This window comes from Streptomyces sp. NPDC054796, from assembly GCF_053611545.1.
Genome location: NZ_JBSHAO010000052.1, coordinates 1 through 55,641, shown reverse-complemented (window position 1 = coordinate 55,641; position 55,641 = coordinate 1). Strand labels below are relative to the sequence as shown.

Genomic DNA, 55,641 nt, shown 5'->3' with positions numbered 1-55,641 from the left:
CGCGGTGGCGGCGCCGATGCCGCTGCTGGCACCCGTGATCAGTACGGTCTTGGGGGAGGTGGGGCGGGTGGATGTGGGCTCGGTGGACATGTGCGGGTGGCCTTCCTCGGGGCGGGGGCCGGAGTCCGTCGGGGGGCTCCGGCGGGGTGTGCGCTGCGCCGCTTCGGCGCTGTGCACAGCCTCGTCCGCGCGCGCCGGGGGCGGCAGGCACCCTCGTGGCCGGGGGCGGCGAGCCGGGGTGCCGTGCACCCGGGTGCGGTGAGCCCGGGTGCGGCGAGGCTGGGTGTGCCGCACCCGGGCAGGCCCGTGCGGGCCGCCTGAGCGGTGGCTCTCAGGCGGCCCGCGCCCCCTCCTCGACGCGGATGGCCACCAGGTGCGGGCCTGGATTCTCCAGGGCCCAGGCCAGCGCCGAGGCCAGCTCCTCCGCCGTGTCCGCGCCGCGCGCGGGGACCCCGTAGCCGCGGGCGAGCGCGCAGACGTCGATGCTGGGGATGTCCATCCCGGGCGTGCGCGCCGTGCCGTCGGCGGAGAGCTGGTCCTTGAGCACCCCGTACTCGCCGTTGTCCAGCACGGCGAAGGCGACCGGCAGCCGGTGCTGCGCAGCGGTCCACAGCGCCTGCACCGTGTACTGGAGCGCGCCGTCCCCGACGAGCGCGACCACGGGCCGCTCGGTGGCCAGTTGGATGCCGACGGCGCCCGCCGTGGCGAAGCCCAGCCCGTAGCCGCCGGGGAAGTAGTAGCTGCCGGGCAGCCGGTGCGGCAGATGCGACCACAGCAGCGGGAACTCGCGCGCCGCCTCGTGCACCAGCACCGTCTCGTCCGGCAGCAGTCCGGCCAGCGTCCCGATGACTTCCGGCTGGCCCGTGAACCGCGCGCCGGGCGCGGGCGTGGGCAGCGGGGTCCGTACGGGCGACTCCAGCGCGCGTACGGGTCCGGGGACGCGACGGCACAGTTCGCGCAGCGTGAGTCCGACGTCCCCGCAGTAGGCGTCCCCGGCGACGGCCCGCGCCGCCTCGGCGGGATCGCTGGTCAGCGCGAGGACGCGCGGCATCTCCGGGAGCGCCGACGCCGCGTCCTCCGGGCCCTCGGAGAGGTAGCGGAAGACCGGGGCACCCGCGCACAGCACGAGGTCGTGCCCGGACAGGGTCTTGGCCACGCCCTGCGGCGACATGGGCAGCACGCCACGGAAGGCGGGGTGGCCCGTGGGGAAGCCGCAGCGCGCTCCCCACCCGTCGATCCACACCGGGGTGCCCAGCAGATGCGCGAGCCGCCCCGCCGCCTCGAAGCCCTCGTCGGTGGCCGCGTCGGGACCCACCACCATCGCCGGAGCGCGCGCCCCGGTGAGCGCCCTGGCCAGCGCGTCGAGGGCCGCGGGTTCCGGCACGGTACGGCTGTGCACGGTGCGGCCGGCGCTGACGCGTGCCGCCTCCTCGTCGGCGGGCCTGGACCAGTCGTCCATGGGGACCGACAGCACGACGGGCCCGGCGGGCGGCTGGGCAGCGATGTGCAGGGCGCGGGCGAGCGCTGCCGGGACCTCGTCCGCCCTGGCCGGTTCCTCGGAGTGCTTCACCGCGCCGAGCGGCAGCGTGACCGGCTCGGTGTTGGCCAGCGCGCCGGCCGAGCCGATGAGACCGCGGGACTGCTGACCCACCAGCGCCACCAGGGGGCTGCGTGCGCCGCGCGCGTTGACGAGGGCGCCTATGGCGTTGCCGAGTCCCGCTGCGGTGTGCAGGTTGACGACGGCGGGGCGGCCCGTGGCCTGCGCGTACCCGTCGGCGATGCCCGTCACCGACGCCTCGTTGAGCCCGAGGACGTAGCGGAAGTCCTCGGGGAGGCCCGTCAGGAAGGGGAGTTCGGTCGTGCCGGGGTTCCCGAAGAGGAGCGTGGCGTCGTGGGCGCGGAGGAGGTCGAAGGCGGCTTGCCGCACGGTCTGCGCGGGCTGCACGGTCTGCGCAGGCTTCGTGGTCTTCACGGTCGTCCTTTCCTGACGGCCCGGGGAACGGTGGACGGGGGTGTGCGCGGAGCCAGCCGTTCCGGGCCGCCCGGATAGGCGATGCCCGGAACACCGGAGCCGGTGAGCGCGGGGCCGAGCCCGCCGCACGACCCGCCGATGCGCCGCTCCGCCAGCAGCCCGGCGGCGGCAAGGGTCGTGATGCCCCGCGCCGTGGAGAGGGCGAGGACCTGGCGCACGGTCTGGAAGATGCGGGACGCCCTGCGCTTGGCGCGCGTCATGTCGAAGCCCCGCAGCTCGTCGGCGGCCTGTATGACCCCGCCGGAGTTGACGAGGTAGTCCGGCACGTAGCGCACCCCGCGCTCGCGCAGGATGTCCGCGATCCCCGGGTGCGGCAACTGGCAGTTGGCCGCGCCGCACACCACGGAGGCGGTCAGGGACTCCGCGACCGTCTCGTCGATGGCGCCGCTGAGGGCGCACGGCGCGTAGATGTCCAGGTCGGCGTGTACGGGCCGGGTGCTGCCTTTCGGCACGATCTCGACGCGGTCCCCGTAGGGGCGGGTGCGTGACAGCGTGCCGAGGGCGCGGGCGGGGGCGCGGGCGTCGGCGTCCCAGCACACCACGTGCGCGCCCGCCTCCAGGAGCAGCCCCACCAGCCGGGAGCCCACCTTGCCGACGCCCTCGACGCCGACCCTGCGGCCCTGGAGCCGGGCCGAGCCCCACACCTGTTCCGCCGCGGCGCGCATGCCTTGCAGCACCCCGTACGCGGTGAGGACCGAGGTGTCGCCGCAGCCGCCCTTACCGGCGGAGCGGCCCACGACATGGCGGGTCTCCCGCGCGACCAGGTCCATGTCGCCGCTGTCCGTGCCGACGTCGGCGGCGGTGATGTAGGCGCCGTTGAGCGAGTCGACGAACCTGCCGTACGCGCGCATCAGCGCGTCCGTGCGGTCGGCCGCCGGGTCGCCGATGATGACGGCCTTGCCGCCGCCGAGGCCGAGCCCGGCGAGCGCGTTCTTGTAGGTCATGCCCCGGGAGAGCGCGAGCACGTCGTGGAGCGCGTCGGACTCGCGCGCGTAGGGGAAGAAGCGGGTGCCGCCCAGCGCTGGGCCGAGCACGGTGGAGTGGATGGCCACGATCGCGCGCAGGCCGGTCTCCGGGTCGTTGTGGAAGACGACGTTCTCGTGCCTGCCGGTGCCGGTACCGGTGCCGGTGCTGGAACCGGTGGCGGCGGCCTGAAGGACGCTCATGAGCGCGATACCTCGTACGTCGGCGGCCAGTGGCCGGTTGGACGGGGCGTGGGAGCCGAGGTCAGCCCCTGATCCAGTGCAGCAAGCGGCGGGGGAGGGGAGGAAGGAGAAACCGCGGCGGACAGCGAGAACGAGGTGAACGCTCGTGTGGCGGATGGCCGCCCGCGCGTCCCTGACGAAAGTCAGGGGTGGCCGCGTACGAAAGGGCGGGGACACGGGAGGGGCGCCCGCAGCAGGCTCGGGGCATGCGAACTGTGAAACGTAGCGTGACCCGACGGGCCCTGCTGGGCGGCCTCGGCGGGCTGGCGGGGCTCGCCGCCATGGGCGCCTCGGGAGCCGTGGGCACCGCGAGCGCCGGAGCCGCCACCCGGACCGCCCCGACCGCCTCCGGAACCGCCGGGGGAATCCGCCTCGGCCTGCCGCGCCCCACGGGACCGCACCCTGTCGGCACCGTCGAGTGGTGGCTGACCGACCACGGACGCGCCGATCCCTGGGGCGAGGACGCGAAGCGCCCGCGGGAGCTGATGGTCAGCGTGTGGTACCCGGCGCGCCCCGGCGACGGCGACGGCGCAGCGCGGGCGCCCTACATGCGCCCCCGGGCCGCGGCCGTGTTCGACGCGGGCGCGGCGAAGATCCTCAAGACGGAGCCCGGCGCCGTCGACTGGGCCGGAATCGGCACCCACGCCAGGACCGGCCCACCACCGGCCACCACCGTGGGACGCATGCCCGTGGTGCTGTACTCGCCGGGCATGTACAACGAGCGGGTCCTGGACACCGTCGCCGTGACGGAACTGGCCAGCCGGGGATACGCGGTGGTCACCGTCGACCACACCTATGAGGCGCACGCGGTCGAGTTCCCCGACGGCCGTGTCGCCGAGCCCTCGCCCGCGCTCACCGGCATCACCTCACCCGTCGAGCGGAGCAGGGCGGCACTCGACGTCAGGCTGGCCGACATCCGGTTCGTTCTCGACCGGCTCCACGCGCTCGCCGGGGGCGCAGCGCCGGACGTGGCCGACAAGGCGCTGCCCGGAGGGCTCGCGCGCTCCCTGGACCTGTCCCGTACCGGCATGTTCGGGCACTCGCTCGGCGGCATGACCACGGCCGAGGTGATGCGGCTCGACGGCCGCGTACACGCCGGGGCCAATCTGGACGGGCCGCTCGGCTACGACTGGAGCGACCCCGGACAGCTGCTGCCCGTAGCCAGGACCGGCCTGGACCGGCCGTTCCTCCAGATGGGCGCGTGGCTGCGCACGGAGACCACGGAGCATCCGCACACCCACGAGCACTCGCCCTCCTGGAAGGCGATGTGGGAGCACTCCCGCGGGTGGCGGCGCGACCTGTGGACCGAGCGCTCCGAGCACAACTCGTTCACCGACTACCAGATCCTCCTCCCCGCCCTGGACGACCGCATCGGCCTGCCCTCCGGGCTGCGCGACGGGATGATCGGCACGGTCGATGCGGAACGGTTCACCAGAAGCCGCCGTGCCTATCTCCTCGCCTTCTTCGAGCAGCATCTGAGAGGGCGCCACCAGCCCGTGCTCGACGGCCCGTCGCCCCGTCATCCCGACGTCCGCTTCATCGGCTGAGCCCGCACCCCACCGCCCCGCCGTTCGGGGCGGCGGAGAGCCGGGGCGCCCCACGCGCCCCGGCTCTCACCGTTCGTTCACCGATGGCCGCTCAGCGGCTCTCCAGCCGCAGCCACCGCTGCTGCTCCTGGTCCCCGGCCGCCGAGTTCTCCTCGTGCACGGTGAAGGCGTCGGCCAGCGCCCGTTCCAGCAGGCCGACCGCCTGGGGCGCGCCTTGCAGCTCGGCCGCCACCGTGCCCTTCAGCGCGGGGCGGTCGGGGCGGCCCCCGCCGCCCGCCACGTCGAAGTCCGACAGCCATACGTCGGGCCGGGCGCCGCCCTCGGCCCGGTGCGGTCCCTCGGACTCCCGCTCGGAGGGGAACAGCGAGTGCAGCACGGTGAAGACGGCCTGCGCGTCCTGCGTGTCGCAGCCGCTGAGCTGCACCGAGACCTGTGTGGCGGAAGCGTGCGATTCGGTGACCATGTGCCTGTGTTTCTCCTTCTGGCTCGCTGGCTCGCTGGGCCTCGTCGGCATTCCTCAGCCGCGGCCGGGGGTCGCCTTGAGCGCCGCGCCGACCTCGCGGAGGTAGTCGTCGAGGTCGTGCGGGTTGCGGGAGGTGATGAGCGTCCACCCTCCGGCGTCGTCGCTGACGACCGGCTCGTCCACCCACTCACCGCCCGCGTTGCGGATGTCCGTCGCCACCGACGGGTACGAGGTGAGCCGCTTGCCCTCGACGACGGCGGCCTCGACGAGCAGCCACGGGCCGTGGCAGATGGATGCCACGGGCCGCCCGGAGGAGGTGAACGCGTGGACCATCTCGACGGCCGTGTCGTTCAGCCGCAGCGCGTCGGCGTTCAGGGTGCCGCCGGGGATGTGGAGCAGGTCGTAGCCGGACGGGTCGGCCTTGGTCAGTTCGACCGTGGGCCGGAGCGTCTCGCCCGGGTCCTTGTCGCCGACGAGGGTACGGACCGGTTCGTCGGAGACGGCCGCCACGTCGACCTCGGCGCCGCTCTCGCGCAGCCGCCGCAGCGGGACGGTCAGCTCGTCCTGCTCGACGCCGTAGTTGGCGGTGATCGCCAGGACACGGCGTCCGCTCAGCTCGTTGTGCGCCACTTCTCTTCCTCTCCTCGCCGCGTCGTGTGCCGCGTCGCGTGCACCGGGTCAGTGCCCGAGGGCCTTCTCCAGTTGCTTCTTGTTCATCTGCGAGCGGCCCTTGACACCACGCTGCTTCGCCTCGTTGTAGAGCTGGTCGCGGGTGGGGCTCGTGGGGCCCTTGTGGGAGCGCTCGCCACCGCGCTTGGGCGCCGGCTTGTCCTGGACCGAGGTCCGGCTCGCGCGCCTGGCCTCACCGGTCTGGGCCCGCTCCTTGTTCACCGTGCGGGAGGCGATCTCCTTCGCCCTGCCGGTGGAGGCGCCGCGCTTCTTGGCGCCCTCCTTGATGTGCTCGTACTGCCGCTCGCGCTTGGCGTTGGAACCCGCAGGCATCGTTCCTCCTCGTTCCTCGTTCCTCGTCCCCGGTCCTTCGTCTCTCGTTCCCCGTTCTACGGTTCTCCGCCTCCCCCGTTCATGATCTGCGCGGTGAACCGGATCGGCGACTTCAGCGGTGCGGACGGTGACGCTGTCCGTGGTGGCCCGCCACGGCACGGGTGACACGCTCGCGGCCCGTTACACATGGCGCCCGCTCCCCGCGTGGCGGCCCTCTTCGTATGCCGGTCGCCGGGGCCCTCGGCCGGGCGGCTCGCGCGACGGGAGACGCTCCAGAGGGTCCAGGGCCTCCAGGGCCTCCATGCCGAGCAGGAAGTCGCCGAAGCCCCCGGGCGCGCGGGGCACTCTGCGCGCGGAGGTCAGCACCGGGTGGGCCTCGGTGCGCCGGACGCGCCATCCCGCCGCGTCCAGGGCAGCGACCAGGGCGCGGTCCTCGCCCGTGGGCACCCGGGGGAACCCGCCGACGGCGGTGTACGCGTCGGCGCGTACCGCCAGATTCGCCCCGTGCACATGCGGGTGCACGGCTCCGGGTACGGCGGCGGCGGCGCGGTGTGCGGTGTAGTGCGCGCGGAAGCGGGCCGCCGTGGCGGGCGTGTGCGGAGACCAGTCCCCGACGGTGACGGTGCCGACCACGGCGTGGCAGCCCTCGGCCGCGCGGGCGAGCTGCGCCGCGAGTCACCGCCGGGGCACCCGGCTGTCGGCGTCGGTGTGCGCCAGCCACACCTCGTCGGCCGACAGACCCGACAGACCCGACAGACCCGTCGGATCCGACAGCGCGGACTGATCCTTTCCCGCCCCCGCCGCCGTGAGGCGGCGCAGTGCGTGCGCCGTGCCCAGCGCCCTGGCGGCCCCCGCGCTGCGCACGTCCGCCTCGACCACGTGCGTGCCGCCCGCGCGTCCCGCCCCGGCCGTGGCGTCCCGGCAGGAGTCGGCGACCACGACCGCCTCGACCCGCAGCCCTCGCAGCGCGGGGTGCAGCGCGGCACGGCGCACAGACTCCAGACAGGCGCTGAGCAGTTCCTCCTCGTCGTGGGCCGGTACGACGACGGCGACCGCGCGGATCACGTCAGCCCCTCATCAGCGGCCACCGAGAGGGCAGCGGCGTCCTGCCCGTGCGAGGCGCGGACGAACGCCTCCAGCACGAAGTCCGGCTCCTCGTGGCGGGCGATGCCGACCAGCCCCGGCGCGGCGCGCAGCACCTCGTGCGCGGCGTCGCCCGAGAGCGCGTGTTCCGGCACGGGGTGGCGCCAGTGCACCGCGAGGAGGGTGCCGCCCGCGTCCAGGGAGTCCACGGCGCGGTCCGCCAGGCGGGCGGCGTCGGCGGGCCCGAAGTAGTAGAGCATCTCGGAGAGGACCACCAGGTCGAAGCGCTCCCGTGGCCACTCCTCGGGCAGCTCGCGCCGCTCCACGCGCACGTGCGGGTGGAACGGCGCGAGCCTGCGCCTCGCGGCGGCGACGGCGCGCTCGGAGCGGTCGCAGCACAGCAGCCATGCGCAGCGCTCCGCGAGGAGCGTGCTCAGCACCCCGACGGAGCAGCCGGGCTCGAAGGCGCTGCGGTAGGCGCGGCGGGGCAGTGCGGCGACGGTGAGCGCGTACTTGCGCCGCTCGTACCAGCGCTCTGCCAGCTCCCATGGGTCGTCGGCGCGCTCGTACATGTCGGCGAAGTAGGCGGCGGGGGTGTTCACCGCAGCACCACCTCGAAGTCGCGCAGGAAGTGGGCCAGTTCCCCTGGCGGCAGGACGGGTGCGTCGGCGTGCGCGTCGCCCAGCGGCTGGAGCTGGCTGACGAAGCAGTCCAGCGCAGCGCGCTTACGGGCCCTCGCGCGGGCGTCCAGGGAGACGCGCGCCGCGCGGTCCCAGGGCACGCGGGAGTCGCCGGGGTGCGACCAGTGCCAGGTCCACACCGGGTAGTGCAGTACGGGTACGCCGTTGGCCGTGCCCGCCGCGCTCGCGGCCCGGCCCGCCGCCTCGTGGTCGGCGTGCGCGTCGCCGCTCCAGGGCGCCGCGCACACGTCGAAGCCCTCCGTCAGCTCGGCCAGCCGCGCGGTGAGCCGGGACTCGCCCTCGGCGACCCCGGTGTCGGGGAGGCCGAGGCTGATCACCTCGGTGTCGCCCGCGCCCAGTTCGGCGAGGGCGCTCAGCGTCTCGGCCCTGCGGACGCGGGCGAGTTCCCTGGCGATCGGCGCCGTACTGTCCGGGTGGGACGCCTCGCCGTCGGTGACCGCCACCAGCCGCAACCGCACGTTCGCCTCGGCGAGGCGCGCGAGGGTGCCGCCGAGCCCGAGCACCTCGTCGTCGGGATGCGCGGCGACGACCACGACGCGGCGCAGGCTGCTGAGGTCCCACTCGGGGAACCGCGCGGGACCCGGCCAGGCGGCCCACTGCTCCTCGGGCGTGCCGGGGGCCTGGATCGGATCGGCGGGCGTCGGACCGGCGGGCGTCGGGTCGGAGGGCACCGGGTCGGCGGGTATCGGGTCGGCGGAGGTCTCGGGCTGCCCGCTCCGGCCCGTGGTGCTCCGCGGCCTCACCGGGCCTCCTCGTGGGCACCGCGCGAATGGCCCGCGGCCGCGCCGGAGCCGCCCTCCGCCAGTGCGGCGCCGAGCCGGGCGAGGTCGCGCTCCGCGTGGTGCTGGCGGAGGTAGACGGTCAGGTCGGCGACGTCGCGCGCGTGCGCGGCGTCGTGGCCCAGCGGCCCGGCGCCCAGGGCGCGCCCGACGTGGCGCAGCACATCGGATGCGGTGGCCTCGACGAAGGCACGCACCCGCAGCGCTCGTCGCGCGGCGGTGTGCGCGCGGTCCTCGGGGTCCGCGTCGGTCTCGGCGGCGGCCCGCTCCAGCAGCGCGTCGGCCGCCTCCAGACCGGAGTCGACGGCGCCGAGGTGTGCCAGCGCGTGCGGCTCGGGGCCGCGCTCCCGGGCCGCGTCGAGCAGGGTGGCGGCCACCGCGCGGGCGCCGCCGTACCAGCAGGCCGCGACGCCGATGCCACCGTGGTGGAAGCCGGGGCGCTCCACGTAGGCGCCCGGCGGGCCGACGGGCACGGCGGGCGCGGACTCGAAGCGCATGTCGAGGGTGTCGCTGGCCGCCATGCCGGGCGCGGGCCAGCTGTCGGGAACGGGCGCGCTGCACGTGCCGTCCACTCTGAGCGCGAACAGCCTGCTCTCCTCCCCGTCCCTGGCCGTGACCAGCGCGTGGGTGCACACCCTGGCCCCCGAGCAGTACGGCTTGAGACCGCTCAGCAGCCAGGTCCCGCCGGGGGAGCGCTCGGCGTGCAGGCCGGGCCCCGGGGGCTCAGCGGCCCACACCGCCCAGCGCTCTCCCGGCTGCGGCTCGGGCAGCCCGGTGCGGCCCAGATGCCGCAGCTCGGCGAGGATCGCCAGCGCGTCGGTGTGGCCCTCGGCGAGCCGGGCCAGGGCGAGGTCGCGCTCGGCGAGGTCCGCGAGCGCGGCCCAGCGCCGCCGCGTGCCCCCGTCGCCGCTGCCGGGGAGGGGGAGATCGAGCGCGCCCTCGTCCACCAGGTGCGTGAAGTGCGCCGCGACGGCCTTGCGGTGCCCGTGGGGCGAAGGGCCTCGCTCGCCCGGCTCCGGCTCTGCTTCCGACCCCGGCACGGTTCCGTCGGCCGTCCGTGGTCCGGGCTTCGCCGGAAGGGTGTGCTGCTCCGTCGTCATCCTCTGCGACCTCCTGGGCTCCGCGTCCGAGCACCTCGGAGTGCCCGGGCGGGACGTGTGCAAACGGCGGTGGCCCCCTTGCCGCGTGTGCCGTCCGGCACGGCCGGTACGCGCCACGGGGCCGTGCGGTGCGTACGGCCGTGCCGGAGCGGTCATGGACAGGATGCGGCGCGCACGGCACTGCCGCAGCCTGGGGAGACGGCCCACAGCGCGGCGCGTCCCGCGTCGCGGTGCCGCAGGCCACAGGCCAGGAGCGCGAGGGAGTGCTGCGCCATGCAGGAGAACGACAAGAACGGCCCTCTTCAGGACGACGAGGCCAAGAAGCGGCTCCAAGGCGAGCTGCGCTCCAACCGGGTGGAGGAGCGGGAGCTGGAACCGTCGGGTGAGGACCAGCCCGACGTCGATCTCGACCCGCACACCGAGCACGTCGGCGGCACCCCGCCCGGCATGACACCCCGGGACGTGGCGCTGCGCGCCGAACTGGCCCGCTATCTGGGGCGGCACGTCTACCCGGCCGACCGCGCCACCGTCCTGGAAGCGCTGCGCTCCGAGCACGCCCCCGACCAGCTCGTCGGCCTGGCGTCGCGACTGCCCGAGGACGGGCGGTTCGCGAACGCGCAGGAGCTGGCCCAGGCGCTCGGCCTGGGCACCGAGACGCGCCGCACCTGACGGCCTGACGACCTGACGACGGGCCACACGCCCGCCGCCCCGTCGTCCCGTCGTCACACCTCCGGCGCACCGCTCACAGACAGTCCCGTGGCACCGTCTCGTTCCACGTGCGCGAGAAGACCCGTCGCTCGCCTTCGTAGCCGTCCAGCGTGGCGTGCACGAAGAAGTCCGTCTCGTCGGAGGAGAGCACCGTACGGGTCACCACCCGCGCCTCCCACGCCTCCCGCCGGAAGGTCATCGTCCAGGTGGACTCGCCGCTGACCGAGGTGAAGTCGTCCGCGACGGCCGCGTAGCGCTCGTAGGCCCTGCGGCCCACATCAAGAGCGATGTCCTCGAAGCGCTCCATGCCCCGGTCCTTCACGATCTCCAGCTCGGACGTGTAGCCGATCAGGTCACGCTTGACGTCCCACCGTTCCTCGGGCGGAGTCAGCGACGTGGTGGCCAGCGGGGGTGTGCCCTCGGCCTCGCCGAACGGTTCGCGGGGCAGCCCGTCGGGCGCGTCGGCCGGGCGGAAGGGCAGGGTCAGGGTGCTGGAGCGCTCGTACACGCTCAGCAGCACCGGCTTGGGCGGCGGCCACGCCAGCGGCCAGTACGAGGTGGAGAGCGACAGCCGGATGCGGTGCCCCGGCGGGAACGCCTGGGCCACGCCGTTGAGCTGGAAGCGCGCGCGGTAGCGGCGTCCGGGCTCCAGCGGTTCGGGTGCGTCGGTGCCGTTGCGGTGTGCCAGGTTCAGCACGCCGTAGGTGACACGGGTGGCGCTGCCGTCGGGCGCCACGTCCGACAGGCGCGCCGCCACCTGCGCCACGGGTTCGCTCACCGACAGGTCCAGCTCGACGCTCGGCGAGCCCAGGATCTCCACCCGCTCGTCCAGTGGCTCGGTGTCGAAGACGAGGGAGCCGCCGTCCTCCTCGCGCTGGTCGTAGGGGAGGTCGGGCGGCGCGTTGTAGGAGGCCCACTTGCCCGCGAACTGGCCGACGGAGAGCGGCGACTGCACCGTCAGTGCCTCGCCCGGGGTGTGCGCCGACGCGCAGTCGTCCCCGTCCATGTCCCCGTCCTTGTCTCCGTCCATGTCCCCGTCCACGTGTGTCCCGTCGGTGTGCGACGTGTCCACATGTGCCGGGTCCGCGATGCGGTGCCGCAGCAGGGGGTGTGCCACCTGCTCGATGCCGGGGGAGGGCCACTCCCGCTCGCCGACCCAGCGGCCTGGCCGCTCCTCGTAGGAGGTGGAGGGCGGCACACTGTCCTGCATCCAGGCGCTCAGCACCGGGCCCTCCATGACGCCGTTGTCGACGCCCTTCAGCCAGTGGTCCCACCAGCGGACGACCTCCTGGAGGTAGCCGATCGCGGGACCCGGCTCGCCCAGGTGCGGGAACTTGTGGGACCACGGCCCTATCAGGCCCTTGCGCGGCACGTTCAGATGGGCCAGGAGCCGGGTCACGGCGTTGGAGTAGCCGTCGGCCCAGCCGCTGGAGGCGAGGACGGGGCAGCGCACCGCGCTGTAGTCCTCGCAGACGGAGGCGTGCCGCCAGTAGTCGTCGCGACGCTGGTGGCGCAGCCACTCCAGGACCCACGGCTCGGTGTTCTCCAGCCGCTCCCGCCACATCTCCCGCCACCGCTCACCGGCCACGGCCGGGTCGGGCGGGCAGGTGGCGTAGGCGAACATGGTGCCCGCCTCGGCCAGGTTGTCGGACAGCAGCGCACCGCCCATGTAGTGCATGTCGTCGGCGTAGCGGTCGTCGGTGAAGGAGGCGATGACCACCGCGCGCAGGCTCTCCGGCTGCCGTGCCGCTACCTGGAGCGCGGCGAAGGCACCCCAGGAGATGCCCATCATGCCGGTGTTGCCGTCGCACCAGGGCTGGTCGGCCAGCCAGGCGAGGATGTCCTCGGCGTCGCGCTGCTCCTGTTCCAGGTACTCGTCCTCCAGCACACCCTCGGAGTCACCCGTGCCGCGCAGGTCCACGCGCACGCACGCGTAGCCGTGTCCGGCGATGTAGGGGTGGTGGATCGAGTCGCGCACGGAGGTGAGGTCGCGCTGGCGGTACGGGACGTACTCCAGCACCGCGGGCACGGGTTCCTGGTCGGAGGAGGTGGGGCGCCAGACGCGGGCCGACAGCAGGGTGCCGTCGGACATGGGCACGCTGACGTGCGGGTCTTCCTTCGTGGCGTAGGGCAGATTGTTCACCACACGCATACGGAGGCATCGCTCCTTTCCTCAGGACGCACCACGCCGGGGCGGGGTGCGGTCAGCCGGACGGGCTCACTCCTGCCCCTGCTTCTCGGGCTGCCGTCCGGTGGTCTCTCCTCGCGGGCCGGGTACGGTGCTGGTGCCGGGTTCGGACCCGGACCCGGACTCGGGCGCGGACCCGGGCTCGTCGCCGAACCCGAGACGCAGCGCCGCGATGGCACGGTCGTACTTCTCCCGCATGTCGTCGTCGTCCTCGCCCCCGGTGAAGACGTGGGCGATCTCGTAGCTGTAACTGTCCTGCTGGCCGAGGTCCGCCAGCCGCTGGCCCTTATCAGGAACCACCTCGACCACCACACCGGGTATGTCCCGCTCCACCCGTGCGATCTCCTCGGCGGTCGGCACCTCGCGGGCCACACCGTCGGTGAACCAGCGGTGGTACCACTTGGCGGCCGTGCGGTAGGGGCCCTGGCGGTAGGGGAGGGCGGGGTCCTCGCCGAGGGCGAGGCTCAGCATGCAGTGGTGGTTGGGCACACCGTCGACGTACTCGAACAGCTCGGCGTGCGACTGCGAGTGCCGGGGGTTGATCTCCAGCAGGTTGATCTCGTCGGTGCCCGGATCGTAGAAGAACTCGATGCTGAAGGTGGCCGAGTCCATCCCGATCTGCTCGATCACCCGCGTCGAGACGTCGCTCAGCCTGTGCTGCACCGGCTCGGGCAGGGAGCTGGGGTACTGGTGGCGCAGGAACGAGGAGGAGTCGGGATAGTTGATGGAATCCAGCACGCCGTACACCGTCACCTCGCCCTGGTGCACATATCCCTCGACGGCCACCTGAATACCCGTCAGAGACTCCTCGGCGAGGCACACCACGCCGCCGACACCGGCCATCTCCGGCGGCAGCTCCAGTTGGCCGAGGATGTACTCGAAGGGCCTGCCGACCCGCGTGATCCCCTGCCGGATCTCCGCGACGGCCTCCCGGAACTCGGCCATGTCCTTGACGCCGAAGGCGAGTTCGGAGGAGTAGGACAACGCGGGCTTGAGCCACATCGGGAAGCGCACACCCTCGGGCGGCCGCGGGTCCTCCGCGTCCAGGTCGACGCGGCCGAAGCGCGGATGCTCGTCGACGACCTTGCGCTGCTCCAGCCTGCTCCAGTACTTGTGCTCGCACTTGACCACGGAGTCGAGGCTGGTGCTACGGGTTCCGTAGCGCTCGGCGAGCATCGGCACCATCGTGCTCACGGGGAAGTCCCAGTAGCCGACGATCGCGTCGACGCTGCCGTCGAAGGAGTCCAGGACTCCGCGGGCGTGTTCCAGCAGCTCGGGGACGGACACCTCCGAGCCCTGGAGCTCCTCCGGGGTCAGCAGACCGTGGAAACGGTAGGCGTCGGCGTTCGGTACGTTTTGCAGCGTGGCGAGGTTGGCCTCGTCCAGGCCGAGCACGAAGATGTTCTTCTTGGTCACGGAGCCTCTTCCGGTCGGTCGATCGGACCGGCTGAGTACCCTCCGCACCCCCACCCATGCCTCGGCCACGTGCCCGTGCGACCGCCCACCCCCGGCCCGCCCCTCGCCCGCGCTGCGCCCGTGCCCCGCCGCTACCCGGCGAAGTCGTAGGCGTCCACCTCGGCCAGGTAACGGCTGCGCCGCTCCTCGTCGTGCTCCAGGAAGGACGCCAGGAACGAGTTGCGCGCCAGCAGCCGCAACTGCTCGTCCTCCAGGCCCAGGGCCTCGCGCACCGCGAGGAAGTTGTCGTCCGCGTAGCCGCCGAAGTAGGCGGGGTCGTCCGAGTTCACCGTCGCCATCAGCCCGGCCTCCAGCATGCGCGGGAGCGGGTGGTTCTTGAGGACGTCGATGGTGCGCAGCCGTACGTTCGACAGCGGGCACAGCGTGAGCGGCATCCGCTCCCGCACCAGGCGGGCCACCAGCGAGGGATCCTCCATGGCGCGGAGACCGTGGTCGATCCGCTCCACGCCCAGCACGTCCAGGGCCGAGCGGATGTACTCCGGCGGCCCCTCCTCGCCCGCGTGCGCCACCTTGCGCAGACCGAGCCTGCCCGCCGCCTCGTAGACCTCGCGGAACTTCTCCGGCGGGTGCCCCACCTCGGCGGAGTCCAGGCCGACGCCCGCGATGTGGGCCAGGTGCGGCTTCGCGGCCTCCAGGGTGGCCATGGCCGACTCGGCCGACTCGTCCCGCAGGAAGCACATGATGAGCTGGGTGGACACCCCGTGCCGCTCCTCGGAGTGCTCCAGCGCCCGGACCAGCCCCGCGACGACCGTGTCCAGCTCCACCCCGCGCGAGGTGTGCGCCTGCGGGTCGAAGAAGATCTCCGCGTGCCGCACGCCCTGCGCCGCGGCGCGCGCGAGATAGGCGTCGGTCAGCTCGGCGAAGTCGTCCTCGGTACGCAGGACGGTCATGAGCGCGTAGTAGAGGTCGAGGAACGACTGGAGGTCGCTGAAGCGGTAGGCGGCGCGCAGCTCCTCGGTGTCCGCGTACGGCAGCTCGACGCCGTTACGGGTCGCCAGTTCGAAGGCCAGCTCGGGCTCCAGGGTGCCTTCGATGTGGAGGTGCAGTTCGGCCTTGGGCAGCGGCATGGGGGGTTTTCCTCGCAGATGACAGAAGTGATGCGAGGTACCAGGGTATATTTGCCCGTTTTCGTTGTGCGCCGTGGGCCCCGCGGGTCCCGTTGACGGCGGAGTGCGGAGCCGTTACATCGTTGTAAGACCGTTTCGCCGCCGTCCGCCCTGATCTTCCCGCTCGCCCCGCCCGTCCCGCTCGTACTGATCTTCCCGCTCGTCCCATCCGCCCCGCCCGCCGGGGCGCACCGCCGAAGGGAACGACGTCGTGCTCCGAAGACCCCTCCGTACCGTGCTCGCCACCGTGGCGGCCCTGCTCGCGCTGTTCGCCGCGCCCCTCCCCGCGTCCTCGGCGGCCTCGGCCCCCTCCGCGCCCTCCGCGTCTTCGGGCGCCCCGTCCGCCTCGGCCGCCGCCACCGGCACCTTCCGCAACCCCCTCAACACAGGCCCCGACCCCTTCGTCACCCACTGGCAGGGCGCCTACTACCTGACCAGCACCCAGGGCGACAGCATCAGAATGTGGCGCTCCACCTCGCTGGGCACCCTGCTCACCGCCGACCCGGTCACCGTCTGGACCGACACCGACCCCTCGCGGAACCAGCACATCTGGGCCCCGGAGTTCTACCGCTTCGGCGACCGCTGGTACCTCTACTACACCGCCGACGACGGCACCGACGAGCACCACCGCCTCTACGTGCTGGAGTCGGAGCGCGACGACCCGAGGGGTCCGTACCACTTCAAGGCGAAGCTCGCCCCGCCCAACCACGCGAACGACTTCGCCATCGACGCGGGCGTGCTCCAGCACAACGGCAAGCTCTACCTCGCCTACAGCGGCATCAACCAGTACCAGCACAACGGCCTCAACATCGCGCCCATGTCCAACCCGTACACCGTCTCCGGCAACGCCGTGGCGATCAACGCGGCCGGGGGCTGCCCCGAGGTGCGGGAGGGCCCCGAGTTCCTCTACCGCAACGGGCGCACATGGATGACGTACTCGGCCTGCGACACCGGAAAGCCCGACTACCAGGTCTGGATGATGTCGCTGCCGCAGACCGCCGACCCGCTGGTCACGGGGAACTGGACCCAGCACCCGGGGCCCGTCTTCTCGCGCGCCGACGAACGCGGCGTCTTCGGGCCCGGACACCACGCCTTCTTCCGGTCGCCCGACGGCACCGAGGACTGGATCGTCTACCACGCGAAGACCACGTCGGCCAACACCTACAGCGACCGCACCACCCGGGCCCAGAAGTTCACGTGGAAGAGCGACGGCAGCCCCGACTTCGGCCGTCCCCAGGCGATCGGGGCCACCCAGAACCTGCCCTCGGGCGACCCCGGCACCGGCAACTACTGGATCAACGACGACGGCCGCTCCAGCGGCCCGGGAACGGTGACCTACGGCGGCACCTGGAACTCCGGCACCGGCTGCGCGGCCCAGTGCTTCTGGGGCGACGACCACTGGAGCGACCGTGCGGGCGCCACGGCCACCTTTACCTTCACCGGCAGCCGCATCGCCCTGCTGTCCGTCCGCGACACCGGCAACGGCTACGCGGCGCTCAGCATCGACGGCGGCCCCGAGACGCGGCTCGACTTCTACGGCGACCCGCGCAGGGGCGAGGCGCTCCAGTACCTGAGCCCCAAGCTCCCGCCGGGGAACCACACGCTCCGGGTGCGGGTGACCGGGGAGCGCTCGCCGCAGTCCGGGGCCGCCTTCGTCAGCGTCGACCGCGCGGAGGTGTATCCGTAGGGGTGTTGTTCGGGGAGGTTGGTGACGCCTACGCGCCGCCCTCGTCCGCCGCCGCTTCCTCGTCGCCGCTCGCGTCCGGGCCCGGGTCCAGGCTCGCTTTCGCGGCGTCCTTCAGCGACTGCACCGGCGTGTAGTTCCCGTGCTCCTTTGTGAGGCCCGAGTCGCGCAGCGCCGCGTCCTTGGCCTCGACGGCCTGCCGCACGGCCTCGCGCAGGGCCTGGATGTGGGCGCGCTGCTCGTCGGTGAGATCGATGCCGGACACGTCGGCCGCGTACGAGTCCAGCTCGGCGAATCGTTCGTGCACGGTCCGCTGTAGAGCGATGAGGTCTGCGTGAGTGGTGGGATCGATGATGTCGGCCATGCGGTGAGTTTACTGCCGTGTCCGACGTTTCCCCTGCGCACAGCGTTACGGCGCGGCTACGGGAGCGATTGCCGGAGCGATTACGGGAGTGGTGGACGCCCCTCCTTCGCGAGGACGGCCAGCGCCGCGGCCTCCGGGGTGCCGGGGGCCGCGGTGTAGACGAGCAGCGCCAGCTCGGGATCCTGGGGGAAGTGGGTCAGCTCGTAGAAGAGGGTGAGCGGACCGAGCGACGGGTGCTCGATCCGCTTGGTGCCGTGCGACTTCGTGCGGACGGTGTGCCGGGCCCAGTGATGGCGGAACTCGGCGCAGTGCGCGTTCAGTTCGTCCACCAGGCGCCACAGCTCGCGGTCGTCGGGATGGCTCCCCGTGGCGACGCGGAGGTGGCCCACCACCTCTTGCGCGATGACGTCACGGTCGGGGTAGCGGGCGCCGATCCCGGGGTCGAGGAGATGGAGACGGCACATGTTGCGGGCGCGTGGCGGCAGCCGCCCGAAGTCCGTGATCAGGCCGCACACCGGCCCGTTCCACGCCAGCACGTCCAGGCGGTGCCCCACGACGAGCGCCGGCGCGCTGATCCAGTCCAGCAACTGCCACATCCCGGCCCGCGCCGTGGCGCCGTGTGCGGGGCGCGCCTTGTGCGGGCGGGCGAGCCGGTAGAGGTGCGCGTGCTCGTCGTCGTCCAGCCGCAGTGCCGCGGCGACGGCGTCGAGCACGGCGTCCGAGACGCTGTGACTGCGGCCCTGCTCCAGCCGTACGTAGTAGTCGACGCTCACACCCGCCAGGTGCGCCAGCTCCTCGCGCCGCAGCCCTGGCACGCGCCGCCGCCCGGAGCCGGAGGCGTACCCCGCCTCCTCCGGTCTGACGCGGGCCCGTCGCGCCCGCAGGAACGCGCCCAACTCCCCTTTTCCGCCCATGCGTTGAAGTTTTGCGCAAGGGGCGGGGGTGCGCCGAGGGGTAGGTACGGCAGACCCACGGTACGGCAGGGCCGACGGTCCCGGGACGCCTGGCGGCGAGCATGAGAGCCGGGTCGTGCGAGGACGCGGAGAAGGGACGGGGCCATGGCAGGCAAGGTGCGGGGTGCGCGGGGGCGGCGCATACGGGGATGGGCGGGAGTGCTGGCCGCCGTGGCGCTGGCCACTGCGGTGGTACCGGGCGCGGTGGCGGCGACGGGCGGCGGTCCGCCCGACCCGGCGCCGGGCGGACCGCAGCGCCCGTACGAGCCGGACGTGCCGGGACCGCGCAACGTCGACGGACTGGCGGTGGAGGTGACCCCGGACGGCGGCACCCCGAAGGGCGTACGGGCGGCCTTCGACCGCACCAGCCGCGCCGAGCCCGCCGGACCGCCGGCGGCGGCGCGCCGGTTCGTCTTCCTCTTCGACGCGTCGCTGGACGTCCACCCCGAGGACTTCCCCGTCTGCGGGCGCGCGGTCGTCGAGCGCGAGGGGACCGGGGGCTGCCCCGAAGGCTCCGTGGTGGGGCGCGGGGCCTCGCACCTCTACCCCGAGGGGACGGCGGAGGTGGTCGCCGTGAACACCCGGTACGCGGACGGGACACGCGGCGCGCTCGTCGTCATCCCGGCCTCCGGCGCCATCCTGGAGCTGACCTGGGAGCGCGTCACCCGCCCGTACCGCGAGCGGGGCTACCACTGGGCGCTGGACGAGATCGTCCCGCCGGACGGCAGGCCGCCGCAGGAGCGGGTGGGGACGCGCCGCTTCCAGCTGGAGTGGGGCGCGAGCCGGGTCGCGGACGGCGACGGGGACGGGAACGGAGGCGGGGACGGGGGCGAGCGGGCCAGCTTCCTCACGCGCCGGGGCCCAGAGGGCGAGCGGCTGCGGTTCGGGCTGTGGAGCCTCTTCGTGACCGGGCAGATCGCGCTGCCGGAGGCCAGGGCGACGTGGACGGAGCCGGAGAACGGGGCGATGTCAGTGGGCGGTGCGACGATGTGGTCCAGGTCACCGTCGGAGGCCGGACGGGTGCGATGAATCGGCTGCGGCACGCCGGTCTCCACCGCCGTACCGCAAACGGAGCAGAGAGCAGGACACATGCGCATCGTGATCACCGAGTTCATGAGCCTGGACGGCGTCGTGCAGGCGCCGGGCGGCCCCGAGGAGGACACGGACGGCGGGTTCGCGCACGGTGGCTGGTCGCACCCCTTCTTCGACCCGGAGGTGATGGGCGGCGCCTTCGACGACGCGCTGAGCGGAGCGGAGGCGCTGCTGTTCGGGCGCCGCACGTGGACGTCGATGGCCGCGGCGTGGCCGGAGAGGGCCGGTGACCCGTTCGCGGACAGGATGAACGCCATCCCGAAGTACGTCGTGTCGCGGACTTTGGGTGACGACGAGCTGACGTGGCACAACACCACCCGCATACCGGGCGAGGAGGCCGTCGCCCGCGTGCGGGAGCTGCGCGCGGCCGAGGGCGGCGATCTGCTCGTCATGGGAAGCCCCACGCTCGCGCGCACGCTCCTGAGCGAGGATCTGGCCGACGAGCTGCGGCTCATGATCGAGCCGGTCCTCCTCGGCGGCGGCAAGAGGCTCTTCCCTGACGACGGCGGGCTGCGCACGCTCACGCTCGTCTCGACGGCCGTCAGCGCCACGGGCGTGCACGTGTGCACGTACCGCCCGGTGGCCGGGAGCCGGTAGCGCCGCGTCCGGTGTGCGGCCGGCGAGGGCGGTGTGTGGCCCTGGTGCTGTGACGGGGTTGTCTGTGACGGCCTTCGGAACCGGGTGCGGCGCGCTCGTGGGGCGGCGTTGGCGGCGAGCCCCGGCGGGTGACGGGCCGTCACGCGCGTCCGAAGGTCACCCCTGACCGGCGGGGCCGGGGGAGACCGGGAGGTGGTAGAGGCCGAGCGGGGCCGGGGGCGGGAGAGGGGGCGCGGCAGTGGCGGCGTCGGCCCGGAAGGACTGGAGCAGCAGGGCGGCGAGCCGACGGGAGGCCGCCAGCGCGGCTTCGTTCGACGTGGCGTGGATGCCGCTGTTCGCCATGAGGACGAGCGTGAGATCCGTCCGGTCGAAGTCCTTCCGCAACTGACCGGCGTCCTTGGCGCGTTGGGCCAGCGCGGCGAACCCCCGCTCGGCGCGGACGCGTTCCCTCTCGAAGTCCACCGCGCCGGGGAAGCCCGTCAGAAAGGCGGTGGCGAATCCGCGGTCGACGACGTTCGTCGCGCACAGCCTCTCGATGACCGCGCAGAAGCTCTGCCACGGGTCGGGCGCGGCCTGCGCCTCGTCGATGGTCGCCACGCACGTCGCGAGCTGGTCGGCGAACACCGTGGTCATGAGCGCGTCCCGGGTGGGGAAGCGGCGGTAGAGCGTGGCCACGCCGACGCCCGCGTGGCGGGCGACGGTGGCCATGGGCACGTCGAGACCGCGGGCGGCGAACAGGGCGCGGGCCGCTTCGAGGATGCGCTCGCGGTTGTGGAGCGCGTCCGCGCGCAGCTCCGCCGAAGCGGACGTCATCCGAGCGGGATCGGCAGCCATGCCTCTCACATTAAGCCATGTGGACTGCCCCCTCCGTTTATCCGGCCCACGCCGCATCCCGTTTACGCCCAGTAGGGGATCCCTTAACCACTAATGGCGCTTGCCTAAATCGATTAGGTAAGCGCATAATCGGCTCTGCCGAAGGAGAGAGCGAAGAAGGAGACGTCATGGTGCGTGCGGGGCTGACCGCGGAACGCCTGGCCAGGGCGGGCGCCGAGCTGGCCGACGAGGTCGGCTTCGAGCAGGTGACCGTCACGGCGCTCGCCCGCCGCTTCGACGTCAAGGTCGCGAGCCTGTACTCGCATCTGAAGAGTTCCCAGGACCTCAAGACCAGGATCGCCCTGCTGGCCCTGGAGGAACTGGCCGACCGGGCCGCCGTCGCCCTGGCCGGGCGTGCGGGCAAGGACGCGCTGGTCGCCTTCGCGGGCGCCTACCGCGACTACGCCAGGGAGCACCCCGGCCGCTGGGCGGCGGCCCAACTGCGGCTCGACCCCGAGACGGCGGCGGCCAGCGCCGGTGGCAGGCACGCGCAGATGACGCGGGCGATCCTGCGCGGCTACGACCTGACGGAGCCGGACCAGACGCACGCGGTCCGGCTGCTGGGCAGCGTCTTCCACGGCTACGTCAGCCTGGAGATGGCGGGAGGCTTCAGCCACAGCGCGCCCGACTCGCAGGAGTCCTGGTCGCGGGCGCTCGACGCGCTCGACGCCCTGCTCAGGAACTGGCCCGCGCCATGACGGCGGCCTCCTGACCCGGTGACCCCGTGGCCCGGTGGCCCGGTGGCCGTGCTCCCGACACAGCACCCACCGGCACCGGCACCTGCGGACGCCTCCACGTCCGCATCCCCCCACGCACCCCGTACCGACCCACCCATCCGACTGGCGGAGACCATGCACAGCGAGCACGACTGGATCACCACCCCCATCACCGCGGACCTCCTCCGCGGCGCCATCGAACTGGAGCGCACCGAGCGCGGTGTGCAGCCGCACCGGCTGCCCGCGTGGGCCCGTGCGCAGTGCGCCGACGGGCAGCTGGCCATGGTGGAGACCCAACCCTCCGGCGTACGGCTGGTGCTCCGCACCCGGGCCACCGCCGTCGAACTGGAGACGATCCCCACCAAGCGGTCCTACGTGGGCGCGCCGCCCCGCCCCGACGGGGTGTACGACCTGCTCGTCGACGGCCGCCTTTCCGGTCAGGGCAGTGTCTCCGGCGGCAACACGCTCACCATCGACATGACCAAGGGCTCCGCCGAGGTCCGCCCGGGCCCGTCGGGCACGGTCCGGTTCGCGGATCTGCCCGAGCGCGAGAAGGACGTCGAGATCTGGCTGCCGCACAACGAGGCCACCGAGCTGGTCGCGCTGCGCACCGACGCGCCCGTGGGGCCTGTGCCCGACTCCGGCCGCAAGGTGTGGCTGCACCACGGCAGTTCGATCAGCCACGGCTCCGACGCGGCCAGCCCCACCACCACGTGGCCCGCGCTCGCCGCCTCGCTCGGCGGCGTGGAGCTGATCAACCTGGGCCTGGGCGGGAGCGCCCTGCTCGACCCGTTCACGGCCCGTACGCTGCGGGACACCCCCGCTGATCTGATCAGCGTCAAGATCGGCATCAATGTGGTGAACGCCGACCTGATGCGGCTGCGCGCGTTCGGCCCCGCGGTGCACGGCTTCCTCGACACCATCCGCGAGGGGCACCCCACCACCCCGCTGCTGGTCGTCTCGGCCATCCTCTGCCCGATACACGAGGACACCCCCGGCCCCGCCGCTCCGGACTTCAGCGGTCTCAGCGAGGGACGGTTGGGCTTCCGGGCCACGGGCGACCCCGCGGAGCGGGCGGCGGGGAAGCTGACGCTCAACGTCATCCGCGAGGAGCTGGCCCGTATCACCGCGGAGCGGTCGGCCGACGACCCCCATCTGCACTACCTCGACGGCCGCGAACTCTACGGTGAGGCGGACGCCGCCGAGCTGCCGCTGCCCGACCAGCTCCACCCGGACGCCGCGACGCACCGTCGCATGGGCGAGCGCTTCGCCAAGCTGGCCTTCGCCGCCAACGGCGTCTTCGCGGACGCGGGCGCCGACGCCGACGCCTGAAACCGGTCCCGTTGCCCGGCCCGGTCCCCTTGCCGGGCAACGGGACGGGACCGTCGGCCCCGCCTTCCTGGAGCCCTCAGCCCAGGTCCGGGGTCACAGGCCCAGGCTCTCGGTGGCGTGGAGCAGCGCACGCCGGAACGCCTCGGCACCGGCCTCCCCGCCCGCACCCGCCCCCGCCCCCGCGTCAGGCCCGCTCGTCCCGCCTGCCTTACCCGTCCCGTCCGCCTCGGCCGACCGCTGGGCCCACTCCTCGGCGGCCACGCGCAGAGCGCCGTTGAGCATCACCGCCTTGACCCTTGGCAGCAGGTCGGCCGGATCGGCTCCGGTGCGGGCGGCGATGATGTCCGTGAAGACGGGCTCGGCGTCGTGGTGTACCCGTAGCCAGACGGCGCGCAGCCCCGGCTCCCCGGGCAGCAGGCGGATCAGCCGCAGCAGCGCGGCGGCGTTCTCCTGCCCGCCCGGCGCCGAGGCGGCGTCGGTCTGGATCGCCTCGCTCAGCGGGCGGTCGGCGGGCCAGTCGCGCAGGCGCTGCGCCGTGGCCTCCAGCCCCGCGGACAGCAGCGGGCGCACACACTCCTCCTTGGACGGGAAGTAGCGCCACAGGGTGCGGGGCGAGATGCCCGCCGCGCGGGCGATCTCCTCACCCGGCGTCGCCGCCACACCGCGCTCGCCGAACAGCCGTACCGCCTCATGGGCGATCTCCAGCCGGGTGGCCCTCTTGCGGCGCTCCGTCAGGGGAGGCCGCCCGGCCTTCCGGGGCCGGCCGGTCCGCGCGGCCTCACGTTCTCCCGCCTGCTCCACGGTGGTCCCCGTTCCGCTGCCCAAGGGTCGTTCCCGGTCGGCCCCACCCTAATTCGGTCCCTGGTGAGGGGGCTCTCTGCCTGGGGGAGGGCGTCCGCCCGGCGAGTCATGTCATCATGGCAGTGAGTGCCAAAAACTTATGGGTGAGGCAGCGGCATACGGAGGAAGGGAGTACCGCGTGAGCAGCACCGGCCTTGAGGGGCGCAGTGTCGTCGTCACCGGAGCGGGATCGGGGATCGGCCGGGCCGCCGCACTGGGGTTCGCCCGCGAGGGCGCGAAGGTGGTGGTCGCCGATCTGCGCCGGGACGGCGCAGAAGAGACCGTCAAGGCCATCGAGGCCGACGGGGGCGCAGCGCGCGCGGTCGTCGGCGATCTGAGCGACCAGGGAGTGGTGGACGAGGTCGTCGGCACCGCCCTGGAGACCTTCGGCGGCCTGGACGTCCTGGTCAACAACGCCGGGATAATGGATCGCCTCTCGGCCGTCGGGGACACCGACGACGCCGAGTGGGAGCGGGTCGTACGTGTCAATCTGACGGCGCCCTTCCTGCTGACGCGCGCCGCGCTGCCGCACATGCTCGAAGCGGGCGGCGGCGCGATCGTCTTCACCGCCTCCGAGGCGTCCCTGCGCGGCAGCGCGGCGGGCGCCGCCTACACCGCCTCCAAACACGGTGTGGTGGGTCTGGTGAAGTCCCTCGCTGTGATGTACCGCGACAAGGGGATCCGCGCCAACGCCATCGCCCCCGGCGGCACCGCGACCGCCATCCAGGTGGAGGCGGAGCCGGGGGCCCACGGCCCCGGTGTCGTCGGTGCCTACGCCGGGAACATCGGCCGGATCTCCACGGCGGAGGAGCAGGCCGCGGGAATCCTCTTCCTCGCCTCGGACGCCGCCAGCAACATCAATGGCGTCGTCCTCCCCGTCGACAACGGCTGGGCTGCGGTCTGACGCCCGGGGCCCTGGGCCGGGGCCGGAGCGGGCGGTGCGGGCTCAGCCGGGGCTGGAGCGACCGTGGCGCCAGTAGCCGATGAACGTGATGTCCGACTTGGGGACGCCGCGGTCGTTCACCAGATGGCGCCGCAGGCCGGTCGGGAGCCCGGCCTCTCCCGCCGCCCAGGTGTAGAAGGGGCCCGGCGGCAGATTCGCGTTCTTGACCGCGTCGAGGACGAGCGCCCCGGGCACCGCCCCGTCACCGATACTGTCACCGTCGCTGTCGCGTGCCAGCCAGTGGATCCGTACGCCCTCCGGGCAGTTGACGTCCTCGCGGATGTCCGCGGACTCCGGAACTTCCAGGAAGACCTCGGCGACGAGGGACGCGGGGGCCTGGTCCAGGATCGAGAGGATGGCGGGGACGGCGCTCTCCTCTCCGGCCAGCAACTGCCAGGAGGCGTGCGGCGGAGGCAGATAGGCGGTGCCGAGGTCGTAGATTCCGGCTGGTTCACCGGGCCGCACGCGCGACGCCCACGCCGAGGCGGGACCGTGCTCGCCGTGGAGCGCGAACTCGATGTCGATCTCGTGCTGTCCGGGCCTGAACCGGCGGACGGTGTAATTGCGCACCCACGGCCGCCGCGATTTCGGCATCAGCAGCAGCTCCGCCATCCACGCGTTCCCCGAGCGGCTCGGCATGCGCAATTCCGTTTGTCCCGCCCGGGGGAAGAACAGGCGCACACCCTGGTCGTTTCCCATGTTCTCCAGGTGCTCCAGCTCCGGGCCGCCCAGCGTGACGCACGTGAAATGGGGGCTTGTACGCACGTTGCCGAGAACTTCCAGCGTGATCATCCGCCGTGAATCCGGCAGCCGCACTTTAGGCAGCATGGCACTCCTCCATGGTCCGGCTCCGGCGCTTTCTGCCGAGGTCACAGCTCAATTATGAGCAATTGCTCGCCCCATTCGGTACTCGCTTTTCCCCCGCCGCGACGGGAGCCCTCCACGCCTCCGCCGAACGGTGACCCCGGCTGCGTGAACAGCGCGGACGGCCCCGTGCGGCGCTGCCGCGCCGACCCGTCGCCGGTGACCCCTGCTCACATTTGCCGCCGAGGGGCCGCGGCGCCCGGCGCCCGTCGCCCCTTCCGGAGTGGGGCGTTTCGGTCGCGCCGGGCCAGGCGCCGTGGCTACATTGCCCCTGACGCCGGGGGAGAGGAACCGCATGGCCAAGTCGGAGGGGAGCGCCCCCGATCCGGGCGCTGACAGGCCGTGGACCGACAGCCTCGCCAGGGGCAGGGTCCCGGGGCCGAGGCTGGAGCAGCAGCGCGTGGTCGACGGCACCGGCGCCGGAACCCGCAGCGTGCACGCGGGGACGTACGAGGACCCCGCCACCGGAGCGGTGGGCACACCGGTCTTCCAGACCACCACCTTCGCCTTCACCGACGACAGCTACGCCGCGTTCGACCAGGGCCACATCCGCGACGTGCCCATCTACGGCCGCTACGGCAGCCCCAACCAGTGGGCGGTGCAGGAGAAGATCGCCTCGCTGGAGAACGCCGAGAGCGCGCTGATGTTCTCCTCGGGCATGGCGGCCATCACCACCACCCTGCTGGCGCTCACCAACCACGGCGGGCACATCATCAGCTCCCGCGACGTCTACGGCGGCACCTTCAACCTGCTGCGCGAGGACATGCACCAGCTCGGCCGCTCGGTCACCTTCACCGAACCCACCGACATCGACGCCATCCGCGCCGCGGTGCGCGACGAGACGCAGGTCCTCTTCTTCGAGTCGCTGACCAACCCCCTGCTCAAGGCGGTCCCGCTGACGGAGCTGGGTGAACTGGCCCGCGAGCGGCGGCTGTTGCTCGTCGTGGACAACACCTTCCTCACACCCGTCCATCTGCGCCCGCTGGAGCACGGCGCCCATGTCGTCATCCACAGCGCCACCAAGTACCTGAACGGGCACAGCGATGTGACGGCGGGTGTGGCCAGCGGGCCGCGCAAGTACGTGGACCGCATCTGGTCGCAGATGCTGAAGTTCGGGGGGTCGCTGGACGCGGGGATGTGCTTCCTGCTCGAACGCGGCCTGAAAACCCTGGCTTTGCGGATGCGTCAGCACAGCGGGAACGCCACGGCCGTCGCCGGAGCCCTCGCGGCCCACCCGGCGGTGCGCCGCGTCCACCACCCGTCGCGCCCGGACTACCCGTACCCGTGGCTCCGCGACATCTGCCCGGACGAGTGGGGCGGCATGGTGTCCTTCGAGCTGCACGGCGGCGACGAGACGGCGCTGAAGCTGCTGGAGCGGCTGCGGCTGCCCCTGGTGGCGACGAGCCTCGGGGGAGTCGAATCCCTGGTGAGCCTGCCGTTCAACACCTCGCACAGCTTCCTGACGGAACGTCAGCGCAGGGAGGTCGGCATCGAGCCGGGGCTGGTGCGCTTCTCCGTCGGCGTCGAGGACCCCGAGGACCTCCTCGCCGACCTCGACCAGGCCCTTTCCGGCCTCTGAGGCCGAGGCACGGGGCGCGGGAGGTCGGGAGGTATCGAGGCACCGAGGCGGCCCGGCACCCAGACGCCGAGAGACCGAGAGGACGTCACCATGCGCAACGGCCTGAACATCACCGGGGTCTCCGAAAGCGTCCACGAGTACCGGGACCACCCCGAGGAAGCGATCGCCGACTTCGCCGTGAGCACACCCCTCACGACGGCGACGGCCGACGGCGGACTCGTGGAGAGCCGCACGCTCGCCCTGCGCGACGGCACCTACCGCATCGCCCGCGACTTCACCCTCCGCCACCGCTGCTTCCCCTCGTCCGCCGAGGGGGCGCCGACACCGTACGAGTCGGCGCTCGCCGCCGTCGCCGCCTGCGTGCTGACCACCAAGGTCAACGGCTACACCTCCCGTGGCGTGAGCCTCGGCTCGCTCCGGGTGACCGCCCGCGCGCTGCTGCCCCTCGCGGCCGACGGCTCGGGCGGCCCGGCCCTCGGCACGCCCCTGCGCGAGCTGAGCTGGACGTGCGACGTGGACTGCGACGCGCCCGGCGAACTGGTGCGCTCCGTCAACGAGTTGGTGACCGCCTTCAGTCCCAACCACCAGGTGGCGGTGGCCGCCGTGCCGATCGAGGCGAGCGTGACCGTGCGCGGCCCCGACGGGAACACGGACACGCACCCGGTGACGTGGACACCCGCACCCCCGCCCACACCCGAACCCGCAGCCGAACCCGGCCCCGCGCCGCAGGGCGGGGCCGGCGTCTGCGTGCTGGAGGCCGATGTCGTGTGGGAGTACGGCTCGGAGTCGGCGTACACCACCACCCTCACCCGCGACGGCGAACTCCGGGCCGCGGGCCCGCTGACCGTCGACCAGGCCAAGCAGATGCTCGGCATCGACAAGGGCCCCAACTCCCAGGAGATCCTGCTCGCGGCGCTCTGCGCCGAGCTGTCCGGGCCGCTCCGCGAGGAGGCCGCCGCGCGCGGCATCCCGCTCGACGGTGCCAGGCTCACCGCGTCGGGACGACTCGACACCCGGGGCATGCTCAACGTGGTGCGCGAGGTGCCCAGCGGCTTCCACGACCTGCGCCTCGGCCTCCACGCCGAGCGCGCCGACGGCACCGGCTGCACCGGCGGCACCGAGGGGGAGCGGTCGGGCCCGGACCTCGCCGCACTGCTCGCCACGGCGCTCTCCCGTGCGGTGCTCCCCGCGACCCTGCTGGCCCCGCTCACGGTGACCGTCGGCCTGCGCCGGGCCACCGTGGAGGAGACCTCGTTCGTCAGCACCCTGGAGAAGACCGAGGCGATCCGCGACGAGGTGACCCGCCGCCAGCAGCTCGACGCCGGGACGACCGGGACGACCGGGACGGACGAGGCGGACGCGGCGGCCGGGGCGGTCTGAACCCACGCCGACGACTCCCGCCTCGGAATTCTCCGGAAAACCGTGCCCCGACGATCTGCGCCGCCACTCGCGGAGAAGAATTCGTTATCGATGACACGGAGATGAATAGTGGCGGAGAACCGTTCCCCTGGAATACACGGAACGGAACGTTCAGTGAGCAATCCGGAATCCCGCATCCCAACTCCCACAAGGGGCGACGGAGGATTCGTGATCCGGGAAATACCGTCGAGTTCCACTCTTGAGGCGCTGGTTGAAACGTGTTTAGACTGCTGCATATATGCACCCGGCGATTCACGCACACCTTCCGAGGGAGTGAGTATGCAGAACACGGAAACGCAGGACACCGCTTTTGAGGTCCTGGTCGAGGACGAGTACGAGACGCCGCAGTACTGCAAGATGCCGGTCTGCGCGGCCTGACTCGGCCGTCCTGTGCCACCGTTCGTCGCCCGATGCCACGCGTCGGGCGACGGGCCGTTCATCAGAGGGGGATCTGATGCGGCTGCGCGTCTCGCGCATGGTCGTCTTCCTGTGCCGGAACGGGCAGCTCGTCTGCGACGACCCCGTCCGCCACCGCCAGTTCGCCCTGCGCCCCGCGGTCTGGAGCCTGCTGCCCCGCTACGCGGAGTGGGCCGAGCCGCGCGAGGAGGACGCCTCGCTGGTCGAGCAGTTGCGGCAGGCCGGGCTGCTGGTCGAGGAGGGCTCGCCCGAGCACCGGCGCGAGGAGGAGCTGGGGCCCTGGGGCTCCTGGGGGAGCGCGGCGACGTACTTCCACCTGGCCTCCCGCACGCTCGACGACGACCACTTCGTCTCGGCCGCCGACGACACCGCGCGGCTGCGGGAGAAGCACGGAAGCGAACCGGAGCCCGGCCCGTTCAAGCGGTACGCGGCCGATCCCGTCCCGCTGCCCGAGCCCGTGCCCCTGCCGATGGAGCTGACGGAGACGATGCGCCGGCGCCGCACGACCCGGCGCTTCGCCCCCGGCGAGCCCGTGGGGCTGGCCCAGTTGAGCACCGCGCTGCACTGGGCCGGAGGCGTCCAGCACCGGTGGGACGTGCCGGGGTTCGGCCCCGCGGTGCTCAAGGCGAACCCCTCCGGAGGATCGCGCCACCCGATCGAGATCTACCCCGTCGTGCGCGACGTGGCGGGCCTGCGCCCCGGCATCTACCACTACGCAGCCGACGTCCACGCCCTGGAACCCCTCCCTGCCCGCGCCCCCGACGACGCGGAGATCCTGCACTGGTGCGGCGATCAGAGCTTCGTCGCCTGCGCCGGTGTCCTCTTCCTGTACGCGGCGGTCCTGGAGCGCTCGGCCTGGAAGTACCCGACGGGCAGGACGTACCGCGCCCTGTTCGCCGACCTCGGACACGTGAGCCAGACCGCCTATCTGGCGGGCGCCGCGCTGGGGCTCGGGGTGTTCTTCACGGCCGCGACGCGGGACGAGACGGTGGAGCGGGCACTCGGCCTGGACTGGCGCGCCGAGATCCCGCTCGGCCTCAACGGCTTCGGGGTGCCGCACCCGGAGGAGGCCGAGCGGCAGGCGGACATGCTCGTCGGCGGCGCGCCCGGGTTCTCCTACCCGCACGACGCGTGGGACGGGCTGGGATGAGCCGGGTCCATGTGGACGCCGGGCAGGTACGCGGGAACATCGCCGCCTTCCACGCCCGCGCCCGCGTTCCCGTACGCGCCCACGTCAAGGGCCACCGCACCCTGGAGATCGCGCGGATGCAGCGCGAGGCGGGCGCCCGCGGGATCGCGGTGACCCGCGCAGCGCTGGCCCGGCGCTATCTCGCGGCGGGCTGCGAGGACATCGTCGTCGCGTGGCCCTGGCGCGATCCGGAGGTGCTGGCCGCGTTCGTGGCGCTGGCTCCGGACTGCGCGCTGTCGGTGCACGTCGAGGACGTGGAGACCGTCGGCGTCCTCGGCCGCCTGGCGCGCCGCCACGGTGTGTCCGTCGGGGTCCGCCTGCCGGTGGAGGAGGGCACGGACGTGCACGCGCTCGCGCGGGCCGTGGACGCGACACCGGGGCTGACGCTGGACGGAATCGTCGGCTATCTCGACCTCCGGTCGCCCGAGGAGGCCGCGCACTGCTCCGCCTCGGCACGCGGGCTGGCCCTCGGCCTGGTCGGGACGGCCGAGCGACTGCGCGCCGACGGCCATGCCTGCCCCGTGGTGGCGCTCGGCGGCACCCCCTGCGTGGACGCCGCCGTCCCCGGCGTCACCGAACTGGGAGCGGGCGCCTACGCGTTGGGCGACGCGGGACTTGTGGCGCTGGGGGTGTACGCGCCGGAGGACATCGCCGTCAGCGTCGATCCCACGGGAGCCGGGCTGATGGACGACGGCGGCCAGCCGTGGCAGCCGCGCCCGTGGACACGCCGGCCCGACGGCCGTCTGGTGCCCACCCACATCTGCCCCCTGCTGCGGCGCGTCCCCGAGCTGCACACCGGCACGGGCGGAACCTGGCGCGTGCTGCCGCAGGAGAATCCGCGATGATCGAGTGACCAGGTGATCGGGTGACCAGGAAGCTGACGGGAAAGTTCGACGTCCTGCGGGTCCGTGACTTCCGCTGGTTCTTCCTCGGCACCCTCGCCTCGGTGATCGGCGACTTCATGGCCCCCGTGGCGCTCGCGTTCGCCGTGCTGGACACGGGCGGAGCCGAGGACCTGGGCGTGGTGCTCGCGGCGCGGGTCCTGCCGCTCGTCGCGTTCATGCTGCTGGGCGGCGTGATCGCGGACCGGCTCCCGCGCCGGACGGTGATGCTCTGGTCCGACGTGGTGCGCGCGGCGAGCCAGGGCGCGCTGGCCGCGCTGCTGCTGGCGGGTTCGGCGCAGATCTGGCACCTGGTCCTGCTCCAGGTGGTGCACGGCACCGCTTCGGCACTCTTCATGCCCGCGACCACGGGACTCGTCCAGCAGACCGCGCCCGCCGCGCGGCTCCAGGAGGCCAACTCCCTGTGCAGCCTGGCCCGTGCCTCGGGGAACGTGGTGGGCCCCGCGCTGGCCGGGGTGCTCGTGGCCGTCGCGGGCACGGGCTGGGCCATCGCCGTCGACGCGGCGACCTTCGCCGTCAGCGCGCTGTGCCTCGGGCTGCTGCCGAAGGGGGCCGTTCCCGCCAGGCTGTCCGCGCGCACCATGACGTCCGATCTCCGCGAGGGGTGGCGGGAGTTCACCCTGCGCAGATGGGTGTGGACGCTCGTGCTGACGGCCTCGCTGGCCAACGGGCTCCAGGCCGCCTACACGGTGCTGGGCCCCGTCGTCGCGGAGGACCGGCTCGGCGGAGCCGTGGCCTGGGGGCTGGTCGTGTCGGCCTTCGGCGCGGGCGCCTGCGCGGGCGGGCTGGTCACCCTGTGGCTGCGCACCCGCTTCCCGCTCCGCTCGGCACTGGTCGCCGACTGCCTCTGCTCAGCGCCGGTCCTGGCGCTGGCCCTGCGGCTGCCCACGCCCGCACTGGCGGCCGCGGCCTTCCTCGGCGGGTGCGGGCTGATGGTCTTCAACACACTGTGGGAGACCACTCTCCAGAGCCATGTCCCCGCCGATCGCCTCTCCCGCGTCAGCGCGTACGAGTGGCTGGGTTCCATGGCGTGCCAGCCGCTGGGCATGCTGATCGTCCCGCTCGTCGCCGTCGGCGTGGGGCACGGCCCTGTGCTGTGGACGTGCGGGCTGCTCATGCTGGGCATGTCGCTGTCCCTGATGCTGGTGCGCGACATCCGAACGCTGCCCTCCGCCGTCCCGGCCGTCCCCACCGGGGCGCGGGCCCGGCAGCCCGCACCCCGGCCCCGCACCCGCTGAGCCCCGCGCACTCACACGGGCGGCGCCACGAAACACCCCCGGTCCGGGTCGTTGAAGGACTCCTTGGCGACCAGTTCGTTCATGGGGTTGGCGGTGCCCCACTGGTCGGTGACCTCGGGCTGCGAGAAGTCGTAGACGTGGGGGTGCCAGGTGTCCTCGTCCAGTTCCTCCAGCTCCGTCGTGTACTCGACGGTGTTGCCGTGCGGATCGAGGAAGTAGGTGAACGTGTTGTCGCCCGCCATGTGCCGCCCGGGCCCCCAGATCTTGCGGTGGCCCGCGCGCATGACGCGCCCGGAACCGCGCATGTACTCCTCGATACCGCGCATCTCGAAGGACACATGGTGCAGCGCCGTGTGCGGGCCCCGCGCGAGGGCCATCGAGTGGTGCTTGCTGCTGATCCGCATGAAGTGCATGACCTCGCCCATGTGCGGCGAGCTGAGCGTGTCGGAGAGGGCGAAGCCCAGGTGGCGCTCGTACCACTCCCGGGTCCGGTTCAGGTCAGGGGAGTTGAGGACGACGTGCGACAGCCGCACCGGGATGGCCTCGCGCTCCTCGATCCGGCGGTGCTCGCGCGCCGCGACGTCCGCCGTGACCTCGATGGTGCGCCCGTCGACGTCGAAGAAGCGGAAGCCGTAGCCGCCGCCGGGGGTGTCCACGGCGCCGGGCCTGGTGATGAGCTGGACGCCTCCGGCGAGCAGCCGCTCGGCGAGGGTGTCGACGTCGGCCGGGGTGGCGGCGCCGTAGGAGACGAGGTCGAGGCGCTTCTCGTCGGCCTTGCGCAGCCGTACGACGTACTGCTCGGGGGAGCCCTCGGCCGCCAGGAAGGAGATGCCGGAGTCCTCGGCCACCTGGGTCAGGCCCCAGACGCCGGAGTAGAAGTCGAGCTGCTTGTCGTAGTCGGGCACGGCGAGGTCGACGTGCCGCAGATGGGTGAGCAGGCGGCCTGTGCGCGTGGGCATGGCGTCGGTCAAGGCGTCGGTCATGGTGTCCTCCTCAGCGAAGGTGGAGCAGGTCGGCGGCGTTGGCGCCGCGTACGGCGTGGAAGTCCGCGTCGGGCAGCCGGGCGGCCCGCAGCGTGGCGAGGGGGTCCTCGGTGCCCATGTCGAAGGGGAAGTCGGAGCCGAGCAGCACCCGCTCCGGGCCCGCCGCGCGCACCAGTGCGCGCAGCACGTCGGGGTCGTGGACGAGCGAGTCGAAGTACAGCCGCTTCAGATAGCCGCTCGGCGGGTGGGCGCAGCCACGTGTGTCGGTACGGGCCCGCCACGCGTGGTCGGAGCGGCCGATGTGCGTGGGCAGATAGCCGCCGCCGTGCGCGGCGAGGACCCTGAGCCCGGGGTGCCGGTCGAGGACCCCGGAGAAGATGAGATGGGAGAGCGCGACGGCGTTCTCGGTGGGCTGGCCCACCGTGTTGGACAGGTACCAGCGGTCGAGACGTGCGTCGAGGGTGCAGCCGAAGGGGTGCAGGAAGACCACGGCGCCGGTCTCCTCGGCCCGCGCCCAGAAGCCGTCGAGACGCGGGTCGGACAGCTCCACCTCCCGGCCCTCCGCTCCCTGGGCGCCCCCGTGGCCTGGCGCGTGTGAGGAGATCTCCACTCCGGCCAGCCCCGCCTCCAGCGCGTGGTCGAGCAACGGCACCGCGAGTGCCGGGTGCTGGAGCGGTACGAGCCCGAGACCGCGCAGCCGTCCGGGTGCCCTGGCGCAGTGGGCTGCCGTGCCCTCGTTGGCCAACTGACAGACTCGCTCGGCCAGTTCGGGACCGGCCCAGTAGTGGTAGTGGGACGGTGAGGGCGAGACGAGCTGCACGTCGACGTGTGCGCTGTCCATGGCGGCGAGCCGCGCGCCGACGTCGGTGAGCAGCGGGACGCGCGCGCCGACCATCGGGCCGCTCACGGCCAGCGCCTCGGGCCCGTTGCGCCGCGCGTCCAGCTCACGGGCCGCCGCCAGCCCCGGCTCTCCCGCGACGGCCTCCTCCACCTCGGGCAGCAGGAGATGCGCGTGGACGTCGACGGTCGGCGCCGCCGTGTGCGCGGGCGGTGGCGCGGTCACGGACGAAGCGGTCATGGGCGCTCCTTCAGCACGGTCATGGTGCGGCCGATCAGCCCGGGCAGGTCCGCGTCGCGTACGCCGTCGAGCAGCCACTGCCCGATCTGCACCGACGCTTCGACGACGGGACGCACCCGCGGCATCCGGCGCGCGCGGTAGTCGGTCAGCAGCCGCTCGTCCCACGTGTCCCGTGTGGTGAGCAGCTCGGCCAGGACGAGGGAGTCCTCCAGGGACATGGCGGCCCCCTGTGCCAGCGTCGGCGGGCAGCAGTGCGCCGCGTCCCCGGCGAGGACGACCCGGCCTCGGTGCCAGGGGCCCTCCACCAAGTGACGGTCGAACCAGGTGTAGTTGACCTGATCCGGGTCGGTGATCGACGCGCGTATCTCGTTCCACGCGCCGCCGTACCCCTGGGCGAGGCGGCGCATCTCGTCCGCGTACGAGGCGGGGTCGAGCGTGGCGCGGTCGCGGTTGCGCTCCACGAGGAAGGCGTAGACGGTGTCGGGCCCCGTCGGGGAGTAGCCGGCGATGAAGCACGGCCCGCCGTACGTCAGATCGGAGCGCTCGACGCCGCGCGGGCGCGGGGCCGGGGTGCGCCAGATCGCCATGCCGGTGGGGACCGGGCGCTCCTCGACGCCGATCGCCGCCCTGGTACGGGAGTTGACCCCGTCGGCGGCGACCACCAGGCCGTAGGTGTCCTCTGTGCCGTCGGAGAAGGACACACGCACGCTGTCGGCGTCCTGCTCGAAGGCGGTCACGGTGGTGCCGAGCCGTACCCGGGCCCCCGAGGCCCGTACGGCGTCGATGAGGAGCCGCTGGAGCTGCGGGCGGCGCATGCCGACCGTGGAGGGCAGGTCGTCGCCGCCCGTGCGGGCGTCCTCCTGGACGTGCAGGACGGTGCCGTCGGGAGCGGTGATGCCGAGGGTGTCGTAGGCGAAGCCCTGCTCCCGCACCCCCTCCCAGACGCCGATCTCGCGCAGCACACGCAGGGCGTTGCCCTGGAGGGTGATGCCGGACCCGGCGGTGGCGTTCCAGTCGTCCTTGGCCTCGACGAGATCGACGGTGATGCCAGCGCTGCGCAGCAGGACGGTGAGACCATTGCCCGCGGTCCCTCCGCCGACGACCAGGACGCGGCGTGCGGCGTGGCTCATAGGGGTTCTCTCCTCATGGGGCTCTCCTCCGGGTGGGGCCGCGCGTGCGGTGCGCACGGCCGGTGGTGTGTACCGGCCGGTGGTGTGTGGGGCCGGGGGTGTGCGTCGGCCGGTGTGCGGCGCCGTCAACTCGACGGCAGCCGCGCCTACTTGACGGCGACCGGGTTGACGGGGGAGCCGACGGCCCCCGTGACGGGCAGCGGTGCGGCGGTGAGCCAGAAGTCGTGGACGCCGTCGGCCGCGCAGTCCTCGGCGAGCCCGTCGAGGTCCCACATCTCGCCCAGCGTCAGACCGATGTGCGGGATGGCCACCTGGTGCAGCGGCTGGAAGGCGTGCTCGAACTCGTTGGGCCGCACCTCGAACCCCCAGGTGTCGGTGGCGACGGCGGCGATCTCGGTGCCGTGCAGCCAGCCGGCCGTGGTGAAGGAGAGGCCCGGCGCGGGGCCGCCCGCGTAGTCGCCCCAGCCCTCGCGCCGGACACGCGCGAGCTGGCCCGTGCGGACGAGGACGAGGTCGCCGCGGCCGACGCTCACCCCGTGTGCGTCGGCCGTCGCCGCCAGGTGCTCCTCGGTGACGGCGAAGCCGTCCGGCAGCTCGCCGTCCGTGCCCACGACACGTCCCACATCCAGTAGCACGCCGCGCCCCGCGATGTGCGGGGCCATGTGCTCGATGCCGGTGACCAGATCGCCCTCGGAGGTGACGACCTCCTCGGCCCGGCGCCCGTTCCACGCCTTTCCGTGGTCGAAGATGTGGCCGAGGCCGTCCCACTGGGTGGAGCACTGGAGCGGCATCGCGATCACGTCGTCGGCGCCGCCCATGCCGTGCGGGAAGCCCTGGTTGCCGAGGGCCGCGTCGGTGCCGGTGTCGGTCATCGTGTGCACCGGGTTGGTGCGCCGCCGCCAGCCCTTCTGCGGGCCGTTCGTGTCGAAACGCTGCGCCAGCGAGAAGCTCACCCCGCGCCGTACCAGCGCCGCGCCCTCGCGCCGCTTGGCCGCGTCCAGGAAGTTGAGGGTGCCCAGGACGTCGTCCTCGCCCCAGCGCCCCCAGTTGGAGCACGCCGCGGCGGCCTCGGCTATCGCGCCCTCGGGGTCACGGGGGTCGGGACGTCCGGGGCTCACACGTCCGCTCACATGTCCGCTCACGCGTCCTCCCCGACACAGCGGGTGCGCTGCGTGCCGAGCCCGGTGACCGTGCCCTCCATGACGTCGCCGTCCCGCAGCAGCCGCCCCCAGTGCATGCCGTTGCCCGCCGGACTGCCCGTCAGCACCAGGTCTCCCGGGAGCAGTCGGGCGCGGTCCGAGATGTAGGAGACGAGGCGGGCGACGCCGAAGAGCATGTCCTCCGTCGACTCGTCCTGCATGGTCTCGCCGTTGAGCCTCAGCGTCACCTGGAGGCTGCCCGGATCGCCGACGTGCGCCGCCGGCACCAGCCACGGGCCGAGCGGTGTGAAGCCCGGTGCGTTCTTGGAGGCGAGCCAGTCGGAGCCGATCGCGGGCATGTCGCGCCGGAAGACCGTCGCCCGGTCGGTCAGGTCGTTGGCGATGGTGTACCCGGCCACATGCTCCAGCGCCTTCTCGCGCGGCACACGGTAGGCGGGACGCGAGACGACCACGGCCAGCTCCAGTTCCCAGTCCGGCTGCGCGGCCTCCCTCGGCAGGACCACGTCGTCGTAGGGCCCGGTCAGGGCGCTGGGCAGCCCGGTGAAGACGTACGGCAGGTCCTCGGCGGCGCGACGGTCCATCTGCCCGGCGATCTCGGCGCGCGCCTCCTCGGCGGTGCGCGGATCGTCCGCGGGCCGGTGCGCGGCCTCCAGATCGATGACGTGCTGCCGGTAGTTGGCGCCCGACTGGAAGATCTGCCGGGGCTCGACGGGCGCGTGCACCCGCAGCCCGTCCAGCGGCAGCCAGCCGTCACCTGACGGGTCGGCGGCGAGGGCGCCGAGGCGCGGCAGCGTCGAGTCCCAGCGCTCCAGCAGGCCGCGGACGGTCAGCCCCGGCGCGTCCAGCGCGGTCCGCAGGCCGAGCGCGCGCCCTTCGGGGGTCACCAGCGCTGGAAAGGGGCCGTCGGCCGCGGTGCCGGCCGCGTCGTCGGCGGCCGAGAGTGTGGCGAGAGCGAAGGGCCCGTCGAAGAGGGGCTGATCGCTAACGGATGTCACGTGGATGTCCTCCCGATGTCGAGAGGTCCAATCTGGCCCCGCGCGGCATGATCCGGGAAATCGATCCCCTGGATATGGTTCATCCAGACGGTAAATCACCGCTGGTGAGAGCGGTGGCGCAGGGTGCAAAAGCCGCAGAGGGAGAACGGACATGAATCTCGCGAGCCTCGACCTCAACCTCGTCGTGGCGCTCCGCGCCCTGTTGGAGGAGCGCAACGTCACCTACGCGGGACAGCGCGTCGGACTGAGCCAGCCCGCCATGAGCGCCGCGCTGGCCAGACTGCGGCGCCACTTCGGGGACGAACTGCTGGCGCGCTCCGGGGGCCAGTACGAGCTGACGGCCCTGGGCCAGGTGCTCTTGGACCGCACCGCCACCGTGTGCGACCTCCTGGACCGGCTCTTCACCAGCCGGGCCGACTTCGACCCGGGCACCGAGGAGCACACGTTCACGCTCATCGCGTCGGACTACGCCGTCGCCGTCTTCGGTGCGGAACTCGCCCGCACGCTCCACCACGAGGCGCCGCAGGTCCACCTCAGCTTCCGGCAGACCTCGCTGGACATCGTCGAGAACACGGGGTCGCTGCTGAGCGGCGTGGACGGGCTGCTCATGCCGCACGGCATCATCAGCGACTTCCCCGCGACCGATCTGCACGCGGACCGCTGGGTGTTCCTGGTCTCCGCCGACAACGAAGAGGTCGGCGAGGAACTGCGCGCCGAGGACCTCGTACGCCTTCCCTGGGTGACGTACCAGCGCACCTACGACGCGCCCGCCGTACGGCAGCTCGGCATGCTCGGCATCGAGCCCCGCGTGGACGTGTCCGTCGACAGCTTCCAGACCCTCCCGCACCTGGTGGCGGGCACCCGCCGGATCGCGCTGGTGCAGGAGCGCCTGGCGAGGCGACTGAGCGGTGTCGCCCCGGTGCGCGTCATGGAGTGCCCCTACGAGGCGGTTCCGCTGCGTGAGGCGCTGTGGTGGCACCCCGTCCACACGCACGACGCCGCGCACATCTGGCTGCGCGAGACGGCGGTGCGGGTGGCGGAGAGACTGGGCGGGGTGGGGTGACGTGTGGGTGCGGGGTGCGGAGGCGGGCCCGGAGACCTCTACGGGCTCAACTCCCGTACAGCCAGGAGCCGTACGCCGCCGCGTCGACGAGGTGGTAGAGGCCGAGGGCGCACGGGAAGAGCACCAGGGCCAGCACACCGGCACGCACGAGGGCCGGAGCCATGATCGTGACGGCCTCGTACTGGCCGGTGATGGTGCGCATGTCGCGCCAGCGCCGGATGTCGCCCCCGCAGGCCGTCCAGAAGAAGATCCCGAAGACGATCCCCACCCCGGCGAAGACCATGGCGAACCCCGCCACCACGGCGAGGAACGTCTCGCGGTCGTGGTGATCGGTCACGAAGAACACGCTCACCGCGAGCGGTACGACAGCGGCCACCCCCTGCACCGCACCACGCACCACCACCTCCCGGAAGCGCAGCCGCGGCAGACGCACCCCGTCCTCGTCCTTGACCACCTGGGGCGTGGCCGCACCAGGCGAGGGACGGCCCCCGTTTCGTTGCGTACGCGTCATGAGCGGCACGCTATCCCAGGGCATCCGAGGGCAGCCCGAGCACCCTCTTCCGGTGCACCGCGACACCACCCGACGGGAACGGCGTGGCCGCTCACCTGGCCGTACGCCACGCACCCCGCACCGTACCGACGCCCGGACGAACCCATGGTTTCGCGCGCCGCGCCCCGGGCTACTCCTCGTAGGCACCGAATCCCCTCACCGGACAGGATGGCCAGTGGACAACGAGCGGCAAGACCCGAACGAGGAACCGCGGATCCCGGGACGCCCGAGCCACGAGCCCCCTCAGTCGGCGGAACCCACGCACCCCCGCGAGCCACTGGGCCCCAAACAGGACCAGGACGGGCCCGGGATGTACTCACCGACCGGCGCGCCCGTCGACGCCGAGCAGTCCGTACGGGCGCAGCGCGGCCCCTTCCTCACCACCGCCCAGGGGCTGCGGCTGCCGGACACCGACCACTCGCTCAAGGCGGGGGAGCGCGGCCCCGTACTCCTCCAGGACCACCATCTGCGCGAGAAGATCACCCACTTCGACCACGAACGGATCCCGGAGCGGGTGGTGCACGCGCGGGGCGCGGCGGCGCACGGGGTGTTCCGCGGCTACGGGACGGCGGCCACGGTGACCAGGGCCGGATTCCTGGCCGAGGATGTCGAGACCCCGGTGTTCGTCCGCTTCTCCACCGTCCTGGGCTCGCGCGGCTCGGCCGACACGGTGCGGGACACACGGGGCTTCGCGACCAAGTTCTACACCGCTGAGGGCACCTTCGACCTGGTCGGCAACAACATCCCGGTCTTCTTCGTCCAGGACGCGGTCAAGTTCCCCGACATCATCCACGCGGGCAAGCCGCACCCGGACCGGGAGATCCCCCAGGCGCAGAGCGCGCACGACACGTTCTGGGACTTCGTCTCCCTGCACACCGAGGCCACCCACCACACACTGTGGAACATGTCCGACCGTGGCATCCCGCGCTCCTACCGGATGATGGAGGGCTTCGGCGTCCACACTTTCCGGCTGGTCGACGCCGAAGGCGGCACCACCCTGGTGAAGTTCCACTGGAAGCCGAAGGCCGGTGTGCACTCGCTGCTGTGGGAGGAGGCACAGCTCATCAACGGGGTCGATCCCGACTTCCACCGCAGGGACCTGGCCGACGCCATCGAGGCGGGCGCCTTCCCCGAGTGGGAACTGGGCATCCAGACCTTCCCCGACACCCCTGAGCAGACCTTCGAGGGGATCGACCTGCTCGACCCGACGAAGATCGTGCCCGAGGAACTGGCCCCCGTGCGGCCGGTCGGGCTGATGACGCTCAACGCCAACCCGTCCAACTACTTCGCCGAGACGGAACAGGTGGCCTTCCACCCCGGCCACCTCGTCCCCGGCATCGAGGTCACCGACGACCCGCTGCTGGCCGGGCGCCTCTTCTCGTACCTGGACACCCAGATCAGCCGGCTGGGCGGCCCCAACTTCGCCCAGCTCCCCGTCAACCGGACGCACGCACCGGTCAACGACATGCTGCGCGACGGCATGCACCAGACCGCCGTGCACGCGGGGGTGGCCCCCTACCACCCCAACTCCCTCGACGGCGGATGCCCCTTCCTGGCGGGAGCGGCGGAGGGCGGATACGTCGAGGTCCCCGTGCCTGTGCCCGCGGCGGCCAAGGTCCGGGAGGCGCCCGCCTCGTTCGCCGACCACACCAGCCAGCCCCGGCAGTTCTGGCTCAGCCTCACCCCCGTGGAACGCGAGCACGTCATCGCCGCCTACACCTTCGAGCTGAGCAAGTGCTACGAGAACGTCGTCAAGGAGCGGGTCCTGCGCACCCTGGCCGACATCGACCCCGAACTGTGCGCGCAGGTGGCCACCGGCCTGGGACTGCCGGTGCCCGACCCGTCGGGGCCGCTGCCCAGCATGGTGCCGAGCCCGGCGCTCTCCCAGCTCGGCAGGACCTGGCCGACGACGGGGCGTGTCATCGGCATCGTCGCGGACGAGAACAGCGACCTGGCCGGCGTACGGGCACTGCGCAGGTCGGTTCTCGACGGCGGCATGGTCCCGCTGGTCGTCGCGGCGACGGGCGGGCACCTCGGCGGCGGGAGAGGCAGTGGCGCACGCGGCGGCGAACCCGTCACCGTGCAGCGCACGTTCGCCAACGCCCGCTCCGTCGAGTTCGACGCCCTCGTGGTGGCGGGCGCCCCCGCGCGGGGCGACGACGCCTACGGCGCCCGCGACGCGAAGGCCGGGCAGGACACCTCCGAGGTGACGGACCCGCGCGTGCTGCTCCTGCTGTCCGAGGCGTACCGGCACGCCAAGGCGCTCGGCGGCTGGGGCGGCGCGGCCGAGGTGCTGGAGGCCGCGGGCGCTCCCGCGCGGGCGCCCGGTGTCGTCGTCGGCGACGATCCGGGGGCCGTGCTGGAGCGGGTCGTGGAGCTTCTGGCGCACCACCGCGTTTGGGAACGCTTCCCCGCGGCCAGGGCCGCCGCGTAACGCGAGAGCGCATAACGCGAGGGCGCGTCACGCGCGAGACCCGCTGAACGGGATCCGTTCAGCGGGTCGCTGCGCGCCGGCTGGTGGGGCCTGACGGGGCAGGGGCCGGGCCCCACCGGCTGTCCGGAGAGCGCGCTCACCTCAACGCGCCGCGAGGCCGGGGGTCAGGCGTTGATGGTGAAGCTGCCGTCGTAGGCCGCCTTGCGCAGACCGCCGGTGAAGCTCTGGGCGGCGCAGTTGATGCCCTCCCTGAGCAGATCGACCTTGAACTTGCCGTGCACCTTGCCGCCGAGGAAGGCGCCGTCGGTGACATTGCCGTCGATCGTGGCGCTGTTGAACATCTGGCCGGTGATGGTCAGCGAGAGGCTGCTCTTGAGGGTCTGGCCGTCCTTGGTCTTCCAGGTGACCGTGCCGGAGCCGGTGGCGGGCGTGGAGGAGCCGCCGATCTCGCAGGACATGGGGACGTTGAAGGCGCCGTTGAAGGTGGCGGTGGCGATCTCCGCGCCCTCGGCCGTGCTGCCGGTGCAGGAGTGGTCCTGCCCGGTGTACTGGACGTTGGTGTCGCGCGGCACTGGGACGGGGAGCAGGCCGGGGGAGAACTCGGCGGTGCCGCCCGCCTGGCAGGAGACGTTCGCGGGTGCGGCTGCCTGGGGGACGGCTGCCTGGGATGTGGCGGGTGCCGCGGCCTGAGCGGTGGGGACGGTGAGAACCGCAGCGGAGACAGCGGCGGCGGTGGCCAGGAGGCGGCTGACGGTACATCGACGGGGGGACATGCTCATGCGAGAACCCTTTCGGGACGTGGAACGTGCGATGTGGTACGCGTGCCACGACTACGGAACGTGATGAACGCATCACCGTGCAATATCCGGAAAGGGCTTCTCACCTGTACGGATGAGCGCGAATCGTTTTTTCGACGGGTGCGGTACACAGGTCGCCCCCCTGGCAGGACCCCGCCGGGCATGTGTCCGTGGCCGCGTCGTACCACTGTCCACTGCCGCCTGGACGCTTCGAACTTCAGTGTCATACGGGGCGGTTGAGGCCCCCGTTCCGGGGCAGACGACCTGGCGATTGTTTTGTCATGTGCAGGGACAGGGGGAGACATGTCGTATCCGAGTGGCCCAGGTCAGCCGCCGCAACAGCCGCCGCGGGGTGACTCCAACACACTGAGCATCGTGGGGATCGTCCTGGGGTGCATCGCGCTCATCTTCTGCCCGCCCGGCTTCGGCATCGCGGGCATCGTCTGCGGCGTGGTCGCCAAGAACAAGGGCGAGCGGCTCGCGACCACGGCGATCGGGGTGTCCATCGCCGGGCTGGTCGTCGGCATGATCATCGGGCTGATGTTCTTCCAGGGGATGTACGGCGGCTGATCCCCGGCCGTCGCGCCGTCGTGCCGTCGCACCGTCGCGCCGAGCGCACCGCGGGCCCCCGTCCCGAGCCGGACGGGGGCCCGCGGTGCGTCCGGATAAGGGCGGGAGCGGGCATTCCGGCCGGTCATGGGCGGTTGGTCCGCATGATCGAAGTCATCGTCCCGTACCTCTTGACGGTGGGCCCCGGCGAAAACTACGTTCTGGATTCGCGCGGAATTTACTTTCCAGTTTATGGAAACCCTCACCCATCACCGTCGCCGAAGCCTGCGGTGCGCCCCCTCATCATGAGCGTGGTCATCACGGGACCTCGCCGCGACCCCTAGCGGAAACTCGGGGGCAGTTTGATGACTGCTGTGGATGACCGGTCGCACGCGGAAGCCACCAGCACCGCCAGTTCTGTCCTGTACACCTACGATCTGGCCCCCACGAAGAAGGAGGGGCGCCGCTGGGGCACGTACAACGTCTTCACGCTCTGGGCCAACGACGCGCACAGCCTCGGCAACTACGCCTTCGCCATCGGCCTCTTCGCGCTCGGCCTGAGCGTGTGGGGCATTCTGCTGGCCTTCGCGCTCGCCTCCGTGCTGCTCTTCCTGCTGCTGACGTTGTCCGGCTACATGGGGCAGAAGACCGGTGTCCCCTTCCCGGTGATGAGCCGTATCGCCTTCGGCATCAGGGGCGCGAAGATACCGGCGCTCGTCCGTGGCGGGGTCGCCATCGCCTGGTTCGGCATCCAGACCTACCTCGCCTCGGCCGTGCTGAAGTCCCTCCTCGTGGCGATGGCACCAGGGCTCAAGCCGCTCGACGAGCACACGGCCCTGGGCCTCTCCGCGCTCGGCTGGATCACCTTCCTGGTGCTGTGGGCGCTCCAGGTGGTCATCGTCAGCTACGGCATGCAGGTCATCCGCCGCTACATGGCCTTCGCGGCACCCACCACCCTGATCACCATGTGCGCGCTCGCGGTGTGGATGTTCGTGCGCGCCGACGGCTCCATCGCGTTCTCCACCGACTCCCCGCTCACCGGCGGCGCGATGTGGCTCCAGGTCCTCCAGGGCGCGGCGCTGTGGGTCGTGATCTACGGGACGTTCGTGCTGAACTTCTGCGACTTCACCCGGTCGGCCAAGAGCCGCGGCTCCATCGTCCGCGGCAACATCATCGGCATCCCCGTGAACATGCTTTTCTTCGCCCTCATCGCGGTGGTGCTCAGCGGGGCGCAGTTCAAGCTCGACGGGCGGATCATCACCAGCCCCACCGACATCGTCCAGACGATCCCGAACACCTTCCTGCTCGCGGTGGCCTCGATCGCCCTCGTCGCGCTGACGGTCGCGGTGAACCTGCTGGCCAACTTCGTGGCACCGATCTACGCGCTCGTCGACCTCTTCCCGCGCAAGCTGAACTTCCGCAGGGCCGGGCTGGTCAGCGCCCTCATCGGGCTGGTGATCCTCCCCTGGAACCTCTACAACAGCCCGCTGGTCGTCAACTACTTCCTCGGCGGGCTCGGCGCGCTGCTGGGGCCGCTCTTCGGCGTGATCATGGCGGACTACTGGCTACTGCGGAAGTCCAAGGTCAATGTCCCCGACCTCTACAACGAGGACCCGCACGGCGACTACCACTACCGCCGCGGCTACAACCCCCGCGCCGTCTGGGCCTTCGTGCCCGCCGCCGGCATCGCCGTCGTCCTCGCGCTGGTGCCCTACTTCAAGCCCGTCGCCGGGTTCTCCTGGTTCATCGGCGCCTTCGCCGGTGCGGCGATCTACGCGCTGATCGCGGACCGCACCTCCGCGTACCGCGACGTGGACGGCGAGGCCATCGCCGTCGCCGCCGAATGAGCCGTCGAGCCGTCGAACGATCCGCCGGACGAGCCGCTGAAAGCCCCCGGTCATCCGCTCGCCCGGGAACCCAGGAAGGTCGAACCATGCGCATCCTCGTCGTCAACGTGAACACCACCGCCTCCATCACCGAGTCGATCGGCCGACAGGCCCGGAGCGTGGCGTCACCGGACACCGAGATCGTCCCGCTGACCCCGCACTTCGGTGCGGAGTCCGTCGAGGGCAACTACGAGAGCTACCTGGCCGCGGTCTCGGTCATGGAGGCCGTCCGCGCCCACCCCGAGCCGTTCGACGCCGTCATCCAGGCGGGATACGGCGAGCACGGCAGGGAAGGGCTCCAGGAACTGCTCGACGTCCCCGTCGTCGACATCACCGAGGCTGCCGCCACCACGGCCCAGTTCCTCGGCCGCACCTACTCGGTCGTCACCAGCCTGGACCGCACCGTCCCGCTGATCGAGGACCGGCTGCTGACGGCGGGGCTCAGCGCCCGGTGCGCCTCCGTGCGCGCGAGCGGGCTGGCCGTGCTCGACCTGGAGCGGGACGAGAAGGCCGCCGTCGACGCGATCGTCGAGGAGGCGGCCCGCGCCGTGGAGACCGACCGGGCCGAGGTGATCTGCCTCGGCTGCGGGGGCATGTCGGGCCTGGCGGAGCGCGTGACCGAACGCACCGGCGTCCCCGTCGTGGACGGGGTCACGGCCGCCGTGACCGTCGCCGAGTCCCTCGTGCGCCTGGGGCTCTCGACCTCGAAGGTGCGGACGTACGCGGCGCCCCGCCCCAAGACCATCGCCAACTGGCCCCCGCGCCCGGGCGCCTGACCCGGCCCCCGGCCTTCCGGGTCCGCCGGCTCAGCGCTCGCCGCTCGCGGTGTCCTCGTCGCCGCCCGAAGCGCGGGAGCGGAAGCGCCCGAGCGTGGCGGTACCCGCGACGACCAGGCCGACGGCGGCGACCTTCGCAGCCGAGTAGTAGGTCGTCGTCGCGTCCTCCGGCGTGCCGGGCAGCCCGAGGAAGAGCCACAGGACCGCGACGATCCCCACGACGACGAGGCCGACGGACCCCGACCGGGCCGATTCCCCACCACCAGGGAGCGTCGGGGTGGTGGTGGTCTTCTTCGACGGGCCGCTGCTGCGCCTTGTCGGTCATGCCGGGGTCTCCTGCCGGGGGTGTGACGGGTGGTTCTTCTGAGGTGACGGCGTCCGGACCCGAACGGTTGCGGACGGCTCCCCTGGCGCGGTGATCTCTGCCGTGACCGGCGGTTTTGTCCGACGGGGCGGCCGGGCGCCGTCACCCGAACGGAGTCGTTCACCTGTGCAGGTGTCCCCCGGGCGGCGCACGGTGGGGCGCATGCGGCCATCCAGAGTCGCGGTCGCCATGGCCCTGCCGCTTGTGCTGCTGGTGACGTGCGACGCATCCATGCGAAACGCGGCCCGGGAGCACCGTCGTCCCGGGTCCGAGTCAACGTCTGCCATACCCCGCCCGCACATCGTCTCGCGGGCGGCGTGGCACGCGGACGAGGACGTCGTCCGCGAGCGCGCCTCCTACACACACGGTGTGCGGGCGGCATTCATCCACCACACCGACCACGAGAACGACTACGACTGCGCCGACTCGCCCGCCCTGCTGCGCGCCCTCCAGGAGGACCACGTGGGCAGGGGATGGGACGACATCGGCTACAACTTCGTCGTGGACCGCTGCGGCAACGTCTACGAGGGCCGCTCCGGCGGTGTGAACCGCCCGGTCAGGGGTGCCCACACCATGGGCTTCAACGACGACAGCATCGGCATCGCCCTCCTCGGCACCTTCGAGGAGGGCATGAAGGTGCCCGACGCGGCGCTGACGGCGGTGGCCGAGGTCATCGCCTGGAAGCTGCGCCCCGGCGTGGACCCGCACGGCAGGACCCGGATGGTCTCCCGCAGCGACCAGAGCCGGGTCGACAAGGACACCTCGGCGAGCTTCGACGTCGTGTCGGGGCACCGCGACGCGTACGAGACCGACTGCCCAGGCGACGCGCTTTACGCGAAGCTGCCCGAACTGCGCGACAAGGTCGCCCGCCTCCAGCGCGGCCACCTCCGCGCCGAAGCCTCCGGGGGCTGAGGGGCTGGGCCGCCGCCGCCCGCGGGCCTACGGCGCGGCGGGGGAGGCGTCCGTGATGTGCGTTCCCGGGTCCTGGGCTCCCGGGTCCTGGGCTCTCGTGTCCGGGGCGCGCAGGGTGGCGAGCGTGGCGGCCAGCTCCTCCTGGAGGGTGCGCGCCGCGTCCTCCTCGTCGCCCCGGCACACGGCGTCCACGAGCGCGGCGTGCGCGGCGTCGCCGTGGTTGGTGTCCCGCTCGCGCAGCCCGGTCAGCTTCAGCAGCTCGATCAGGCCGCCCCGCAGCACCGGCACGAACTCGGCGAACAGATCGGTGAGCACCGGGTTGTGGGCAGCGGTCACGACGGCGGCGTGCAGCGCGATGTCGGCGTCCACGAACGCGGTGTCGTCGGCGTGGGACGCCGTCCGGCGCGCCTCGACGGCCGCTTCGAGGGCGGCGCGGTCCTCGTCGGTGCGCCGCTGCGCGGCCAGCCGGGCCGCCTGCACCTCGACGAGCATCCGCACTTCGTAGACGTCGGCGAGCGCCGCGCGGCGCAGCCGGTCGGGCCACTCCTCGGCGGGCCGGGTGGCGGTGACGAAGACGCCCGCGCCCTGGCGGGCGCGCACCAGCCCCGCGCTGGACAGCGCGCGCAGTGCCTCGCGGACCGTCGAGCGGCCGACGCCCAGCTCGTCGGCCAGTGTCGTCTCGCTCGGCAACTTGGCGCCGACGGGCCATGTGCCGCCCTCGATCTCGCCGCGCAGCCGCTCTATGACCCGCTCCACCAGGGGGCTCGGGCGGACGGTGCCGAGGGGCACGCCGCTCACCTCCGTCTCGTCGTCGTCTCGTTGTTGCGTCGTCGCGTCATCGCGGTCCGTGACCCAGTAACTTGTCTGAGGACCTGATGTGTGCCTAGTCTACCGGCCATGATGCCGCGTGCGCTTCTCCTCCTCGGTTGCCGCGGCGGGGTCTGACCGACCGGCGCCCCGCCGTGGGTGCTCGGGCATTGCTGGTCGCCCACCGAACCCGAGGAAGGCCCTTCCCGTCATGACGCCCACGTTCCCCACGTCCCCCGTGGCCCCGGTGGCCTCCCACCGCTTTCCCGCCCTCCGGACCCCCGAAGGACCGCTCCCCGCGGACGCGCCGTCCTGGAACCCGCAGCGCCCCAGCGCGATGCCGAGCCACCGCTACCGCTCCGTCTACGACAGGACCGACGTGCCGCTGACCGGCCGCCGGTGGCCCGAAGCGCGCCTGGAGCGGGCCCCGCTGTGGGTGCCCGTCGATCTGCGGGACGGCAACCAGGCCCTGGCCGAGCCGATGGACACCCCGCGCAAACGCCGCATGTTCGACCTGCTCGTCGCCATGGGGTTCAAGGAGATCGAGGTCGCCTACCCGTCCGCGAGCCGAACCGACTTCGACTTCGTGCGTCACCTGGCCACCAGCGGCGCCGTTCCCGACGACGTCACCGTCTCGGTCTTCACGCCCGCCCGCACCGACCTGATCGACCGTACCTTCGAGGCCGTCGAGGGACTGCCGCGCGCCCTCGTCCATCTCTACATCCCCACCGCGCCCACCTGGCGCGACGTGGTCCTCGGGCGCAGCCGCGCCGAAGTCCTCGGGGTGGTCGAGGAGGCCGCCACGCACATGGCGCGTCTGGCCGCCGCCAGGCCGGGCGCCGACATCCGCTTCGAGTTCTCGCCCGAGGTCTTCGTCCTCACCGAGCCCGACTTCGTCCTGGAGGTCTGCGACACCGTCACAGGACTGTGGGACGCGTCGCCCGACCGCCCGGTGGTGCACAACCTGCCCGCCACCGTCGAGGTCGCCACCCCCAACGTCTACGCCGACCAGATCGAGTACATGCACCGCCACCTGGACCGGCGCGACTCCGTCATCCTCTCCGTGCATCCGCACAACGACCGGGGCACGGGCGTGGCCTGCGCCGAACTCGCCGTGCTGGCGGGCGCGCAGCGCGTCGAGGGCTGCCTGTTCGGCAACGGGGAGCGCACCGGCAACGTCGACCTGGTCACCCTCGCCCTCAACCTCCACGCACAGGGCGTCGACCCGATGGTCGACTTCTCGGACATCGACGCGGTGCGCGACACCGTCACCGACTGTGTGAGGCTGCCCGTGCACCCCCGGCACCCCTACGGCGGCGACCTCGTCCACACCGCCTTCTCCGGCACCCACCAGGACGCCATCAGCAAGGGGCTGGCCCACCACACCGAAAGTGCCCGCGCGCTCGGCGTCCCCGAGGAGGAGGCGCCGTGGGCCGTGCCGTATCTGCCCATCGACCCCAAGGACATCGGGCGTTCCTACGAGGCGGTCATCCGCGTCAACAGCCAGTCGGGCAAGGGCGGCATCGCCCACCTGCTCCAGGCACACCACGGCCTGGACCTGCCCCGGGCGCTGCGCGCCGAGTTCTCCCGGGTGGTGCAGCACTCGACGGACACCGGAGGAACGGAGGTCACGCCCGACGAGCTGTGGGACCTGTTCCGCGCCACCTACCTCGACCCCGGCCACCGGGGACCGGTCGTCCTGGACTCCTTCCGCACCGAGAAAGTGAGCGAGGGCAAGCACCGGTTCACCTGCGAACTGACCACGGCCGGCGGTGAGAGCAAGGGCGCGTACGAGGGGTTGGGCAACGGCCCGTTGGCGGCCTTCTCCGCGGCGCTCGGCGCGGCGGGCACACCGGTGGACATCCTCGACTACACCGAGCACGCGACCACCACAGGCCCCGACAGCCCGGCCACGGCCTATGTGCGGTGCCGTGTCGGCGAACGGACCGTCTGGGGCGCGGGGCAGGACACGTCGGTCCTCACCGCCTCCGTCCGTGCGGTCACGGCGGCGGTGAACCGCGCCCGCTGACCGGCCGCTTCACGGACCCGTCGGCCCGTCGTCCGCAGTGGCGGCGGGCCCGCCGGGTCAGCCGTCAGTCGTCCGCTGGACTCTTCGCCTCCGGCGCGATGGCGTCCAGCACCGGATACGGGCGCGGATAGCGGGCGCCGAGCCCGTACACGTCGGCCAGCCGGTCGGCGAACGCGGCGGCGATGCGCACCTCGCCGTCGGGGTTGGGGTGGGTGCCGTCCCAACTGTGTTCGGCCGCCCGGAACTCCCTCGCGGTGTCCGCCACGACGAGCGACTCCTCGGCGGCGACGGCCCGGACGCGGTCGTTGACCGCGTCGACCTTCGCGGCGAAGTCCGGTTCGTCCAGGGCCTTCCTGGTCTCCATGACGGTGCCCACGAGGATGCGCAGGTCCGGCGCGGCGCGGCGCGCGTTGGTGACGAACTCGCGGAGGTTGTCGGCGAACCGGGGCGGCTCGACGCCGTACCAGAACAGGTCGTTGATGCCGAGCAGGACCAGCAGGTAGTCGGGCGTGTACTCGGCGACCTTCTCCTCGATCACGTCCTTCTCGGTCACATAGGGGCGGCCCCACTGCGCGTCGTGGTCGCGGTCGAAGTCCGGGTCCGCGTACGTCTCGTCGTCGTCCCCCACCTCCGCGGTGCGGATGTTGTCGAGGGTGTCCTTCGGGCCGACGAGGTCGACGCTGACCCCGTGGTTCCTGAGGTGCTTCCAGAAGCGGTAGCGCCACGTCCAGTCGCCGCTGCTGCCATGGCTCAGGGAATCCCCGACGATCATGATGGGGATGTCGCCCTCGGGTGGTTTCTTCACGGTGCCTCCTCGGGGTCGGGGCATCGGCCGGGGTTCGCGGCGGTCTCCTCACGGGTGGCGGAGACCGCGTGCCAGCCGCGTCCCGGGGTGTAGCGGCGGACGATTCGGGCCGGGACACCGGCGATGACGCAGTGGTCGGGGAATCTCCCGCGCACGACCGCGCCACCCGCCACGACGACATTGCGGCCGAGCCGGGTGCCGGGCAGCACGATCGCGCCCGTACCCACCCAGCACCCGTCACCGATGACCACCCGGCTGTTGACCGGGGGCTGTCCGCCGATGGGCCGCCGAGGGTCGGCGTAGGTGTGGTTCTGGTCCGTCACGTACACGTACGGGCCGAGGAGCACATGATCCCCGATCGCGATGGACTTGTGGCCCACGACGTGGCTGCCCCGCCCGATGGAGCAGTGTCCGCCGATGTCGACGACGGTGCCGGGGCCGAGGTCCTGGCCAGGGGCGAACCCCGCGGAGATGCTGACCTGCGCCCCCACCAGGGTGTGCTCGCCGATCGCGATGCACTGTTCCCCGAAGATCGCTCCGGGCGGGAAGGCGATGCACGCGCCCTCGCCGAGGTGCGCGAAGCGGAGCCGCGCCGGGCGGGCGGCCGATATCCTCCCGTGCTTCTCGGCCTGTGCCCAGAGGAACTGGACGGCGTCACAGGCGTACCGGCGCACCCGTTCCGCGAACCGGGTCGTTGCGGCTGCTGACATGCGAACGGTTATGCCCTTTGCCCGTGCATGCCAACAGGGAACGGGGCTGTCCGGCCGCGATATGGCCCCTTCGGGGGGCGCGGGGAGGCGGTCGTTTCGCACGCGCGCTTCACCGGTGAACGCGCGGCCGGTTCCCGGACCCGGGAGCCTCGAGGTCCCGGGCCCGGGCGGTCACCCCGGAGGGCCGCTCGGCCGTTCAGCCGCTCACCACGCGACGGGCAGCTCGTGCACCCCGTAGACGGCCATGTCGTCGCGGAACGGGATCTCGTCCAGCGGCCGGTCCAGGCGCAGCCCGGGGAAGCGCCGGAGCAGCGCGGGGTAGGCGAGCTGGAGTTCGGCGCGGGCGAGGTTCTGGCCCAGGCACTGGTGAGGTCCCGAGCCGAAGGCCAGATGGCCGCGTGCCTGCCGGTCCACGTCCAGCCTGTCGGGGTCCCCGAAGACCTCGGGGTCGCGGTTGGCCAGGTCGGCTGCGCAGATCACCGCGTCACCGGCCCGGACGAGCTGCCCTCCGATCTCGATGTCCTCCGTGGCGGTCCGCCGCCGTCCCATGTGCGTGATGGTCAGATAGCGCAGCAGCTCCTCGACCGCGCCCGCCACCCGCTCAGGCCCGCCGTCGCGTACGGCGGCGAGCTGGTCCGGGTTCCTGAGCAGCGCGCACGTGCCGAGAGCGATCATGTTGGCCGTCGTCTCGTGCCCGGCCACGAGCAGCAGCCGCGCCTGCTTGGCGCACTCGTCGAGGGTGCTCTGTCCGGCGGCGTACTGCTGGGTGGCCATGCGGCTGAGCAGGTCGTCGCCCGGCTGCCGCGCCTTCGCCGCGACGAGGGCGCTGAGATAGTCCGTCAGCTCCTGGGAGGCGGCGAGCGCGTCCTCCGGGGTGCTGCGGGTGTCGACGATGACGGCGCTGGCCCGTTGGAAGAAGCCGTGGTCCTCGTAGGGGACGCCCAGGAGTTCGCAGATGACCAGAGAGGGCAGCGGCAGGGCGAAGCCGGTGACCAGGTCGGCCGGTGGCCCGGCCTCCTCCATGGCGTCCAGCAGCTCGGTGACGATGCGCTCGATGCGCGGACGCATGGCCTGCATCCGCTTGACGGTGAAGTCCCCGGTGAACCGGCGCCGCTGTGCGGCGTGTTCGGGCTCGTCCATGGTGAGGAACGTGCGGTTGTGGGCCCTCGTGGCCTCTCCGGCCGCGCTGATGCTCGGGTATCCGGGGCGCCTGTTGTCGGCGCTGATGCGGGGGTCGCGCAGGACCGCGACCTGGTCCGAGTGCCGGGTCACCAGCCACGCCGTGGACCCGTTCCACAGCGACACACGTGCCAGTGGCCCCTCCTCGCGCAGCCGGCTCGTCGTCGGAGGGGGATCGAAGGGGCAGCCTGACGCGCGGCGTGTGGTGAAGGCGGGAGCGGTGGGCGCTTCGGTCATCGTCGTCCTTCCACGGTGGTGCGGGGTGCTTCGAGGTGGCCGGGGGATGGTCCGGGCCGGTCCGATCCGGACCGGAGGGGCTGGCCGGGGCACGCGCCTCCGCGCGTCAAGAGGAGAGCGCGATGGCCGCGGCCGGACAGAGCTGGGCGGCTTCCCGGACCGCAGGGTGGGTCTCCTCGGGCGGTGCCTCGTCCAGGACGACGACGATGCCGTCCTCGTCGCGCTGGTCGAACACCTCGGGCGCTGCCAGGACGCACTGTCCGGCACCGCAGCACTTGTCGGTCTCCACGGTGATCCGCATGTCGGTCTCCTCAGGGGGGATCGGGAGAACGGGAGACGTGTTACTTAACAAAAGTAACTACGTGCTGCCGACGGTAGCAGCGCGAGCGGCCCGCGAGAATCCCCGCGTACGTGTATGGGGCATGTTTCTGGCCACCGGCCCGCACGCGCGACCCGGACGGGACTCCGACGACACCCCCTGGCCCCGCCGGCGCCCGCCGCACGGGCCCGTGACCTCGGTACACGAAGGCTCGACACCGGGCGCCGTACGGCATCATCGGGGCGTGGACCACTCCGACTCGCCCCGCCCGACGCCGATGGCGGGGCTCTACGACTCGCTCTCGGCGCTCGCCTACGTCATGACCGGCAACCAGGCCCACTCACGCCTGCGTTCCGAGTCGGGCCTCACCGTGGACCGCGGCGCCCTCGCCCTGCTGCGGGCGCTGGCGCGGGCCGGTGAGCCGCTGCGCATGGGGGAGTTGGCCGAAAGACTGATGGTCAAGGCGCCCCACGTCACGCGCGAGGTCCGCCGTCTGGAGGAGCGCGGGCTCGTGGAGACAGCGCCCGAGCCCGGCGATCAGCGGGTGCGCCGCGCGGCGATCACCCACGAAGGCAGGGAGGCCGTGGCCCGCGCCGAGGAGACGGGACGGCAGTGGCTCACCGACGCGCTGGGGGACTTCTCCGCCGACGAGCTGCGGACGACGGCCGTGGTCATCGACCGCATCGTCGACACGTACCGGCGCTGACGCACCGGGACCCGGGACCCGGGACTGGGGGACCGGGGACCCGGGACCCGGGGCCCCGCGCCCCCCTCAGCCCCGGTACCTCCGCCGGACGCCTCCCGGCGCCGTGGGCTTGTCAGTGGTGCGTGCGACGCTGAGGAAAAGGGACCGGCACCCCGTGGAGAGGGCACAGCGGCGGGGCCGCCGGGGCGGGGGAGACGGCCCGGTGGCGGGCCGGGCCGAGAGGAGGCTGAGGTGCCGTGAACGGAGCACGGAGCTGGGCCGAAGCGGGCGGGCGCGGTCTGACGGGTGCCCAGCGGCGGGCCCTGCGCGATGCCGATCCCCGCACGGGCGAGCTGCACGGCCATCCCGCCACCCTGGCCAAACTCGTCGGATACGGCCTCGCGCGCACCTACGGGCCGCGCCGCGCCCGCTATCTCACCCCCACCGGGTGGGAGATGCGCACCAGCCTGCTGCGCTCGGGCGGCGCTGACCGGGGCGGGGGAGGGGGCGAGCGGGGCGCGGGTGCGGGGGCGGGACGCGCGGGGCGGGGCGGATCCGGGGACACGGCCCGTAGCGGGGGCTTCGTCGCGACGACGGGGGACGAGCGCGTGGACGGCCCCCGGGAGGCGGACCAGGAAACGGCTCCGGACGCCGCGGCGGCGCACGCGGCGGCAGCCGCGCGGGCCTGGGAGCAACTGCTGGAGATCCGCCGCATCACCAACACGGACCTGCCCGCGCCCCTGGAGGTCCCCGCCGAGTGGGAACGGCACCGCATGGTCCACGCCGTGGCCCTCGCGCTGGAAGCCGCCGGTGTCCCGCCCGCGGCCCGCGCGGCGGGCGGGCGCTTCACACGGGAGGGGTACCGCGTGACGGATCCGCCGGAGCCGGCAGCGCGTGGCGCGGTGCGGGTCGAGTGGCGCACGGCCGCCGGACCGGCCGCTCCGGCGCCGGGCCCCGGGCCGGGGCCGCCTGCCGGGCTGGCGCTGTGCGCGCGGGAGCTGGAGGCGCGGGGCTGGACCACGGAGCGGTATCTCGACGCCGGACGCCGCCCGTATCTCGTCGTCGCCCCACGCTCCGCCACGTACCCCGCGCCCGCACCCCGTACATGACATGCACCATCCCTGGGGAAGGCTGAAAACCGTGCCGATGCCCGGCAGTATGTGCGAGGGCGGCGGCAGCCGATGGCACCGGTCGTCGGCGGTGACGAGAAGGAGCAGTCCAGATGAACCTCGCAGAGGCACGCGCCCGCTTCACCGCGCTCAGGACAGCCGAAGGCCCCGTCTCCACCGACGAACTGGACCGGATCTGGGCCGCGTTGGAGACCGTGCGGCCGGAAGAGATCCTGGGCGCCTGGAAGGGGGACGAGTTCCGCACGGGCCATCAGCTGAACGGCAGCCTCGCCAAGATCGGCTGGTACGGCAAGACCTTCCACTCCGTCATGGACGCCAAGCCGCTGATGTGCCGAGACGCCGAGGGCGAGCTGTACTCCGACACCAGGACGGGCAAGGGCGAGGCCAGCCTGTGGATGGTCGAGTTCCGCGGCGAGTCGACGGCGACCATGGTCTACGACGGTCAGCCCGTCCTCGACCACTTCAAGCGGGTCGACGCGAACACGCTCATGGGCATCATGAACGGCAAGGGCACGCTCGACGGAGGGCGGCACTACTACTTCCTCCTCGAACAGGTCTGAGCACACGCCCACGGCACCCCGTTATGTTTTTCGTGGTCCTGTAAGAGGGCCGCTGGCCTCCGGGCCCGGCATGACTTTTGCCCCCTGTCGCACGGATGACCTGGGGGGTGG

The 55,641-nt window shown here is 72.6% G+C and carries 55 protein-coding genes (1 of these 55 only partly in view); 23 read left to right on the top strand and 32 right to left on the bottom strand.

Annotated features, from left to right (window positions below; translation table 11 throughout):
• The 3 genes from ACWGJ2_RS32065 to ACWGJ2_RS32055 all read right to left on the bottom strand — a co-directional run.
• Positions 1-90, bottom strand: the beginning of a protein-coding gene (locus tag ACWGJ2_RS32065) for an SDR family oxidoreductase (protein ID WP_453349810.1). 663 nt of this gene lie to the left of the window's left edge; 90 of the gene's 753 nt are visible here — the first part of the coding sequence; the start codon lies at positions 88-90; its stop codon lies off the left edge, out of view.
• Positions 91-331: 241 nt separating this feature from the next.
• On the bottom strand, positions 332-1,972 hold the full coding sequence (gene mdlC, locus ACWGJ2_RS32060; RefSeq protein ID WP_453349809.1) for a benzoylformate decarboxylase: 1,641 nt from the start codon (positions 1,970-1,972) through the stop codon (positions 332-334).
• Complete coding sequence (locus tag ACWGJ2_RS32055; protein WP_453349808.1) at positions 1,969-3,198, bottom strand: Glu/Leu/Phe/Val dehydrogenase dimerization domain-containing protein; 1,230 nt, start codon at positions 3,196-3,198, stop codon at positions 1,969-1,971. The genes mdlC and ACWGJ2_RS32055 overlap by 4 nt, the downstream gene beginning before the upstream one ends.
• 266 nt (positions 3,199-3,464) lie before the next feature.
• On the opposite strand from ACWGJ2_RS32055, the gene ACWGJ2_RS32050 reads away from it, so the two are divergent.
• Positions 3,465-4,784 (top strand): alpha/beta hydrolase family protein, encoded by a 1,320-nt coding sequence (locus ACWGJ2_RS32050; RefSeq protein ID WP_453349807.1) that lies wholly within the window; start codon positions 3,465-3,467, stop codon positions 4,782-4,784.
• Between the two features lie 91 nt (positions 4,785-4,875).
• On the opposite strand, the gene ACWGJ2_RS32045 is transcribed toward ACWGJ2_RS32050, so the two are convergent.
• From ACWGJ2_RS32045 to ACWGJ2_RS32010, 8 genes are all read right to left on the bottom strand, one after another.
• Positions 4,876-5,247, bottom strand: coding sequence for a hypothetical protein (locus tag ACWGJ2_RS32045; RefSeq protein ID WP_453349806.1), 372 nt, complete (start codon positions 5,245-5,247; stop codon positions 4,876-4,878).
• Positions 5,248-5,301: 54 nt separating this feature from the next.
• Complete coding sequence (locus ACWGJ2_RS32040) at positions 5,302-5,877, bottom strand: type 1 glutamine amidotransferase domain-containing protein (protein ID WP_453349805.1); 576 nt, start codon at positions 5,875-5,877, stop codon at positions 5,302-5,304.
• 48 nt (positions 5,878-5,925) lie between these two features.
• Positions 5,926-6,249, bottom strand: a complete 324-nt coding sequence (locus ACWGJ2_RS32035; protein WP_453349804.1) for a plasmid stabilization protein — start codon at positions 6,247-6,249, stop codon at positions 5,926-5,928.
• 180 nt (positions 6,250-6,429) lie between these two features.
• Complete coding sequence (locus ACWGJ2_RS32030; protein ID WP_453349803.1) at positions 6,430-6,882, bottom strand: hypothetical protein; 453 nt, start codon at positions 6,880-6,882, stop codon at positions 6,430-6,432.
• Positions 6,883-6,924: 42 nt separating this feature from the next.
• Entirely contained in the window at positions 6,925-7,314 is a 390-nt protein-coding gene (locus ACWGJ2_RS32025) for a hypothetical protein (RefSeq protein ID WP_453349802.1), read from the bottom strand.
• Positions 7,311-7,934 carry an SAM-dependent methyltransferase gene (locus tag ACWGJ2_RS32020; protein ID WP_453349801.1) on the bottom strand — a complete coding sequence of 208 codons (624 nt, stop codon included), beginning with the start codon at positions 7,932-7,934 and terminating at the stop codon, positions 7,311-7,313. The genes ACWGJ2_RS32025 and ACWGJ2_RS32020 overlap by 4 nt, the downstream gene beginning before the upstream one ends.
• A complete protein-coding gene (locus ACWGJ2_RS32015) occupies positions 7,931-8,776 on the bottom strand; it encodes a PIG-L deacetylase family protein (protein ID WP_453349800.1) in 846 nt (281 codons plus the stop codon). Before ACWGJ2_RS32015 ends, ACWGJ2_RS32020 begins: the two co-directional genes overlap by 4 nt.
• Positions 8,773-9,912: an acyl-CoA dehydrogenase gene (locus tag ACWGJ2_RS32010; RefSeq protein WP_453349799.1), complete on the bottom strand. Its 1,140-nt coding sequence runs from the start codon at positions 9,910-9,912 to the stop codon at positions 8,773-8,775. Before ACWGJ2_RS32010 ends, ACWGJ2_RS32015 begins: the two co-directional genes overlap by 4 nt.
• A gap of 273 nt (positions 9,913-10,185) precedes the next feature.
• Between ACWGJ2_RS32010 and ACWGJ2_RS32005 the strand changes: the two genes are divergently transcribed.
• Complete coding sequence (locus ACWGJ2_RS32005; protein ID WP_453349798.1) at positions 10,186-10,581, top strand: DUF2795 domain-containing protein; 396 nt, start codon at positions 10,186-10,188, stop codon at positions 10,579-10,581.
• Between the two features lie 73 nt (positions 10,582-10,654).
• On the opposite strand, the gene ACWGJ2_RS32000 is transcribed toward ACWGJ2_RS32005, so the two are convergent.
• The 3 genes from ACWGJ2_RS32000 to ACWGJ2_RS31990 form a co-directional block, all read right to left on the bottom strand.
• On the bottom strand, positions 10,655-12,772 hold the full coding sequence (locus ACWGJ2_RS32000; RefSeq protein ID WP_453349797.1) for a CocE/NonD family hydrolase: 2,118 nt from the start codon (positions 12,770-12,772) through the stop codon (positions 10,655-10,657).
• Positions 12,773-12,838: 66 nt separating this feature from the next.
• Positions 12,839-14,224 carry an ATP-grasp domain-containing protein gene (locus tag ACWGJ2_RS31995; protein WP_453349796.1) on the bottom strand — a complete coding sequence of 462 codons (1,386 nt, stop codon included), beginning with the start codon at positions 14,222-14,224 and terminating at the stop codon, positions 12,839-12,841.
• A 131-nt stretch (positions 14,225-14,355) separates the two neighbouring features.
• The gene (locus tag ACWGJ2_RS31990; RefSeq protein WP_453349795.1) at positions 14,356-15,351 is read right to left on the bottom strand and encodes an adenosine deaminase; all 996 of its coding nucleotides are present in this window, start codon (positions 15,349-15,351) and stop codon (positions 14,356-14,358) included.
• A gap of 250 nt (positions 15,352-15,601) precedes the next feature.
• On the opposite strand from ACWGJ2_RS31990, the gene ACWGJ2_RS31985 reads away from it, so the two are divergent.
• Entirely contained in the window at positions 15,602-17,077 is a 1,476-nt protein-coding gene (locus tag ACWGJ2_RS31985; RefSeq protein WP_453349794.1) for a family 43 glycosylhydrolase, read from the top strand.
• Between the two features lie 28 nt (positions 17,078-17,105).
• Here ACWGJ2_RS31985 and ACWGJ2_RS31980 read toward each other — a convergent pair whose 3' ends face one another.
• Complete coding sequence (locus ACWGJ2_RS31980) at positions 17,106-17,438, bottom strand: hypothetical protein (RefSeq protein ID WP_453349793.1); 333 nt, start codon at positions 17,436-17,438, stop codon at positions 17,106-17,108.
• Positions 17,439-17,518: 80 nt separating this feature from the next.
• The gene (locus tag ACWGJ2_RS31975) at positions 17,519-18,352 is read right to left on the bottom strand and encodes a helix-turn-helix transcriptional regulator (protein WP_453349792.1); all 834 of its coding nucleotides are present in this window, start codon (positions 18,350-18,352) and stop codon (positions 17,519-17,521) included.
• Positions 18,353-18,496: 144 nt separating this feature from the next.
• On the opposite strand from ACWGJ2_RS31975, the gene ACWGJ2_RS31970 reads away from it, so the two are divergent.
• Both ACWGJ2_RS31970 and ACWGJ2_RS31965 read left to right on the top strand, forming a co-directional pair.
• On the top strand, positions 18,497-19,420 hold the full coding sequence (locus ACWGJ2_RS31970; protein WP_453349791.1) for a hypothetical protein: 924 nt from the start codon (positions 18,497-18,499) through the stop codon (positions 19,418-19,420).
• A 60-nt stretch (positions 19,421-19,480) separates the two neighbouring features.
• Positions 19,481-20,080: a dihydrofolate reductase family protein gene (locus ACWGJ2_RS31965; protein WP_453349790.1), complete on the top strand. Its 600-nt coding sequence runs from the start codon at positions 19,481-19,483 to the stop codon at positions 20,078-20,080.
• 156 nt (positions 20,081-20,236) lie between these two features.
• Here the strand turns inward: ACWGJ2_RS31965 and ACWGJ2_RS31960 are convergent, their stop codons facing one another.
• Positions 20,237-20,914, bottom strand: coding sequence for a TetR/AcrR family transcriptional regulator (locus tag ACWGJ2_RS31960; RefSeq protein ID WP_453349789.1), 678 nt, complete (start codon positions 20,912-20,914; stop codon positions 20,237-20,239).
• A 167-nt stretch (positions 20,915-21,081) separates the two neighbouring features.
• Between ACWGJ2_RS31960 and ACWGJ2_RS31955 the strand changes: the two genes are divergently transcribed.
• Positions 21,082-21,651: a TetR/AcrR family transcriptional regulator gene (locus ACWGJ2_RS31955; protein WP_453349788.1), complete on the top strand. Its 570-nt coding sequence runs from the start codon at positions 21,082-21,084 to the stop codon at positions 21,649-21,651.
• Positions 21,652-21,804: 153 nt separating this feature from the next.
• A complete protein-coding gene (locus ACWGJ2_RS31950; RefSeq protein ID WP_453349787.1) occupies positions 21,805-23,001 on the top strand; it encodes a GDSL-type esterase/lipase family protein in 1,197 nt (398 codons plus the stop codon).
• Positions 23,002-23,094: 93 nt separating this feature from the next.
• On the opposite strand, the gene ACWGJ2_RS31945 is transcribed toward ACWGJ2_RS31950, so the two are convergent.
• Positions 23,095-23,802 carry a TetR/AcrR family transcriptional regulator gene (locus ACWGJ2_RS31945; protein WP_453349813.1) on the bottom strand — a complete coding sequence of 236 codons (708 nt, stop codon included), beginning with the start codon at positions 23,800-23,802 and terminating at the stop codon, positions 23,095-23,097.
• A gap of 178 nt (positions 23,803-23,980) precedes the next feature.
• Between ACWGJ2_RS31945 and ACWGJ2_RS31940 the strand changes: the two genes are divergently transcribed.
• Complete coding sequence (locus ACWGJ2_RS31940) at positions 23,981-24,745, top strand: SDR family NAD(P)-dependent oxidoreductase (protein ID WP_453349786.1); 765 nt, start codon at positions 23,981-23,983, stop codon at positions 24,743-24,745.
• Positions 24,746-24,787: 42 nt separating this feature from the next.
• Here the strand turns inward: ACWGJ2_RS31940 and ACWGJ2_RS31935 are convergent, their stop codons facing one another.
• Positions 24,788-25,612, bottom strand: a complete 825-nt coding sequence (locus ACWGJ2_RS31935; protein ID WP_453349785.1) for a siderophore-interacting protein — start codon at positions 25,610-25,612, stop codon at positions 24,788-24,790.
• A gap of 331 nt (positions 25,613-25,943) precedes the next feature.
• Here ACWGJ2_RS31935 and ACWGJ2_RS31930 point away from each other — a divergent pair, with 331 nt between their 5' ends.
• The 5 genes from ACWGJ2_RS31930 (at position 25,944) to ACWGJ2_RS31910 (ending at position 32,392) form a co-directional block, all read left to right on the top strand.
• Complete coding sequence (locus ACWGJ2_RS31930) at positions 25,944-27,227, top strand: trans-sulfuration enzyme family protein (RefSeq protein WP_453349784.1); 1,284 nt, start codon at positions 25,944-25,946, stop codon at positions 27,225-27,227.
• Positions 27,228-27,317: 90 nt separating this feature from the next.
• Complete coding sequence (locus tag ACWGJ2_RS31925) at positions 27,318-28,607, top strand: OsmC family protein (RefSeq protein ID WP_453349783.1); 1,290 nt, start codon at positions 27,318-27,320, stop codon at positions 28,605-28,607.
• A 493-nt stretch (positions 28,608-29,100) separates the two neighbouring features.
• The gene (locus tag ACWGJ2_RS31920) at positions 29,101-30,213 is read left to right on the top strand and encodes a SagB family peptide dehydrogenase (RefSeq protein ID WP_453349782.1); all 1,113 of its coding nucleotides are present in this window, start codon (positions 29,101-29,103) and stop codon (positions 30,211-30,213) included.
• Positions 30,210-31,097, top strand: a complete 888-nt coding sequence (locus tag ACWGJ2_RS31915) for an alanine racemase (protein WP_453349781.1) — start codon at positions 30,210-30,212, stop codon at positions 31,095-31,097. Before ACWGJ2_RS31920 ends, ACWGJ2_RS31915 begins: the two co-directional genes overlap by 4 nt.
• Before the next feature lie 20 nt (positions 31,098-31,117).
• Entirely contained in the window at positions 31,118-32,392 is a 1,275-nt protein-coding gene (locus ACWGJ2_RS31910) for an MFS transporter (protein ID WP_453349780.1), read from the top strand.
• A gap of 11 nt (positions 32,393-32,403) precedes the next feature.
• Here ACWGJ2_RS31910 and ACWGJ2_RS31905 read toward each other — a convergent pair whose 3' ends face one another.
• The 5 genes from ACWGJ2_RS31905 to ACWGJ2_RS31885 form a co-directional block, all read right to left on the bottom strand.
• Complete coding sequence (locus ACWGJ2_RS31905) at positions 32,404-33,375, bottom strand: VOC family protein (protein ID WP_453349779.1); 972 nt, start codon at positions 33,373-33,375, stop codon at positions 32,404-32,406.
• 10 nt (positions 33,376-33,385) lie between these two features.
• Complete coding sequence (locus ACWGJ2_RS31900) at positions 33,386-34,453, bottom strand: amidohydrolase family protein (protein WP_453349778.1); 1,068 nt, start codon at positions 34,451-34,453, stop codon at positions 33,386-33,388.
• On the bottom strand, positions 34,450-35,583 hold the full coding sequence (locus ACWGJ2_RS31895) for an FAD-dependent oxidoreductase (RefSeq protein WP_453349777.1): 1,134 nt from the start codon (positions 35,581-35,583) through the stop codon (positions 34,450-34,452). The genes ACWGJ2_RS31900 and ACWGJ2_RS31895 overlap by 4 nt, the downstream gene beginning before the upstream one ends.
• A 146-nt stretch (positions 35,584-35,729) precedes the next feature.
• On the bottom strand, positions 35,730-36,725 hold the full coding sequence (locus ACWGJ2_RS31890; protein WP_453349776.1) for a cyclase family protein: 996 nt from the start codon (positions 36,723-36,725) through the stop codon (positions 35,730-35,732).
• Positions 36,722-37,744, bottom strand: a complete 1,023-nt coding sequence (locus tag ACWGJ2_RS31885; protein ID WP_453349812.1) for a fumarylacetoacetate hydrolase family protein — start codon at positions 37,742-37,744, stop codon at positions 36,722-36,724. The genes ACWGJ2_RS31890 and ACWGJ2_RS31885 overlap by 4 nt, the downstream gene beginning before the upstream one ends.
• A 145-nt stretch (positions 37,745-37,889) precedes the next feature.
• On the opposite strand from ACWGJ2_RS31885, the gene ACWGJ2_RS31880 reads away from it, so the two are divergent.
• Entirely contained in the window at positions 37,890-38,801 is a 912-nt protein-coding gene (locus ACWGJ2_RS31880; protein WP_453349775.1) for a LysR family transcriptional regulator, read from the top strand.
• A 46-nt stretch (positions 38,802-38,847) separates the two neighbouring features.
• On the opposite strand, the gene ACWGJ2_RS31875 is transcribed toward ACWGJ2_RS31880, so the two are convergent.
• Positions 38,848-39,312, bottom strand: a complete 465-nt coding sequence (locus tag ACWGJ2_RS31875) for a DUF6336 family protein (protein WP_453349774.1) — start codon at positions 39,310-39,312, stop codon at positions 38,848-38,850.
• Between the two features lie 349 nt (positions 39,313-39,661).
• Here ACWGJ2_RS31875 and ACWGJ2_RS31870 point away from each other — a divergent pair, with 349 nt between their 5' ends.
• Complete coding sequence (locus ACWGJ2_RS31870; RefSeq protein ID WP_453349773.1) at positions 39,662-41,785, top strand: catalase; 2,124 nt, start codon at positions 39,662-39,664, stop codon at positions 41,783-41,785.
• Positions 41,786-41,949: 164 nt separating this feature from the next.
• On the opposite strand, the gene ACWGJ2_RS31865 is transcribed toward ACWGJ2_RS31870, so the two are convergent.
• On the bottom strand, positions 41,950-42,564 hold the full coding sequence (locus tag ACWGJ2_RS31865; protein ID WP_453349772.1) for a hypothetical protein: 615 nt from the start codon (positions 42,562-42,564) through the stop codon (positions 41,950-41,952).
• 393 nt (positions 42,565-42,957) lie between these two features.
• On the opposite strand from ACWGJ2_RS31865, the gene ACWGJ2_RS31860 reads away from it, so the two are divergent.
• From ACWGJ2_RS31860 to ACWGJ2_RS31850, 3 genes are all read left to right on the top strand, one after another.
• Positions 42,958-43,152 carry a hypothetical protein gene (locus ACWGJ2_RS31860; RefSeq protein ID WP_453349771.1) on the top strand — a complete coding sequence of 65 codons (195 nt, stop codon included), beginning with the start codon at positions 42,958-42,960 and terminating at the stop codon, positions 43,150-43,152.
• A 344-nt stretch (positions 43,153-43,496) separates the two neighbouring features.
• Complete coding sequence (locus tag ACWGJ2_RS31855; protein WP_453349770.1) at positions 43,497-44,978, top strand: NCS1 family nucleobase:cation symporter-1; 1,482 nt, start codon at positions 43,497-43,499, stop codon at positions 44,976-44,978.
• A gap of 86 nt (positions 44,979-45,064) precedes the next feature.
• Positions 45,065-45,793, top strand: a complete 729-nt coding sequence (locus ACWGJ2_RS31850; protein ID WP_453349769.1) for an aspartate/glutamate racemase family protein — start codon at positions 45,065-45,067, stop codon at positions 45,791-45,793.
• 30 nt (positions 45,794-45,823) lie between these two features.
• Here ACWGJ2_RS31850 and ACWGJ2_RS31845 read toward each other — a convergent pair whose 3' ends face one another.
• Positions 45,824-46,012, bottom strand: a complete 189-nt coding sequence (locus tag ACWGJ2_RS31845) for a hypothetical protein (RefSeq protein WP_453349768.1) — start codon at positions 46,010-46,012, stop codon at positions 45,824-45,826.
• A gap of 307 nt (positions 46,013-46,319) precedes the next feature.
• Between ACWGJ2_RS31845 and ACWGJ2_RS31840 the strand changes: the two genes are divergently transcribed.
• Entirely contained in the window at positions 46,320-47,069 is a 750-nt protein-coding gene (locus tag ACWGJ2_RS31840; protein ID WP_453349767.1) for a peptidoglycan recognition protein family protein, read from the top strand.
• Between the two features lie 27 nt (positions 47,070-47,096).
• Here the strand turns inward: ACWGJ2_RS31840 and ACWGJ2_RS31835 are convergent, their stop codons facing one another.
• A complete protein-coding gene (locus tag ACWGJ2_RS31835; RefSeq protein ID WP_453349766.1) occupies positions 47,097-47,858 on the bottom strand; it encodes a FadR/GntR family transcriptional regulator in 762 nt (253 codons plus the stop codon).
• Between the two features lie 229 nt (positions 47,859-48,087).
• Here ACWGJ2_RS31835 and leuA point away from each other — a divergent pair, with 229 nt between their 5' ends.
• Positions 48,088-49,905: a 2-isopropylmalate synthase gene (leuA, locus tag ACWGJ2_RS31830; protein WP_453349765.1), complete on the top strand. Its 1,818-nt coding sequence runs from the start codon at positions 48,088-48,090 to the stop codon at positions 49,903-49,905.
• Between the two features lie 64 nt (positions 49,906-49,969).
• Here the strand turns inward: leuA and ACWGJ2_RS31825 are convergent, their stop codons facing one another.
• The 4 genes from ACWGJ2_RS31825 to ACWGJ2_RS31810 form a co-directional block, all read right to left on the bottom strand.
• A complete protein-coding gene (locus tag ACWGJ2_RS31825; protein WP_453349764.1) occupies positions 49,970-50,710 on the bottom strand; it encodes an SGNH/GDSL hydrolase family protein in 741 nt (246 codons plus the stop codon).
• Positions 50,707-51,420 (bottom strand): acyltransferase, encoded by a 714-nt coding sequence (locus ACWGJ2_RS31820; protein WP_453349763.1) that lies wholly within the window; start codon positions 51,418-51,420, stop codon positions 50,707-50,709. Before ACWGJ2_RS31820 ends, ACWGJ2_RS31825 begins: the two co-directional genes overlap by 4 nt.
• Before the next feature lie 204 nt (positions 51,421-51,624).
• Complete coding sequence (locus tag ACWGJ2_RS31815; RefSeq protein ID WP_453349762.1) at positions 51,625-52,836, bottom strand: cytochrome P450; 1,212 nt, start codon at positions 52,834-52,836, stop codon at positions 51,625-51,627.
• 106 nt (positions 52,837-52,942) lie between these two features.
• Positions 52,943-53,137, bottom strand: a complete 195-nt coding sequence (locus ACWGJ2_RS31810; RefSeq protein WP_453349761.1) for a ferredoxin — start codon at positions 53,135-53,137, stop codon at positions 52,943-52,945.
• Between the two features lie 262 nt (positions 53,138-53,399).
• Between ACWGJ2_RS31810 and ACWGJ2_RS31805 the strand changes: the two genes are divergently transcribed.
• The 3 genes from ACWGJ2_RS31805 (at position 53,400) to ACWGJ2_RS31795 (ending at position 55,530) form a co-directional block, all read left to right on the top strand.
• Positions 53,400-53,861 (top strand): MarR family winged helix-turn-helix transcriptional regulator, encoded by a 462-nt coding sequence (locus ACWGJ2_RS31805; protein WP_453349760.1) that lies wholly within the window; start codon positions 53,400-53,402, stop codon positions 53,859-53,861.
• A gap of 236 nt (positions 53,862-54,097) precedes the next feature.
• Positions 54,098-54,949: a hypothetical protein gene (locus ACWGJ2_RS31800; protein WP_453349759.1), complete on the top strand. Its 852-nt coding sequence runs from the start codon at positions 54,098-54,100 to the stop codon at positions 54,947-54,949.
• A gap of 113 nt (positions 54,950-55,062) precedes the next feature.
• Entirely contained in the window at positions 55,063-55,530 is a 468-nt protein-coding gene (locus ACWGJ2_RS31795; RefSeq protein ID WP_453349758.1) for a DUF4334 domain-containing protein, read from the top strand.
• Positions 55,531-55,641: the final 111 nt, after the last annotated feature.

Coding starts and splice junctions, on each gene's coding strand:
- ACWGJ2_RS31820 (WP_453349763.1), bottom strand. CDS start 51,420: ATGTCAGCAGCCGCAACGACCCGGTTCGCGGAACGGGTGCGCCGGTAC.
- ACWGJ2_RS31920 (WP_453349782.1), top strand. CDS start 29,101: ATGCGGCTGCGCGTCTCGCGCATGGTCGTCTTCCTGTGCCGGAACGGG.
- ACWGJ2_RS31930 (WP_453349784.1), top strand. CDS start 25,944: ATGGCCAAGTCGGAGGGGAGCGCCCCCGATCCGGGCGCTGACAGGCCG.
- ACWGJ2_RS31955 (WP_453349788.1), top strand. CDS start 21,082: ATGGTGCGTGCGGGGCTGACCGCGGAACGCCTGGCCAGGGCGGGCGCC.
- ACWGJ2_RS31850 (WP_453349769.1), top strand. CDS start 45,065: ATGCGCATCCTCGTCGTCAACGTGAACACCACCGCCTCCATCACCGAG.
- ACWGJ2_RS31960 (WP_453349789.1), bottom strand. CDS start 20,914: ATGGCTGCCGATCCCGCTCGGATGACGTCCGCTTCGGCGGAGCTGCGC.
- ACWGJ2_RS31975 (WP_453349792.1), bottom strand. CDS start 18,352: ATGGGCGGAAAAGGGGAGTTGGGCGCGTTCCTGCGGGCGCGACGGGCC.
- ACWGJ2_RS31815 (WP_453349762.1), bottom strand. CDS start 52,836: ATGACCGAAGCGCCCACCGCTCCCGCCTTCACCACACGCCGCGCGTCA.
- ACWGJ2_RS32045 (WP_453349806.1), bottom strand. CDS start 5,247: ATGGTCACCGAATCGCACGCTTCCGCCACACAGGTCTCGGTGCAGCTC.
- ACWGJ2_RS32035 (WP_453349804.1), bottom strand. CDS start 6,249: ATGCCTGCGGGTTCCAACGCCAAGCGCGAGCGGCAGTACGAGCACATC.
- ACWGJ2_RS31865 (WP_453349772.1), bottom strand. CDS start 42,564: ATGAGCATGTCCCCCCGTCGATGTACCGTCAGCCGCCTCCTGGCCACC.
- ACWGJ2_RS31915 (WP_453349781.1), top strand. CDS start 30,210: ATGAGCCGGGTCCATGTGGACGCCGGGCAGGTACGCGGGAACATCGCC.
- leuA (WP_453349765.1), top strand. CDS start 48,088: ATGACGCCCACGTTCCCCACGTCCCCCGTGGCCCCGGTGGCCTCCCAC.
- ACWGJ2_RS32010 (WP_453349799.1), bottom strand. CDS start 9,912: ATGACGACGGAGCAGCACACCCTTCCGGCGAAGCCCGGACCACGGACG.
- ACWGJ2_RS31970 (WP_453349791.1), top strand. CDS start 18,497: ATGGCAGGCAAGGTGCGGGGTGCGCGGGGGCGGCGCATACGGGGATGG.
- ACWGJ2_RS31855 (WP_453349770.1), top strand. CDS start 43,497: ATGACTGCTGTGGATGACCGGTCGCACGCGGAAGCCACCAGCACCGCC.
- ACWGJ2_RS31935 (WP_453349785.1), bottom strand. CDS start 25,612: ATGCTGCCTAAAGTGCGGCTGCCGGATTCACGGCGGATGATCACGCTG.
- ACWGJ2_RS31870 (WP_453349773.1), top strand. CDS start 39,662: ATGTACTCACCGACCGGCGCGCCCGTCGACGCCGAGCAGTCCGTACGG.
- ACWGJ2_RS31880 (WP_453349775.1), top strand. CDS start 37,890: ATGAATCTCGCGAGCCTCGACCTCAACCTCGTCGTGGCGCTCCGCGCC.
- ACWGJ2_RS31990 (WP_453349795.1), bottom strand. CDS start 15,351: ATGCCGCTGCCCAAGGCCGAACTGCACCTCCACATCGAAGGCACCCTG.
- ACWGJ2_RS31905 (WP_453349779.1), bottom strand. CDS start 33,375: ATGACCGACGCCTTGACCGACGCCATGCCCACGCGCACAGGCCGCCTG.
- ACWGJ2_RS31875 (WP_453349774.1), bottom strand. CDS start 39,312: ATGACGCGTACGCAACGAAACGGGGGCCGTCCCTCGCCTGGTGCGGCC.
- ACWGJ2_RS31810 (WP_453349761.1), bottom strand. CDS start 53,137: ATGCGGATCACCGTGGAGACCGACAAGTGCTGCGGTGCCGGACAGTGC.
- ACWGJ2_RS31925 (WP_453349783.1), top strand. CDS start 27,318: ATGCGCAACGGCCTGAACATCACCGGGGTCTCCGAAAGCGTCCACGAG.
- ACWGJ2_RS32005 (WP_453349798.1), top strand. CDS start 10,186: ATGCAGGAGAACGACAAGAACGGCCCTCTTCAGGACGACGAGGCCAAG.
- ACWGJ2_RS31980 (WP_453349793.1), bottom strand. CDS start 17,438: ATGGCCGACATCATCGATCCCACCACTCACGCAGACCTCATCGCTCTA.
- ACWGJ2_RS32000 (WP_453349797.1), bottom strand. CDS start 12,772: ATGCGTGTGGTGAACAATCTGCCCTACGCCACGAAGGAAGACCCGCAC.
- ACWGJ2_RS31950 (WP_453349787.1), top strand. CDS start 21,805: ATGCACAGCGAGCACGACTGGATCACCACCCCCATCACCGCGGACCTC.
- ACWGJ2_RS31795 (WP_453349758.1), top strand. CDS start 55,063: ATGAACCTCGCAGAGGCACGCGCCCGCTTCACCGCGCTCAGGACAGCC.
- ACWGJ2_RS31840 (WP_453349767.1), top strand. CDS start 46,320: ATGCGGCCATCCAGAGTCGCGGTCGCCATGGCCCTGCCGCTTGTGCTG.
- ACWGJ2_RS31900 (WP_453349778.1), bottom strand. CDS start 34,453: ATGACCGCTTCGTCCGTGACCGCGCCACCGCCCGCGCACACGGCGGCG.
- ACWGJ2_RS31965 (WP_453349790.1), top strand. CDS start 19,481: ATGCGCATCGTGATCACCGAGTTCATGAGCCTGGACGGCGTCGTGCAG.
- ACWGJ2_RS31895 (WP_453349777.1), bottom strand. CDS start 35,583: ATGAGCCACGCCGCACGCCGCGTCCTGGTCGTCGGCGGAGGGACCGCG.
- ACWGJ2_RS32055 (WP_453349808.1), bottom strand. CDS start 3,198: ATGAGCGTCCTTCAGGCCGCCGCCACCGGTTCCAGCACCGGCACCGGT.